The sequence below is a fragment of the Desulfosporosinus nitroreducens genome (genome assembly GCF_023897015.1).
GTDB lineage: Bacteria > Bacillota > Desulfitobacteriia > Desulfitobacteriales > Desulfitobacteriaceae > Desulfosporosinus > Desulfosporosinus nitroreducens.
The window spans coordinates 1-57,671 of the sequence record NZ_JAMHFY010000019.1; the positions used below are offsets into that span (position 1 = coordinate 1).

Genomic DNA, 57,671 nt, shown 5'->3' on the forward strand with positions numbered 1-57,671 from the left:
GCTAGTTATATTGAAATGATTTTCTATAAGGTTTTTCTGAAATTAGGGTTGATTTTTATTAGCAGGATTATTCTTAACAGTGACGCATTCGTAGAAAAAATTACTTCAGGGCTTGCATATTCCGTCATAAAACAATTAAAGATTTCGTCTATATTTACTGAGAGTGATATTTATTACTGGGGGATAAGTTTGAAAGTCAAAAAAAAATTTATTGTCTTCATGGTAATATTTTTAGTTCCTCTACCCCGTCCCCCTCTCAATACAGTGCTTTCATCCGATCGCATCGACGGCCACAAAAAAGAAACAGGCTGTTTTGGAATGGATTCAATTGAAAGTTTTGTTGGACAATTAGCGGGACCGTCAATGGACTTTCGCCAGATTTTTGTGTAAAATCTTTATTTGGAAAACTAAAATGGATTGAGTGATTTGAGATGGAAAATAAAATGAAAATGGGTGGACATCCTCACGGAATGGGAGGACATCCGCAGGGTAAAGGTGGTCATCCAGGTGGGCACCCAGGAATAAACGTTGACTACAATAAGAACCCGTTCATCGTAATCTGGGAAACTACTCGTGCATGTGGGCTTAAGTGCCAACACTGTCGTGCAGATGCGCAACCTGATCCGCATCCAGAGGAGTTAACGCACGAGCAAGGTATCGCGCTAATCGATGAAATCTACGAAATGGACAACCCAATGCTAGTTTTCACTGGTGGGGACTGCATGCTTCGAAAAGACCTTTTTGAATTAGCCGACTACGCTATTAAAAAAGGAATGCGTGTTTCGATGAGCCCAAGTGCTACTATCGAAGTAACAAAAGAACGCATGGACATGGCGAAAGAAGTTGGGATTTCTCGTTGGAGTTTCTCAATTGACGGTGCAGATGCTAAGACGCACGATGCTTTCCGTGGAATCGATGGAACTTTTGATTTAACAATCGAGAAACTTAAATATTTAAATGAAATTGGTGTTTCTCACCAAATCAATACTTGCATTAACAAAGCAAACTTACACCAACTTGAGCAAATGGCGGAATTGATGAAAGAGTTGAAGACTTCGGTTTGGTACATTTTAATGATGATTCCAACTGGACGTGCTTCAATGGATGATTGCATAACAGCTGCTGAGCACGAAGTAGTATTCAAGTGGCTTTACGAGTTAAGTAAAAATGCGCCTTATGATATAAAAACAACTGCTGGTCAGCACTATCGCCGTGTTGTATTCCAACAACGTGCTAAGGAAAACGGTACTACAGGTGAGGAAATCACTTTCGAAGGTACTAAGACACGTGACATGGCTCAGTTCGTTGACGGTCTGGCAAGAGCACCAAAAGCAGTTAACGATGGAAATGGCTTCATCTTCGTATCACACACTGGTGACGTTACACCAAGTGGATTTTTACCTTTAGTAGTTGGTAACGTTAAGGAAAATAGACTGCGCGACATCTACCGCGAAAGCCCTATTTTAAAAGACTTGCGTTCACCAGATAAGTACGAAGGTAAATGTGGAATTTGTGAGTACAACAAAGTTTGTGGTGGATCAAGAGCACGTGCCTACGGCGCAACTGGAAACTATATGGCATCAGAGCCATTCTGCGTGTATACTCCAGAGAAGATGAGAAAGAAATAGAATTATATTGTGAACGCCTGCATTTTTGTGGGCGTTTTTTGTTCCATCCCTACCAGCGCCCAGTGGTCAGAACAAAGCTTTGCTTCGCATTGTTCTTAAACCCTACAGTATAAAACGCCTCGCTTTAGAGTTGACGGTATTTGTAGGAAACTATGTGATAGACTAAAATAAGGCTCTGTCACATCAAATGGTTGATATTTGGCAGATTTGGAAGACGCAACGAAACTGGCAAAGGTTAATAAGGCTAGGAATTGTGGCAACTAACCAACACCTAGCCTAATCACAACTAACCTTATGATTGCTTCTAATTTAAGAATAACCTCTTCAATCGTTTCTTCCGGCACTTTAGGTATTGGTGACGACCGTTTAAAATTATTATTAGAGCATCTGCTGAATAAAGGCAGATGCTTTTTAACGTTCAATATTCGACACAGGTACTATATAATAAAGGAAGTATTTCACATCAGAGATGATAATAGATAAAGCACAAAGCTCAAAGTCAGGGGCGGAAAGGGGCCAGAGCATTGCTGAAAGCCAAACTTCAGGCACCGGTTGTGAATCAAAGGATCATCAGCCGAGAACAACTGCAAAGGAAATTCCGGCGCGTCCGGGAATGCCATCTGACCCTGGTCACCGCCCCCGCAGGGCTACGGAAAAACCACCGCCGTCCTGGAATGGCTGGGTAAATGCGACCTGCCTTGGGCATGGCTGTCCCTGGACGGGGGAGACAATCAGCCCGTGACCTTTTGGCGTTATGTCTGTGCTGCCCTGGACAAAATAGTCGGCGGCATCGCCAAAGACACGGAATATGTGTGGGCCTCCTCGGAAATGGTCAAAGCCCATATCCACCTCAACATCCTCATCGACCGCTTGGCGGAGGCTCCAACGGATTTTCTGCTGGTCTTGGATGATCTGCATGAAATCACCGAGCCCTCGATTCTGAAAGGCCTATCCTATATGATGGACTATCTGCCTGCCAAAATGCACCTGATTTTGATCAGCCGAAGAGAGCCGGAACTGGACCTGGCCAGGCAGCGGATCAAGTGGCAGGCTCAGCGGCTGGGGGAACAAGATCTGCGTTTTCAGGAAGAAGAAATTTCCCGCTTTTACCAGGCCAGGGGCTATACCCTCCCTGAGGATGAACTGAAAAAGGTGGAGAGCTATACGGAAGGGTGGGCCGCGGCCATGGTAGCTGTGGCCATGTCCATGGAAAATGCCGGCGGTGATAACGCTCTTGCCGCCCTCCCCCAATCCAGCCGGGATATTGAAGAGTATCTTCATGACGAGGTTCTCAGTACCTGGATGCCCGAGCGACGGGCCTTTGCCCTCAAAACATGCCTTTTGGATACCCTCTCCCCAGCTTTGTGTGAGGCAGTCACGGGAGAGGTGAGCAGTGCAGGCCTGTTGAAGGAAATCAGTCAGGGAAGCGGCTTCCTGAACGCTTTAGCCGGGCAGGATCAAACCTATCAATACCACCACCTGTTTAAAAGCTTTCTGCACAAGCTGCTTAGAGAGACAGCTCCCCATGAGATACCCCGCCTGCACAGAAGAGCAGGCTGCTGGTTCCAGGCCCAAGGCCGGATGCCGGAAGCCATTGAACATTTTCTCAACGGCGGCTTTTACGGAGAAGCCTTTGAACTGATGGAACACCAGAGTGACGACATTATCGATAAAAATGATTTCGGCAGGCTGCTGTCCTGGATCGAACGTCTGCCGGAAGGATATCGCAGGAACAGCTTTAAGATTGCCGTCATTTATGTCCTGTATTATGCGGAAAACGGCAGGTTCGACTTGTCTCGGCAATGGCTGAACAGAATGAAGACTATCCAAGCTGAGCGTCAAGCTGTCTCCAGCCCTGAATGGAGCGCCTACAGCCGTACCTTAAGCACCATGGCTGCATCAATGCGAACTAGAAATGAACTAACATCGATCAGTGCACCGGAAACCCTTTATGGGGTCAGAAATGAATGATCCTGAGGATAGTCTGCCTGCAATTGTGAATCACGTTTTGCAATTGTTTCAATCCTTCAGCGGATCAGTCAGGGATCTGATCACCCAATTTGACGGCTGTACCGGCAGAAAAGCAGGGATAATAGCCGCTAACTATACCAAGACACCTGCCGCTGAATTGGGCTTTAACGAAACAGAAGGGGCTTTTAGGTGAGCTTAGAGCCCCGGTTAAAAATGTTAATCCGGAGCGGCTGGGGCGGATCGGCCAACTGGATAACTGGAAGGGCTACTGTAAATCAGCCGGTGTTTTTAAGGTCAGGTCGATGAAAGGGAGCCAGGAGGCGGAAATACCATTCGTCCTGGAAGTCTATGCGACACTCTCCGATACACCCTATCTCACGGTATTGCTCAACAAATCCCCGGTGACCGGCGAGGTGGATATCTATCACAGCAAAAATGAACTGAATCTTTTCGGCTGGCACTTAAGCTGCAATGTTAAGGCGAGGCCCGCCGTTGTTTTAATCAATATTATGACCCCCTATATTCCCATTGTAACGGACGGGAAAGAGCCGGATCTCTCGGTCATGGAAGCGGAGATTCAAGACGGCATTAAAAAGGCGATAAGCAGAGCCCAAAAATCCCTGCCCATCGCAGTGATAAAAACCAAATCCCAGAAAGAAGTGGTGGAGGACTGCCTGGAAAAAGCCATTGCCAAAGCCAGCGGCGACGGAGAATACCGCTTCAGCCTGCGCCAGCTCTATTATGCCGTCCGGCCCTACGTGATTCGTGAAACGGGCAAAGAGCCGGATTACAACTATTTCTGCAGGGATCTGATCGGCAGTTATGAAGCGGAACATGGGGACATTCCGCTGATGTACCGGGATGAGCGGGGGACGCTGTACCATCCTCATTGCAGTCAGGATATTCCCATCGGCACCATCGCAGTGGAAAATTATCAGAAGCCCGCCTGGACTTTTAACAAAGTCCTGTATATCGAAAAAGAGAGCTTCTTCAATGTGCTCAAGGAAAAGAAAATGGACGAAATGATTTAGAACTTCTAAAAACATTATAGTAACAATACTGAGGAGGTAGAAAAAAAGAGGCATTCAATAAAGAAGGACCTCTATCATAGAGGTCGTTCTTTATTAATGTGAACAATAGATTGCTGAGCATAGTTGGAATATTCGACATAGGATTCTACTTAAGTGGGTTTAAGATATAGAACAATTAACGAAGAATTCTTAAACGTTCTTCAACTTCGTATAAACTTTTAAAGAGGTGTGATATAATTGTTTAGTTATCTAGAGAGATTAATAAAAGGCTATATTATTATTTTAATTCTATATACTCGGTTTGGACAATGGTTAGGAGGGAACCGATGATCGCATTTACAGATTTTAAATGCCCTGAAGGGTCAGATAACAGCGGTTTTACAGAGGAAGTTGTAAGATTAGTAGGTTTGCCTTTTCCTGAAGCTTACACTTACGGAGAAGGGATAGCAAAGATTGCTAGTACAGTGCGGGAAGCAGAAGGAGGCGCCCTCTGTATGGTGCCTTTCTGTCATACTGTGGAAGCGGAGAACTTTGGCGGCAATATCAAGCTGGGAACGGCGAAGATTGGACCACGTTGCGAAGCACCGGTGTACAAAGATGAAGAAGATTTGTTGGGGTTAGCCGATTTGGATTTTGAGAAAGGCCGATTAAAAGAAACCCTGGCAGCCGTTAAAATACTTAAAGGATCAAGGGAAACAGTTGGCATCCAGATCTGCGGTCCAATGACCACCTTGAACAATTTAATGGATGTCGGTAAACTCTTTAAGATCTGGAGAAAAAAGCCGGAAGTGATTGAAACAGTCGTAGAGAAAATGCGCCTCCAGCTGTTGCGTTATATTCAAAAGTCTCTTGAAGCAGGGGTGGATTTCATTGCCTTTGAAGATCCGGTGGGGGGACTCAATATCCTCGGACCCAAATACTTCGAACTGCAGGGGCGTCATTTTTCTAAACCTTTTGTAGAAGAAGCTCTGAGAATAATTGGCGGAGAGCTAGTAATGCATCTCTGTCCTAAGACCGCACTCCAGTTAGTGGCGCTGGGAATAGCTGAGTGGGAAAGTTGCACATTGCCAAAGCCCATGTCCTATGCCCAAGCCTGTTTGGAACTTCGCGGTAAAGTTAACCTGGTAGGTAGTGCTTGTATCCATAACCGTAATCACATACTTAAAGATGGTCAGATCAAGACGTTAAAGCTTCTAACACCTTAATTATAAATAGGAATACAAGGAGGAATTTGTATGCATGAACAAGACCAAATGACGCCTAATGAACGGCTTCAAGCTTTCATTAAAGGGGAAAAAATGGATCGCATTCTTGCGATGCCTATCTTAGTTTCCATCTCACACAGAGTGGCAGGGATAACTCATCGAGAAAAACGTGCTTCGGCAGAACTGCAGGCCCAGTCTCAAATCGATTGTTATAAGCGTTATGGGAATGATCTCATGATTATCGAATATGGCCTTCACGGTGTTGGAACCGCACTGGGGTCAGAAATGAATGATCCTGAGGATAGTCTGCCTGCAATTGTGAATCACGTTTTGCAAGACCTTAAGGATATCGACCAACTGGATTTTGACAAGACAAAAAAAGAAAATGATCCTTGGTTTGCGAAAACTTTAGAGGCTTGTGAAATCTGTCAAGAAAAGATGGGCCAGGAGATCCCGACAGGCGTTCTGATTACAGGGCCTTTTACAGCCGTATCAAGTATTTATCCCACTGAAAATCTATTAAGGGCGACCCGTAAAGACCCGGCATCCATCCACCGGCTGCTTCGCCTGTGTACCGATGCCCTTAAAGATATTTATAAAGAATATATCCAACGGGGAATCATCATTGTTATGTGTGATCCGATAGCATCGGGTACGCTCCTCCGAAAAAGCCAATATATAGAATTCGTAAAGCCCTATGCAACTGAATTGATGAACCATATTCATGAATTGGGTGGGATGTGTTGCTATCATATATGTGGTAATACGACCAAGATTGTAATGGACATGGTGGATACAGGACCGGATATGCTCAGCATTGATAACCTTGTGGACTTGGAATATGTGAAAGGACAAGTGGGAAAACGTTTACCCATACTGGGCAATGTACCCCCTGTAGATGTGCTTATGCTGGGCTCAAGATCGGATATTTTCGAATCCGTAAAAACCTGCATCCTCAAGGGTAAAGACAGCCCAAAAGGCTATATCATCGCTTCCGGTTGTGATATTACGCAAAATGTTCCTGTTGAAAATATTGACTATATGATGGAAGCGGTTCGCAAATATGGACGCTACCCCATTGATGAAGCGTTGTTAAATGATCCGGCAACTAATAATTAATAGAAATAATTTAGAAGGTAAGGTGAAGGATATGGCTAAGTCAAAAGAAGAGTTATTACAACAATTATCCGATTGTGTATTCGAAATGGAAGATGAAAATGTAGCAGATGCTGCTAATGAATATATTGATGCAGGCTACGAAGCACTTGACGGGGTCCTTAAAGGTCTTGTAGATGGGATGAACCGCGCTGGTCAAATGTATGAAGAAGAAGAGTATTTCGTTACCGACCTTTTGGTGTGTTCCGATGCTATGTATAATGGTCTGGAAGTCTTAAAACCTCATCTGCCTCTGGACCAGGATGCTGACGCTGTCAACTACAAATGTGTTATCGGCGTGGTAGAAGGGGATACCCATGATATCGGCAAAAACCTTGTGCGAATTATGCTCGAGACGGCAGGGTTTGAAGTGTATGACTTGGGCAGAGATGTTCCCCTGATAAGTTTCGTCGAAAAAGCAAAGGAAGTGGATGCGCAGCTAATTTGTCTCTCCACGCTGATGACGACCACCATGCCAGGCATGAAAGAAGTCGTGGAGATGCTGGAAAAAGAAGAACTTAAAGACAAAGTAAAAGTTATGATCGGCGGTGGACCTATTTCCCAGGCTTATTGTGATCAAATCAACGCTGATGGTTATGCCGTCAATGCCATCGGGGCGGTTACCTTGGCGAAAGAATTAGTGGGAATGGCTTAGAACATTGGACAGAAAGGAAGTACCCATGAATTCTAAAGCAAGACTTTTAAAAGCTCTAAAGGGTGAGGATACGGATCGCTCCCCTTGTATTTGCCCGGGTGGAATGATGAATATGGTGGTCACTGCATTGATGGAAAAGGCAAATATCCACTGGCCGGAAGCGCATACAGATCCTATCAAAATGGCAGGGTTAGCCAAGGCTGTTTATGATTATGGCTGTTTCGAAAATTATGGCGTACCCTTCTGTATGACCATTGAAGCAGAACAGATGGGTGCCGTCGTGGACTTAGGTTCTACCATCCATGAACCCCATGTCACAGGCTATGCCATAGATAACCTTTCCCAATGGGAAAAATTAATACCACTCGATCCCTATGGCAAACGGGCAAAAGTAGTGTTGGATGCCATCAAGATTCTAAAACAACAGGATGATCATGTGCCTATTATCGGTAATCTTTCCGGACCGGTAAGTGTTGCTGCTTCTTTGATAGAACCGGTAGATTACTACAAGGCATTAAAACGCCATAAAGAAGATGCGCATGCTTTTATGAAGTTTGTCACTGAAGGGCTGATTAGTTTTGGCAAGGCTCAGATTGAAGCAGGAGCAGATGTGATAGCAATCTCTGACCCCAGCGGCACTGGGGAAATCTTAGGTCCTCGTTTATTTGATGAATTTGTAGTAACCTATGTGAATCAGTTGATTGATGGGCTCCACGAGATCAATCCGGAACTGCCAATCATCGTGCACATCTGCGGAAAAATGCATAAAGTTTATCAAGAACTGAACAAAATTCGTACTGTCGCTCACAGCTTCGACTCAATCGTCAGCATCAAAGAGGCGAAAAAAGTGATGCCCGGTAAGGTTATGATAGGTAATGTAAGTTCCTTTGCTCTGGAGTTTGCTGATGCAGATCGCATTCGCGTTTTAACCCAGAAGGTGATGGATGATGGGTCAGATATCATCGCGCCTGCTTGTGGTCTGGGAACTAAGTCCTCTCTGGAAAATATACAGGCGATGTTGCATATCGTTCAGCAAAGTAGTCATGAAGCCTAGAATTTTGAGGGCTACGTATTGGAAGACGAGGTTTTAGTATGCGTACAATTGCTTTACCAAGACAAAATATAAAATTTAATTATGATACTGATATAAAGGGCAGTCTCTTAAATATTCTTATTGCCCAGCAGATTTTCATTGAAAGCCCCTGTGGCGGACGAAGCAGCTGTGGCAAGTGTAAGATAAAACATTTAGGAGGGGATCTTCCACCTCTATCTGTTGACGAGGAAAAACGCCTTACCCAAAAAGAGATCGAGGAAGGTATTCGTTTAGCCTGTCTGATCTATCCAGAAACGGATCTGGAGATCGACATCATCGATCAGGAGGCAAATCACCCGGTTCTGACAGGAGGGTATGTACCGGAGTATCAGTGCAACCCTGCGATCTGGAAAAAGCCCATTGAGATAACAAAGCCCACTTTGACAGACCAAACCCCCTATGAAGTGCTGTTTAAGAAGGCTCTGGCCATCAATCATTTGCCCTGGGACGTACTCCGCCAAATCTCCATGGGGGAGGGGACGTATACTGGGGTATTTAATCAAGACCAGCTTATCGGTCTTGAAAAAGGGGATACCAGTGAGTTGCTTTACGGAGTTGCAGTAGATATAGGAACTACAACCGTTGTAACCTCACTTATCAATTTAAGGACAGGCGAAGAAATTGATAGCGAAGCGGCTATCAATCCTCAGAAAAATTTCGGTCAGGATGTGCTGACTCGCATTACCTATGTTCTCGATCATGGTAAGAACGGGCGGGATCAGTTACAAACAGCCATTGTTGATTCCTTAAATGAGATGATCCAGACCATGTGTGAAAGGCGAAAACTCTCCCCTTCACTCATCTATGAAGTCGCCATTGCGGCTAATTGCACGATGATGCATATAGTTCTTGGAGTTGATCCGCTATCGATTGGGAAATCTCCCTATGCACCGATTTTTGTAGAGGAGAAAGATATTTCCGCGAAAGATATTGGTTTGACTGCCCTTTCTTCCTTCGGGCGGGTATATTGTCTGCCAGCTGTTTCATCCTATATTGGAGCAGATATAGTGGCGGGAGCCTATGTAGCCAAGCTCCACGACAGGAAAGATAAAGTGCTCTTTATCGATATCGGGACCAACGGGGAGATCGTTCTTTCTAACAGGGGAAAATTAGTGTCTTGCTCCTGTGCTGCGGGACCTGCCCTTGAAGGGATGAATATCAGCAGCGGTATGCGTGCCGCCGATGGGGCCATAGAGGAAGTCCATTTCGATACAGAGAAGGGCTTTATTTTGGAGGTTATTGGAGACAAAACTCCGGTAGGATTATGTGGCAGCGGGATACTGGCAGCTATACGCGAATTGCTGAAACATAATTTTGTCACTGTCCGTGGAAATATCGTTAAACCTGAGGAGCTAGAGGTTGGGGACCCGAGACTGTCCTATATCGACCTCGAAGGCAAGAAAAGACGAATTTGTATTGGAGAGGGCCCAACGAAAATCCTGATTACCCAAGGGGATGTTCGCCAAGTTCAACTGGCAAAGAGTGCGATTTTATCAGGGTTTGTAGCGCTGGTAAATGCCATGGATCTCACGTTTGCGGATTTAGATGAGGTGATCGTGGCCGGTCAATTCGGAGCTCATCTTCCTGTGGAAAGTCTGGTAGGGACGGGTATTTTACCAAAGGCTGTCAAAGATAAGATCACCTATATCGGTAATTCCTCAAAAACTGGGGCTTATCTGGCCTTGATGTCCCTTGAATCCCGTCAAGAAATGGCAACGCTTGCCAAGGCCTTTGATTATCTCGAATTGAGCGTGACAAAAGGTTATGAACGATTATTCGTGGAGTGTTCTCAATTTAATGTGAAATAGAATATGAGTTGGATTTTAAAAATCAGTTTATAACTAGTTGGTCGTTGACATAGACTTTATGTTATTTCTTGCAGAGAAATGAGCTCTTTTTGAGTATTTGATTCTTAATAACGATGAAGCTCTATGTGAAAACTTAACGTTATTTAGTTATTCATAAGGGGTTAAAGTAATGAATGTTTTACTTTTTGGTGGATTTTTAGGTTCCGGAAAAACTTCAATTATATTGCAGGTCGCTAGATACCTTGTTAAAGGATTTTCGACACAACAGTTGGAAAGTGATAAACCGTCTTTGGTAATCATAGAAAATGAAGTTGGGGAGACGGGTATTGATGATAAAATCCTCAAAGCAGAGGGGCTAAATGTTCGGGAGCTTATCGCTGGGTGCATCTGTTGCACGCTAAACGCAGAGCTTACCGTATGTCTCAATGAAATTCAGGAGGAATTGTCGCCAAAATGGGTGATCATTGAAACAACGGGAATGGCCTTCCCACATACAATCGCGGAAACGATCGCTAAGTATGGTAAGGGCATTGATAGTTTGAAGACGATTGTTGTAGCTGATGCAGAGCGATGGGACGAACTTTCGACGATCATGCCCGGTTTAATAGAAGAGCAAATCGTTAAGGCCAACATCATTCTCTTGAACAAGATTGATTGTCTAGAACCTGAGCAAGTATGTGGTGTCAAAGAAAGCATTAGAAGGATAAATCCTTCAGCGCTTTTCTATGCAATATCCGCGCATGATGAGGTTGATCCGCAAATCTGGAGTAAGGCGGTGACTTATTGTGAGTGAACAGCGGGACGAACATGTGCATGAGCACTCATATCAGCAATATTCTCTTGAGTGCTCGACTAAGCATTCTAACCCAGCAATTTTTTCAGAGACCCTTAGATTGGTGTTTTTAGAAAAGGTAAATTCCGAAAAGCTTCAAAAATCTCTCACTCAATGGGTTGAAGAGATCAGGGATTGGACAAACGATAATGCATATTTAGTTGGACATATTAAAGTTTTTGTTGAAGGGCAAGAGAGTTTATGGTTATCTTCTACAGGTAGGAGCATTAATATCAAACACTCCCAAGGGTGGAACGAATGGTCAGCTAACAGGGTTACCCTAAGTTTAACGGCAATTATTTTTGGAACGTCAAAGGAAGCTTTACGGGAAGTAGCACAAGAGAGTATTAAAAGAGTTTATCGAGAATATGGCGATCTTTGGTCGCTACGCAACACTTTAGATTGACAACTTAAGCAAACCTATTTGAAACCGTTAATTTCTACTGACTATCGTAAGAAAACGATGGCTCATTTTGTTTTTGACGCTAGGTTCGACGATGTATGCGATGGTCTAGGACCACTATCCTTCGGAGAGCTGAGAGCCATTTAATTAAATGGGGAAATATAAGTAATCCTAGTCGGTTTTCCTATAAAGTTAGGAAAACCGACTTTTTGCATTCTCCATATTTAACATATTAAGAAAATCTTAAGGTTTTAATAAGGGAAATACTATGATAAAATTCTATATTTCTCGGTAACATGATATGATGATGGGTGTTTTTATTTACAAGCAGGAAGAAGAGGTTGGTACTTGTGGGCATAAGTATTTTAGTTGTAGACGATGAACAGTCGATAGCGGATCTAATTGAAGTTTATCTAAAAAATGAAGGTTTTACAGTCTGCAAATTTTATAACGGCCAAGATGCCTTAAAGTGCATTATGTCAGAACAACTGGAGCTTGCAATACTTGATGTCATGTTGTCGGACATTGATGGTTTTACCCTCTGCCAGAAAATCAGGGAAAAGCACAATTTTCCTGTTATCATGCTGACGGCAAAAGAAGAAGAAATCGATAAAATTACCGGACTGACACTGGGTGCGGACGATTACATGACAAAACCATTTCGGCCTTTGGAACTTGTTGCTCGCGTTAAAGCGCAGCTGCGCAGGTTTACCAAATATAATGCTTCCGAACCATTGCGTGAGGAAAAAGTGATCGAATTTTCGGGTTTGGTATTAAATAAGGATACACATGTATGTACTTTAAACGAAAAGCCGCTGGCTCTTACTCCCACGGAGTTTTCTATTCTGTGGGTGCTAGGTTCCAATCGGGGTCGCGTAGTCAGTTCTGAAGAGTTATTCCACGAAGTTTGGGGCGAGAAGTATTTTAGTAACAGCAATAACACAGTGATGGTACACATCCGGCATTTGAGGGAAAAGATGCACGATTCCGCAGAGCATCCAAAATACATTAAAACGGTGTGGGGGGTCGGCTACAAAATTGAAAGATAACAGAACGAGCATTATAGAAGCTTCGCTTATCTTCTTAGGGGTTATTTTGTTTTGTATAGTTACGGTGTGGCTGGTGGACCAAGTATTTAATGGAGTATTTTATGAATGGTTTTCTAATAGATTTTATATTGAAGCAAGATATCAAAGTAACGAAAAGATAGGGGTTATTTTTAGAAGCTGGTCTGAAATTAAAGAATTTTTGATTGGTGTATTTTCCGTTCTTTTAATATTTTTAGCGTTATGCACGAGTATCTCAGCATATTTTTATGCAGGTTATAGAAGCAAAAAAGACATCAGCTTTATTACAGACTCAATTAATTCCTTCATCAAGTCCAACAGTTATGACTTAACCTTGCCGGAAAAATATTCTGAAATTGAAAAACAGCTGATAAGGATAAAAGCAAATTCCCAAAAGAACGAGCAGCTTGTCCAAACGGAAATGCAGCGGAAAAATGATCTGATTACTTATTTGGCGCACGATCTAAAAACACCGCTAGCTTCAGTTATCGGTTACCTGAGTCTGTTGGATGAAGCACCAGATATGCCGGCAGAGCAAAAAGCCAAATACGTTGGGATAGGTTTACAGAAAGCTTACAGGTTGGAAGAATTAATCAATGAGTTTTTTGAAATTACAAGGTTTAATCTCCATTCTATTATTTTGAATAAAGGCAAAATAAAACTCGCTTTTATGCTTGAGCAGATGGCTGACGAGTTTTACCCCATGCTCAACCCGCAGCGCAAACAGGTCGCTATACATGTTCCCGATGATCTTATCCTTGTGGGAGACGCGGATAAGCTTATCCGCGTCTTCAACAATATTCTTAAAAACGCAATTGCCTATAGTTATGAAAACAGTGTTATTGAAATTATGGCGGATCAACAGGGGGAAAATACCGTTCTTACATTCACTAACCAGGGAGATCCTATTTCTCCTCATAAGCTGGATACTATTTTTGAAAAATTTTACCGTCTGGATTCTGCCCGTTCTACAAACACGGGTGGGGCAGGGTTGGGCCTGGCGATCGCCAAAGAAATTGTCGCGGCTCACGGCGGAACGATCTCAGCAGAAAGTAACCCGGATCATACTGTATTTACTGTAAAGCTTCCGTCATAAGTAAATCTTAAGAAGTTCATAAGAGGGAATTCCAACATGGCTCCTTATTCAGTGTTTAAATAGAAACAGCACTGAATAAGGAGTTTTATAATGCAAAAAACAAAGAAGAAAAAATCGAAGTTTTGGACCCTTTTGATAGTGATTGTTGTTTTTATTTTAGCTTTCAAATCTAACATTTTTAACGGACAATCATTGTTTGGAATAATCGACGGTGATGAACCTGGATCAATTCCCGTATCAACATCTAATTCTGCCGATTTAATACCCTCAGACAATCTGCATAGTCCCAATGCGATTCTGGTTCGCTTGGATAATCAGAAAGTTTTGCTGGAGAAAAACTCTAAGCAAAAAATTTTCCCTGCATCTTTGACCAAAATTATGACAGCAATCGTTGCAATTGAAAAGTTAGCGGATTTACAGAAAACTATAGTTCTTCCAAATTCCACGTTTCGGGAATTATACAAAGCAGATGCGTCGATGGCAGGATTTACAGCGAATGAAAGAGTGCGAGCAATTGATTTGATTTACGGAGTAATGCTGCCGAGCGGAGCGGAATGCTGTATTGGACTTGCTGAACATATTGCGGGATCAGAAAAAAAGTTCGTCGAGATAATGAATCAAAAAGCAGCAGTACTAGGCATGAACAATACCCATTTTACCAATACAACAGGGCTTCAAGACGAAAAACACTACACAACCGTAAAGGATTTGTCGATACTTCTGAGCTATGCGCTGAAAAACAACACTTTTAAAAAAGTCTTTACAGCTTCACGCTACTCCACCCCACCGACAAATGTACATTCCGGCGGGATTACCTTTTATAGCACAATGTTTAAAAATCTGGCGAATCCAGTGATTGATGGCGGGAGAATTTTGGGTGGCAAAACCGGATACACCAATGAAGCTGGGCTATGCCTGGCAAGCCTTGCACAGAAAGATGGCAGGGAATATATACTTGTGACGGCTGGAGCCAAGGGTAATCACGAGTCCGCGCAATACGACATTGAAGACGCTTACACCGTGTATGACAAATTAGGAAAATAATATCTTACTATATATTAAGCGGTTTCGCCATTCATTTTCTTCTTAAAAATGAAAATTGCAATAACCATTATGACAACTGCATATCCAATTACCCACCAAAGGTGCGGTAAAATCGATAAATAGTCTCCGGAAATGGCAGCTCTGCCCGCGTCAACAGCATGAGCAAATGGAAGTGCATATGCAATCTCTTTGAACCATCCACCAATCAGATTTAAATCAAACCATGTGCCACTCAACCATGCACTGAGATTAGTCAATAGTGCTCCAATGATGCTGCTCACCTGCTTTTCATTAAATATACTGCCTGCTAACAGTCCAATTCCAATAAATAGTACAGCTGTTGGCATAAGCACAATAAGAGACAGCAAAACATTGGCGTTTACAGGCAACCCTAAGAAGAATGCGGCAATAAAGCTTATGGCAATTTGAAGAATCGCCATGGGTAGTAGTGGAAGTGTGTATCCCATGATGTAATCAGAGGCAGAAAGTGGAGTCGTGAACAATCGCATCAAAAATGAGGTTCCTCTATCTATAGCTATTAACATTCCAGAGAATAGCGAGATAAAAGAAAGACCGAAAACTGCTATTCCCGGAATAAGTTTATCAATGACAAACAATTCAACTTCAATATTGGCTTGAATGGCAGATAGATATAAGAATTAACCATAATACACCAATGGTTCAGCTCCTTTATAATTCGCAGCAAATTATTTTGCTGCAGATCGTCTGTATTTATGCGTCACATTGGACGATAGTTTCGTGTAAATTGTTTTTTACAAGGTCTAATTGAATTGTGCGGGAGTCATTCCGCTCCCTAGCCGCCGAGCGAGATAGCGCAAAGCGCCAGGAAGGCAATTCTTAGAATGGGTGGACAATAGAAGTTGAGAGCGAAATACTCAAGGCACTAAGAATTAACAAAAATAAATTCACCTGAGTTTTAAGGCCAGAGAAGGTAAGTCTATGCTTGAAAGTAGCAAATGACCCCCTCTGGCCTCATTTATTAAAAGCACTTCTCTGGAATCTGACTGATAAATGAGGAAATTTTCTTGACAGCAATTGTTTACAGATGTAATATACTTATAAATTACATCTGTAAACAATTGCTTGTCAGGAGGCTTAAACTTGATAGAAACACCCAATATATCAGATGCGGAATGGGAAGTTATGAAGATTTGTTGGCTGAAATCGGCTCCATGTACTGCAAATGAGATCGTTAAGGCTTTAGAACAATCGACAGATTGGAAACCAAATACAATCAAGACTTTAATCGGGAGGTTGGTTAAAAAAGGGGCACTAGGTTACAAAGAAGAGGGTAGGGTTTATCTTTACAAGCCCTTAGTGACCGAAGAAGAGTGTGTTAAGGTCGAGAGTAAGTCCTTTCTTACTCGAGTATTTGGTGGAGCGCTTAAGCCTATGCTCGTTACGTTTCTTAAAGAAGAAAAGCTCTCTCAGGATGAAATTGAAGAACTTAAACAGCTCCTTGAAGAAAGGAAAGAGTGAAAATGCTTACGCTTTTACAGGCAAATCATCTAAACTTTTTTACTTGGGTTTTGATTACATCTGCCAAAGCAAGCATCTTCATCATTTTTCTCCTTGGAGTGAAATTTGTACTTAAATATAAAATGGGAGCACGCTTTCAGTATATGTTGTGGTCAGTTTTGATCATAGGTTTAGTGTTGCCATGGACACCTAATACCCCCATAAGTGTGTATAATTATCTCGACGCTATTCACATGCAGCAAATGATAGCATCGATTGTTGACCGAATCACACTATCATCCTCCACTAACCTTGCAAACCTCCAACTTGATTTGGACCAAACTGCTGTTGTGGACAGCAATTCCAGCAAGGTTGTTGTGAGCACTGAAACTCAGCGCCCGGAAGGTCGAAATGCAAATGAATGGACCGCCTTCCCATTCGTTTATAAACTAATGTCAATCATCTGGTTAGCAGGGATCTTGATATTGACCGCTCTCACCGTCATTGTAAACAAACGGTTTTCTAAAAATATCGGACAAGCTTTGGTGAAGGACCAAGGTTTGCTTTCGGAGTTCAATAACCTCAGATTGGAATTGAAGGTAAAAACGGAAATCCCGCTGTTTAAGTCAAGGTACGTAAACAGTCCATCATTATTAGGTTTAATCCACCCCAGATTGTTATTACCCATTGGGATTGAGCAAACATTTAGCTTGCAACAGATAAACCATATATTTTTACATGAGTTAATACATTTTAAACGTAAGGACATCTGGATAAATTGGTTAACCCAGGTATTGATTATCAGTCACTGGTTTAATCCATTAATTTGGTACGCTTTCAACAGGATGCGGGAAGATCAGGAGATATCGTGTGATGCTTTAGCGACAGCTCGAATTGATACTAAGCAATCCAAAGACTATGCCTATACACTTGTCAAGCTGGCAGAGACATACTCTACAACAGCTCCACGAATGACGAGCCTGGCAAGTTTGTGTGGCTCAAACTCACAAATCAAGAAGAGACTAATTATGCTTAGCAATAGAAAGCATAAACAGGCTTCGGCTAAATGGTCATTGATTGGTGTTATAGTGATAGGATTAATAGCCTTTGCGACTTTCAGCAGTGCTCAAGCGGTTGCAAACCCAGCTTTAGAAGAAGGCAATACTGCCAATTTATCTCATGGGATCAGTGGGGGACAGGCCGTTGGACCCACAACTGGGATTGTCGATACAAGTTTGGGAATCACAGTGGAGGATATCACAGGTCCAAATTTCAAAGGCAAAGTGATGTTGATCAAGGACCCTACCCGAGTAAAATTAGCCGTTAATAAAGATATAGGAGTTATGGGAGAAAGGGTCAGTGAGCTTGTCAAAGGTAGGGAAGGCATTGCCGGAATTAATGCCGGAGGGTTTTATGACCCGGATGGTAAAGGAAACGGTGCTTTCCCAGACGGGTTAACCGTGCAGGATGGAAAACTGGTTTACAATAATGTGGGAGAAAAAGAAGTCAATATTGTTGGATTTGATAACCAGGGAAAAATGGTCATAGGTAATATGACAGCAAATAAATTGGAAGCGCAACACATACGTGAAGCTGTTACTTTTGCGCCTAATCTTATTGTGGAGGGCAAATCTGTAATTCTAGGGGACGGGGGCTGGGGAATTGCCCCTCGAACCGGCATAGGCCAAATGGCAGACGGGACCGTCATTTTCGTTGTTATTGACGGGCGCCAACCTAATTGGAGTATCGGGGCGACCTTAAGTGACCTTATGAAGGTCTTTGAGGACTATCATGCCGTGAATGCAGTCAATCTCGATGGCGGTTCTTCCTCAGAAATGGTCTATCAAGGTAAAGTCATCAATAAGCTTTGGAATATTTTCGGGGAACGCTATGTTCCCACAGCTTTTGTGGTTACCCCATGAGAGCTAGATGTTCATTTCTAACAGGAAATTAATGGAGGTCACATGAGGAAAATACGAAGAATACGGCCAAGAATGATTATTGCCTTTCTTATATTCAATGTAGTTTTTGATGTTGTCCTAGCGCCCTTTATCATTTTCTGAGGGCCATTCGAAGCATCGAAAACTTTAGCAGTAGGTTCCGTTCTCTCTTCCAGGCATCCGCAGGTTGTTGAGGCATTTCTCTCGGAGCAAGAAATTAGTGAAATTGTGAACAAATATAATAACACCGACTCAGCATCGAATGGCCCAATCCGGCGTACTGTATCAGAGGCCTCTGCAGGCATCACGCTTGAAGATATTAAGGGTAAGGCATTTAAAGGCAAAGTAATGCTCATCAAGGATCCGAAAGGGATAAAAGTTGCTGTGACAAAGGAATTGGAGGTCACAGGTGAACGAGTAAGTGATTTTGTCAAAGACACAGGAGCTATTGCCGGCATAAATGGTGGAGGGTTTTATGACCCTAATGGTGCAGGAAACGGAGCTTTTCCTGACGGATTAACCGTGCATAATGGAGAAATCGTACATAATAATGTAGGCAACAAGAGTACTGACATAGTAGCTTTTGATAAGGAAGGTAACCTGATTGTTGGACAAATAACAGCTGATGACGTTAAGAAGAAAAACATACAGGAAGCGGTATCGTTCTTGCCAACCTTAATCCAGGACGGAAAACGAGGTGAATTTCAAGACTCAAGGTGGGGAGTTGCACCGCGAACGGCAATCGGACAGAAAGCAGATGGCACGATTATTCTTGTGGTAATTGATGGTCGACAAGCAACCTGGAGTTGGGGGGCAAAAATGAGCGACCTCTATAATCTCTTCAAAGAGTATGATGCGGTTAATGCTGCCAATCTGGATGGCGGTTCTTCTACAGAACTCTACTATAACGGAAAAGTGATTAATAAACTTTGGAATTGGGCTGGTGAACGCTACCTGCCGACGGCTATTGTAGTCATGCCAGAATAACGTCACAAATGAATTGATTCTGTAGCTACCTCTTAAAGTCATATCATAATCACCGTTATATAAGGAGAAGTTACGATGAAGAAGAAGCTGCGTATCTTTTTCGTTTGGATATTAGTTTCACTCATTTTTCAATTAGGAGGGCACTCGCTTTTGAACTACCAAGTTCAAAAAGTTATGGGACTGACAGTGGTAGATAGTGAATCACCGATCATATCCCAGCTCAAAGCAATTATCCCTGGTTCTGACCTTACAAATATTCAGGTTTCTTACGCCAAGGATTATTTGGCTTATATGGAAAAGGGTACACTTAAAGTCTTCAACTTAAAAAAGGAGAAAATCGTTTTTGAAAAGAAATCGCCGTCTTCTACGGATAAAACTTTGGGAGTTTTAACGTATCAATGGTTGCCTGATCGAAATATTTTACTCTATTTTTATGCCAAAAAAAACCCTAATGAGGTGACAACCGTTAAAGTGTACCCCTCTAAGACTATCCCTTCAACTCCTTCAATTGAACCGGAAACCGAAGATCCAAACCAAGCGAAAATTGTATCCAAAGAAGTTCCGGCAGAACCGAGGTATGAAAAACGCTATGGAAGTCCACAACTTACTGAACTTTATTCGCTAGAACTCCCGAATAGTGATGAAGATATCGCTCCTGATGATCGTTTAAATTCCTTTGATCCACCGAGTGGGAGTGAAAAGATTTCCGCTGGCGGGAAACTAGAAAAATTTGTTGTCGCAACCTCTACTAATTTAATGTATTTAACTGTCACAAATGGTTCAACACAACAACTTATCAAAATAGACGTTAACAAAAAGGTAAGTACGCTAAGCGAAGCCAGAGAATTTATCGAGAATATGGCGATCTCTGATCGCTTCGCAACACTTTATATTGACAGTAAAGTGGGGGCCGTCCAGCAAGTTGTTGCCTTAAGTGATGGAAAGCGTCAAGTTATCTCTAAAAAGAATGATGACAGAATCTTAGGCGTCAGAAAAGGAAAAGTGTATATCGGAGAAGTAGTAAATAATGAACTTGTAAAGATTAAAACCACTGCTGACCTAAAAATGATGAAGGAGAACCCTTCACTGAAAACCGAATGGGAAGGTTCAATCCCCTTTAATGAAAACGTGCGTGTGCTCATTGGAGTTAAAGGGCAAATAGTCGTCTATGATAATCAAACTGCCTATATCGTTATAGACAGTCACCTCGAAGAGGCCAAATTGCAGGGAGATGAAAATTACGTATCTGTCGATGGCTCAGTGCTTATCCAACTTACTGAAGCAGAAATATCTACCCATGTAGAGTTGAAACCTCTTAAACCATAATCTGTTTTACAAATGATGGCAATACCTCAACTTCATCTAAAATGTATTAAACCTATTTAATTATCTAAGTCCTGCGGGTGGCATGTTAATCTTAAATAATTAATAGATATTTTAGATCTAAAAATATAAATTTTGTCATTAGGCATTAAAGTCTTATTTAAAAATGTCTAATTAAGTAATTTGATTAGAGATTATATTCAAATTCCAGCATAATTAGTATTATCTCTTATCAAATTTTTTTATTCTGAGAAAATAGGTTCGATATTCGTATAAATGGGACACTTTTGTTATTAAAAAGTACGTCAATACGATGCTCATTACGACATACTTCACTTCTTCAAGATGAGATAATTATCCAGATACAAATTGAAGGAGTGTAGCATCAGATGAACAAAAAGATAATGATCTTAATCTTAATCTTTTTCCTATGTAGTTGTATTTTTGTAGGAACTCCAGCTTTTGCAGCTGCTAATAACCTAAGTCCATCTACTGACTCGCCACAGCCTATTAGCACTAATAGGCTGTACGGACAAACAAGATTTGAGACCGCCAAGGTTATCGCTGAGTATTATTGTATCGGAAAGGTTAAGAATGCAGTCCTTTCAACAGGAAACGATTTTGCAGATGCTTTATCGGCAAGTGTCCTAGCCCATGAAAAGGAAGCGCCTATACTATTAGTGGATTCATCGGTTGATAACTCTAAGGATGCTTTTGATTATGTCACTCAACATCTTGATTCAACTGGAACAGTTTATATCATTGGCGGTACTGGAATAATAAGCACGGAATTCGAGACTAAACTTAATGATCTTGGAATCAAAAATGTTATTCGAATTGCTGGTATGGACAGATATGATACATCTTATAAGATAGCCAGTTCACTCCATGATACAGCTGTATCCACAGTAGTGATATCCTCCGGAGAACAATTTTCCGATGCTTTAAGTATCTCCAGTTTTGCAGCTAATAAAGGCTGGCCGATTTTGTTATCTCCCCAGGATGCCTTTCCTCAAGAAATGAAGAACTTTTTACTGGAAAAGAAGCCTTCCAAAGTATACATAACTGGGGGAGAAGGAGTAATCTCTGATAATATAAAATCCGAAATTATCAGTTTGTTACCTCAGGCTGGTGTCGAACGGTTAACGGGACAATCCCAGTTTGATACGAATGTGATCATTGCAGAAACCTTTGCACCTAATCCTTCAACCATATATCTAGCCACAGGTTACAGTTTTGCAGATGCTTTGGCAGGCAGTGTTGTGGCAGCCAAAACAGGAGATCCTATAATATTTATAGACCCCTCAGTACCAACATTGCCAAACTCAACAGCCAGTTACTTTGCTAAATTTTATGCAAATATTTTCAATCCAAGTTTAGTTTCCTTTGGGGGAAACAGAGTGGTAACGGATGAGATAATTAAAAGTTCAAGAGACTTGATATGGGGAACAGCGAAAGAAACTAGCATTTATTCTATAGCGGATATTACAGCAATGGTTACTCAAAATGAAGAGTACTCCTTACCTGCAACTGTTCAGGCTAAGCTTTACAACAGCGATGCTATTGAGGTGCCTGTTCAGTGGAATCCGAAGTTCGGCGATACAAACAAAATTGGGTCAAGTGTTTATGAGGGAGCCGTAGAAGAATATGGTCAAATGATTAAACTTACTCTTACTGTCAAAGAAGCGGTGTCAGTCCCAGTCGCTCAATACTCTACTCACTTTGATTCAAACCAGGTCAATCGTACCAAGAACATTCGCCTTGCTGTAAAGGCTCTTGATGGAAAACTATTGGCACCTGGAGAACGTTTCTCCTTCAACGAGGTTGTGGGAGAACGAACTGCTGAAGCAGGTTATAAAGAGGCAATGGTCATAGTAGGAGACGCCTACACCCCAGGACTCGGGGGCGGAATCTGTCAAGTTTCTTCCACTCTTTACAATGCAGTCACTATTGCTCATTTAGAAATTACTGAAAGGCATCGTCATTCCCTGCCCGTAGATTATGTACCTGCGGGACAGGATGCAACCGTGAGCTTTCCCATCCTTGATTTTAGATTTAGAAACAACACAGACGCTTATATCCTAATCCGCAGTTTCGTAGAAGGGGATACCTTAACCTTTCAGCTTTATAAAAAGGCTGAGAAATAATGGAGTTGTTGCTAAGAAAAGTTGAGGGAGGTCGAGAGGCCTTCCTTAATCTTTTTGGGAATAATCGGTTTTCTAATGCTATTTACGGGGAATGATATTTAATAGGGCTTGGGTTGACACTGTACAAGATAAACAGGAAAGTATACTGTATAAATCTTTTTGTAAGAAGAGGTTTATCCCAAGTAGTGATATAATAAGGACGAAGAAATTATTCTTGGGAGGCAATATGATTCGTATAATTGATAATGGAACGTATCTTGTCAATGGAAAAGACCTCTTAGAGATACGGGAACAAGAAGTTCTATATGATGCTGGCGGTCGTCAGGTGAATATTGAGGATTTTCCGTATGCTAATCAAAACTTTGATCGCCAAAGTGCTCGGAAAAATACCATGTCATTTAACATTCTCACTAACAAAAATACTTCTGGTGATGTTGATAAGTTAAAGATTCGCTTTGATGTCTTGGCTTCTCACGATATTACCTATGTCGGGATTATTCAAACCGCGCGTGCCAGTGGACACCTTGCTGAGTTTCCGATACCCTATGTACTGACAAATTGCCATAACAGTCTTTGTGCTGTCGGCGGGACGATCAATGAGGACGATCACGTTTTTGGCCTTTCGGCTGCCCAAAAATACGGCGGAATCTATGTTCCCGCCCATCAAGCCGTTATCCATCAGTATGTGAGAGAGATGATGACCAGTTGCGGAAGTATGATTCTCGGTTCAGATAGCCACACAAGGTATGGGGCTCTTGGTACGATGGGGATAGGCGAAGGCGGGCCGGAATTAGTAAAACAGCTTTTAGAGAAAACTTACGACATTGCCTTTCCGGAAATCATTGCAGTATACCTTAAAGGTAAACCGCGACATGGAGTGGGGCCGCAGGATGTTGCTCTTTCGATCATTGGTGCGGTGTTTAAGAATGGTTTTGCGAAGAACAAGGTACTGGAGTTTGTAGGACCTGGAATCGCTAATTTATCTGTGGATTACAGGAATGGCATTGATGTCATGACGACAGAAACCACTTGCTTAAGTTCTATTTGGCAAACAGATCAAAGAGTAAAAGAATACTTTGAAATTCATGGACGACCTGAAAGTTATTCTAAACTGGAACCGGGAGAAATCGCTTATTACGATGGAGCGGTTATCGTGGATTTAGACAAAATTGAGCCAATGATTGCTTTACCCTTTCATCCCAGTAATGTTTATACCATTGCCGAGCTGAATAGGAATACCGACGATATTCTGAGGATGATCGAAGTAGAAGGCAGAAAACAGATTGAAAATCCAGCGATTAAGTTTAATCTTACGGAGCATATTGTTGACGGGAGATTGAAGGTTGATCAGGCCATCGTGGCAGGGTGTGCAGGGGGAACTTATGAGAACTTGGTTGATGTTTCATCCATCGTAGACAACCATTTTATTGGCGATGGAAGCTTGTCATTAGGGGTCTATCCGTCTAGTCAACCGATTTATCTTGAATTGGTTAGGAATGGTGCAGCGGCCAAAATGATGACCGCCGGTGCTGTCATTAAAACTGCCTTTTGTGGACCGTGTTTTGGAGCTGGGGATGTACCAGCTAATGGAAGTTTCAGTATAAGACATACTACCCGAAACTTCCTCAACAGAGAAGGCTCTAAACCTGGAGATGGACAGATCTCCTCGGTGGCTCTGATGGATGCTCGATCAATTGCTGCAACTGCAATTAATGGAGGAAATTTAACCCCTGCAACAGACCTCGATTTTTCAGCTGCGGATTTACCGTACAAATTTGATAATAAGATTTACTCTAATAGGATCTATAACGGTTTCAGTAAACCACAGACGGAAAAGGATTTGAAATATGGGCCCAATATTGCCGATTGGCCTACGATGATTGCCCTGCCAGAGAACCTTGTTTTAAAAGTAGCTTCTGTTATTATGGATCCGGTTACCACTACCGATGAATTAATTCCATCCGGGGAAACATCGTCCTACCGTTCCAATCCCCTTAAACTTGCTGAGTTCACATTATCGAGGAAAGATCCCGAATATGTGAGTAAAGCCAAAGAAGTCCAAGCCTTAGAAATCGAACGACAAAGCCTTGTTTCTGGTAAGGGTGATTCGATTTCAACGCATCTTAGAGAAATCTGCCAGGAATTAATAAATAATTCTAATCAACACTTTACAGATATTGAGGATGTGTTGAAGAGGATTGGGATTGGAACTACCATCTATGCAGTAAAACCGGGGGACGGATCAGCTAGGGAGCAGGCTGCATCAAGTCAGAAGGTTTTAGGTGGGTGGGCTAATATAGCCAAAGAATATGCGACAAAACGTTATAGAAGTAATTTGGTTAACTGGGGCATGTTACCTTTTACCATCGAAAGTAATCCTGAAATGATCTTTCATGTTGATGATCTTCTTTTTATTCCTAATATTAAACAAAGAATACTGAATGGGGATGAGAATATTCCTGCGCAGGTGATAAGTTCCAAGGGGATTCAAGAAATTGAATTGTCCTTAAGAAATTTATCCAAAGATGAAAGGGAGATAATTTTAAAAGGATGCTTGATTAACTACTATACAGGGGAATAAATTATCCCAATTATTTAGAACACTGGCTGGATATGGTTGGAATATGCTTCTCCGGCTGGTAATAATAAGGTAGAGTTGTGTAAGGGACCCGTAGACCGCTTAAGAAGCGGTCTACGGTCTTTTTTAGCGTGTACGGCTGATGGCGGTAATATCAGTAACAGAGTATACTTAAGTAATGAGTGATTGGAGGTAGTTACTTTGGGAGATAAAAGCCCTAGAAACAAGGAGAAAAAGAAGAAGAAGGCCGAAAAGAAGGTCGTTCCTATATCTTCTTCGATTGCGCCGGCTAACAAGCCCCAATAATAATTATATTTATGCAGATAAAAATCCAGCTTTTAGCTGGATTTTTTTTGCAGTTGCACTGCTATAGAACTATAATATTACGTTAATTGGATCAAAAGAACTTCATCTAGTAGATGGTCAGCTTGTTCTTGAGCAATTCCTTTGACTTGCATTACCTCACTGATAAACATCCGACGGGCATTGTTTAACATATTTGTGTCTTCTGATCCAAGCTTATTCTTTTGGCTTTTCCGCATTAAATCTCGTATGATTTCAGTTCCTTTATAAATATCGCCAGTCTTTATTTTGCTTTTATTAAGATCCCGGCAATAGCGTTTGTCTTCATAGATAATTGGATCCGTATTACCAAGATGAAAATCGGTAAGAACACTTTCTAAGATGTCGGGCTCCACTATCTGACGAATACCAAGAGCTGAAGCTCTTTCTGTAGGAATCATAACTTGCATATTAATTTGAGGCATATTCAATGTATAGTAAAGCTTCTTTTTTCCTAATACCTCTTTCTCTTCAATGGTTTCAATAATACCTACACCTTGCATTGGATAAAGAACCTTGTCTCCAATTTGAAACATAAATACACCTCCCAAGTTACTTATTTTAAGTATAACACAGTATACGGTAATTAACAAAAGTATATATTACCATATAAAATTAGTTGTTGTCAATAAATAATTAGTAGGATTCGACTATCGTATATTTGCACATTTCGGTTGAATATAAAAAGTATGGAGATATTATGTCCTAACTTCTAAGTTCTTTGTTTAGGAACCTTTGTGGTTTCCCTATCAACGCTTTATCTGGAGGTTGAGGTTGTAGGGTAAAAACGCATCTAAACGATGGTGAAAATTCGGTCGTTTATTTTTAAGACTCTATTAATCAGTCGCTTTTCTATAATTTGGTTTAACCTTTATCAGAGAATATGGTGTAAAATATAGTTATTTGGTGAATCAAGATTATCCCTAGGAGATGGAGGTAAAATGAGTAATACTGGAATTCCTAAATCTTCAGACCCGATATGGCAGCAGAGACTTGATAGGAAACCTGCAGGGATCTACTATTACAGCAGGAAGAAAAAACGGTTAAGGCAGTTATTAACGGGGATGCTCAGTCTCTTTATAATCTTTGGCTTGTGCTTTTTAGGATTTTTGTATGCACCTATCCAACCTTTTGTGGTGCTTCGTGAATTATGGGTGACTAGCGCTATGACGACATTAAATCATCAATACCTAGCCACGTACTTATTTAGCGAGGCGGAGATTCAAAAGATAATGGATAACAACAAGGTTACAGATCTTGGTAACTCAGATCCTTCAAATATTGAAACTCCGGGAACTGGCAACAATACTGGAATGGAACTCATTGATATTAGCCAAAAGGGTTTTAAAGGTTATCTGCTCAAAATTAAGGATCCTGGACGTGTCAAGGTGGCGGCAACGAGTCATCTTGGCAAGATGGGAGCAAAAGCTGAAGATATCGCCAAAGAGAATGGAGCAATTGCAGTCATTAATGGAGGTGCATTTGAAGATCCAGAGGGTAAAGGCAACGGCGGTCAACCTTTGGGCATCCTCATCTCGGACGGTCATATTCTCCATAAAGACCCAGTCTCATCATTCAATATCATTGGGTTAAATCGTGACGATGTTTTGGTCCTTGGTCATTATACTCTGAATCAAATCAAACAGATGGATATAAGGGATGCCGTCACGTTCAGCCCCTTCCTTGTCGTCGATGGTAAACCATCTATTACCCATGGAGACGGGGGATGGGGTATTGCCCCCAGGACAGCGATAGGACAGACGAAGGAGGGCAGTATTTTAATGCTGGTGATAGATGGCCGTCAGATTGGGTCCCTGGGTGCTACCCTTAAAGATGTCCAGGATATTATGCTTGAAAACGGTGCCTATAATGTTGCTAATCTTGATGGCGGATCCTCAACGGTTCTTTACTACAATGGCAAGATAGTTAATCACCCCTCGAGTCAGTATGGTGAACGCCATGCGCCGTCCTTTTTTATTGTGAAATAATGTAGATTCAATTCCCTTTGGACTATTGAGAGTCCGTATAAGACCTGCCTTCTATAGAGTGGCAGGTCTTTTTTATCAGCCAGAAAGCATAAACTCTTCTTTACATACTTTCTGGAAGGTCCCTCCTTGGGTAAAAGTGTGTTTTTTTGTCTAGAATTGTATAAATTCACAAGAGGTGTTTACGCTATATGAATACAGGTTTAAACGGTTGCTTTGTTTTGTATTTGTATCTTTTATCAACATTTCAGAATTTAGGATATCAAATACAAACAAGATTACCTTCCACTGGGGTATTCCGATGGAAGATTTTCATTGAGATACGCACAAAGGGATTGTGGAAGCATAGTTTTGTAAACTGTAAAGTACCACAGGATCAGTGACATAATATACATTACTTGAACCAGAGTTTTGAAAACATGGAGGATAATAGTGAACACCTATAATGAAGTTTTTACACGATTAGTTAAAGCATCCTACAATGATAATCTTGAGCAAGAGATCAAAGAAATTGAAGCAAGCGGGAATGAAACTACGAAGGAATACATTTATTATGCCATGGGGAATGGTGACCAGGATAAAGTAGTTTTTCAAATTAACGATTGTGAAGGGTCATGCACAGGCGAAAAACATAACTGTGAAACGGCATGTATTTTTAATGCCATTGTTCGGGATATGGAAGGAAAAGTAGTAATTCAAGATCGGAACTGTGTTCACTGTGGGCACTGTATCGATTCGTGTTCACTCAATAATCTAATCGACAAGAAAGAATTTATACCTTTAATTGATCTACTGAGGAAAAAAGAGACCCCTGTTTATGCGATTGTAGCCCCTGCCATTATTGGACAGTTTGGAGATCGTGTTACGATGGGTCAACTTCGAGCTGCGTTTAAACATCTTGGCTTTTACGGGATGGTGGAAGTTGCGTTATTTGCTGATATCCTAAGCCTAAAAGAAGCTCTTGAATTTGATCGTACAGTTCATACAGATGAAGATTTTGTTTTAACCAGTTGTTGCTGTCCAATCTGGGTAGGTATGGTAAAACGAGTTTATCATACCTTAATTCCTCATATCTTACCCTCCGTATCTCCTATGGTTGCTTGTGGTCGGGGAATTAAACGACTTCATCCCGAAGCGAAGGTAGTCTTTATTGGGCCTTGTATTGCCAAAAAGGCAGAGGCCAAAGAACAAGATATCAAGGACGCCGTCGATGCCGTTCTGACCTTTGAAGAAGTAAATCAAATCTTCGAGGCGACCGGAATCAACCCAGCAGATATGGAGGATATTCCTAGCGGACATTCTTCCACTGGCGGACGGATTTATGCCCGTACTGCCGGTGTAACAAAAGCTATTTCGGATACTCTGGATCAACTTAGACCAGACAAGCCTATTCGGATCAAGGCGGTCCAAGCCAATGGGATCCAGGAGTGTAAAGAGCTCCTGCGTTCGATTAACAGCGGAGATATTCAGGCGAATTTTTATGAGGGAATGGGATGTGTTGGTGGATGTGTTGGCGGCCCCAAAGCGCTCCTGAAATCTGAATTAGGAACTATCCATGTTAATACCTATGGTCTTTTAGCGAAAGCCCATACTCCCTTGAATAACCCCTATATTCTAGAACTGCTTAACCGTCTTAATATAGAGGATATCAATAGTTTACTTGAAGGAGAATCTGCTGCAATTTTTCAACGGGATTTTGACAAATAAAGCAGGCATTACTTCCAGGTTATGATATACATAATTCTGTTATGAATGTTTTATTTTTTAAAGTTAACAGTGGATTTTTTGAATCCATTAAAAACCTAGAAAACAGCCGTATTGATATGCTCCCCTTGTGGTAGACAGTTTAAAAAATAAAACTGTTTATTGCAAGGAGGAGTTTTCTAGGTTTCAGGACTATCCCCTCCAGTATAATCAAATCTCAATTAATTTGATTATAAGTTATATTTTCTACTAGAGGTGACAGAATAGTAAGTCACTTGATATAATTAATTAAGTCCGTAAGAATTTGAAGGTTCTGTAAGGAGGATTAACAAATTCCAGGTACGTGAGAGGTTTGAGATTTACTTGTGAATATGGATGCTTTTGTTAGAGAGGGGTGGCTATATGCGTTCATTAGTGCTGTAGGTGTTCTAGCTTTAATTCTTTCTTTCTTCTTAAACGTTGATGACAAAAAGATGGTAATAGTTTGTTTGTTTGTAGTTCGTTTAATTCCAATTGTATTATCAGGCTTTATGTCCGGGGCCTATATAAGCGGTGATAGAATTAGAGCAAATTATTCCGATTCTCAGGGGTTTGTTAATCGTTCAAGAAGAGGGACTGGTTTGTTTTTATTTGGATCACCATTAGTGGTGGCAGCAATAGCAATTTCATTTTTTTAGTAAAGGATAAGTGACGAAAAAGTTTTTTAAGATTAGCGAGACCAACGTGTCAAATTATAATTAACTCTGTTTGGTAACTTTGGTAAATATTTGCCTGTTTCCTTTCAAATAGTTTTTGTTTATTGAGAAAAACTAAGCTATATCATTGAAAGGAGATTTGAAATATGAAGTTGTTACATAGCCTTGATCGGGTTTCCAAGTTTATAAGTTCAGGGAAGAAAATGAGAGACTCAATACCTATTGGGTTTATCAGCGGGCTAATGGGGACGATTGCCATGGATTTAAGCAATTTGATGTTCAAGAAAACAGGAGTAAGCGAAAAAACTTATGCAGAGTTTGCCGGATCAATTTTAATGAGACCTTCTAGGTTGCTTTTCAAGGAAAATCGAATTTTAGGTCAAATATTACACCTTATAACGGGTTCAATTATTGGTATACCCTTATTTACTGTTTTAAAGAAAACAGGTAAAGATAATCACCTATTTAAAGGAGCGATATATGGTACCTTTACTTGGGAACTTCTTTACTCTTTTGGGTTGAGATACAATGTATTTAGATCAAAGGCCTACTCGACAAGCACGCATATGACTACTTTAATTGATAATCTAGTCTATGGCTTTGTTTCGTCGGCTACTATGATATTCCTTACGGATCACGCAGTTTTACCCAAAGGCAGTGACAAGCAATTAGAGACTCAGATGGAAGGTGAAATACCGAAGGTGAATGATAATCGAATAGAGGATTCCTTTTACAACTACGAGGATGAAGTGAGACTCCATTAGTGTTCGAAAACAATGTAGCTCTTTTTAGATGAAGGGCTACATAATAATTATAAATAGGCTTATACATTATGAGAGATACCTCTTTTACCGAGGTATCTCTCATAATTTGTTATTTTTTGGCGAATAGTCGCAAGTCAAAATAGCTAACCGATTTTAGGCCAATCTTGTACTCCTGTATCCTCAATGATTCCCAAGGTGACATCAGTAACATCCTTAGACGCTAACAGTTGATCACGAATTCTTGATTTAATACCATCAGCCTCTGCCAAGGTTAATCCTGGGAGCAGTTCAATGTAGCTTTCAACATGATAGAATCGCCCCTCTTGAAGAATACGCATTTTATTAATATCTGTCACTTCGGGCACTGATAAGATAATTTTTGATACGTTATCTTCAACTTCCTTGGGAGCAGACACGCCGATAAGTCCGACCATATTGTCATATCCAACTCGAAAGGCAACTCCCCCCATCATGAGGCCAATGATGATGGCAGCAATGCCATCAAAGACCTTAATCGGAGTAAAGCGGGTCATTAGGATTGCTACTAAGGCTAGAATTGCCCCCGATGTGGCGACGAGATCTTCGTAAAAGACGAGGCGAGTTGCAGGAGAGGCGCGGTTTACATTTTTGAGTGCTATCGAGAGGCTAAGGCCCTTCCCTTTCGTCTGAGTTTCTTTCACAATCTCGTGCATAGCCTTAAGTAAGACGTATCCGTCAATGACTATAGAGGCACCCAAACTTAAAATAATAAGCCAGATACTCCCAATGGATGCGGGATGTTGGATCAAATGAATTCCTTCCAGTACCGTTTCATAGGCCATGAGGGTGATGACGATCACAGCCCCCATGCAGAAAACATTGATCAGGCGTCCGAAGCCAGACGGAAAACGGAGTGTTGGTTTTCGTTCTGCAAGAATGCTGCCGATAAAAACAAAAAATTGATTAACTGCATCAGCACCTGTGTGCATTGCTTCTGCGAACATAGCACCGCTGCCGCTTAAGAAAGCGGCTATTCCTTTAAAAATGACCAGGAATAGGTTGCCGAGTACTGCGTATAAAGAGGAGGCATTTCCTTTTTTGATAAGTTCCCAGATTTTCTTCATTAAATCCACACCATTCAATGCTTTTCAATTATCTTCCCATAAATTTTGGAAGTTTATTCTCCTGGTCGTGACAGAGAAGAAAAAGTATACATACCTTATAATAATTCCATTGAGTATTGAAAGTGGTGATGATAATGAAGCTATATTTGGCATTGGGTGATTCAATTACTGCAGGGTATGGAGTGGAAAGTCCCTTTTCCTTTCCAAATGTATATGCCAGTTTCCTAAGAAGGCATAACCCTGATTTAAGTATGCTTAATTTTGGGATAAATGGTTTAACAACTAGTGGTTTGCTTAATCTGTTAAATACTAATCAAAGGCTCAGACATTCACTGGCCCAGGCTTTCTTAATTACACTTACAATAGGCTCCAATGATTTGCTTCGTCTGATCGGAAATCCCAATCAACCAATAAAAACATCTCAGTTACCCATTATTCAAGGCAATATGAGCAAAACTCTTATGCAAATTGGACAAGAGATACGTCTTCTTAATCCGGTAGCAACGGTAAAAGTAGCCACTCTTTATAACCCCTTGCCTGCAGGGCCCTACGCCTATTACTACGCACAAGTTCAAGGAATTATTGACAATGCTAATGCTATGATTGTCATGTGGGCTAAACATTATGGATTTATCGTTGTGAATTTAGATCGTGAGATCAAAGGGAAAGAATCGTTGTTTATCGGACAGGATCATGCGCACCCCAGTGCGGCAGGTTATCAAATGATTGCTAAAGCGTTTGCTCGGTAGTAGGTTTATTGTAAAGGATCTTTGTAACGTTTTATTGAATAATAACCATAGACGCCTACCGATCCAAAGAGAAGAGCACCTATCAATAAGGCAAGCAAGAAGCGACTGGGGTTTTCAGTCAGCTGCCAAAAATCATGTCCTATCCAAGATTCCCAAACAATCATTGGGATTTTACCAATAAGTGAGGCGGTTAAAAACGCCGGAAAGGTCATCAAGGATAACCCGGCGGCATAGTTGACCGCTGCTGAGGGAAGAATCGGAATCATTCGTGAGATAAGGATAATCGAAAAGCTGTTTCCCTCGATCAGGGCTGCCCATTTCCCCAACTTGCCTATCTTTGGCTGAGCCCATTCTTGTCCGAGAGTACGGGCAAGGAAAAAGCCTGCTGAGGCACCTAACAAACTCCCGCCAAGGGAAAGCAGAAAACCACTAAACCAACCGAAAACCAGGGTATTTACCCCGGCGACTAAGGCAAAGGGTACAACTGGAAAGAGTGCCAGAAGTGCAATAATTAACAAGTCTACGAATATGCTGAGCCATCCCCACTGGGTGACAAATAACTGTAAATCAGCGGGGTTTTGGAGTTTGGGATAAAGAATAATTACAAAAGTTAGGGAGACCACTATGGTAAAGAAAGAAAAATGTTTTTTAGTCAAGGGGTCACCTTCCTTAAGAAACGGCATGCTATAACAACGCATGCCGTTCTTTTATCAATTCCGAGAGGCCCACTTCAAGTGAGTGTTCCTTATTCTACTTCGGTGACGATAGTCTCCGCCGGAGACTATCGTACTGGAGACCTGCGTCACGGAAGTCTCGATGTCAGCTTTAGCCAAACGAGTTCACTTCTGTGGCACTAAATCCTTCGTCCTTCGTTAGTAATCCTCAGGCGGTTAGATTCTATGGATTATTCACCTTCTATGATGTTCACAAGACATTAGGTCACTGGGGATTAATGTTATGGGGGTTAGGAACCGAAGTCTTTAGCTTCACGAGTTTACCGTGTTTTACAAGGTGAAGAGACGTATACCGTTCAGAGGGGGGGAGATGTCGCTTAAATTTAAAACGGAATTCTTGAATTGAGGCCATCTTATCAGCAAACATGACGAGAAAGGCTTCCTTGCTGCGTGGCAAGCGGAGGGTGAGCGGCCACATATGACTTAAAATAATGTCTTTTTCCTTTTCGCTGAGTTCAAAACAACGTTCTGCATTCTGACAAGCAATGCGGGGATGACGAAAGCCATGCCAACGTGATCCGTCCGGCCTGAGCTTATGCCAATCATACAGGAAAAAGTCGTGAAGGAGGGCGCCGCGAGTAATTGCATGGGTATCTAATTTAACTTTCTTTTCAAGACGGATGGACCAGTTATAGGCTATCTGGGCAACTCGGAGCGAGTGTTCAAGAGTAGTGAAGGGCCGATGATGGGTAAATAAGGCCAACTGCTGATACTCTTCGTGGTTTAGAATGTCCTCGACATGCTCGGATAAATTCAATGGTTTCACCTTCCTAGTCAAGTGAGTGAGAGTCGTTTTCCCCATCGGGATTATAGAATTTCTTACGTTGTTGTTTCAAGAAGTGTTCCAGGGCTTCTTGCTTGGCATACAGTAAATTCATTTTTTTATGTACAGTATGACGCATTTTAGGATAGGTATGCAGGAGTCGGTAAAATGGAGAACAAGCTATATGGAACGTTGGAAGTTCCAATCGCTCATATCGTTCTTGGAATACAGACACAAAGTGTTCCAAGCGCCGAAGCAACAGGGTAGAGTTAATAAGATCCCAGATGACATAGGCTGTCAGGATGACAGCAAAAACAGCACGGACGGGAGAGGGTATTAACTGCATTTGGACTTGAACCGCAGGGTTGACGATTTGATAAAACAAAAGACCTAAGACGCCCCAGAGCAAGCTGAAGGGAAGCGCTATCCGTCCGTGAAGATTAAAGGAAACAGAGTGATAGTCCCAAAGTTGCAGATGAAAGAAACGTTCGAAATACCAACCAGCGAAATACTCTAGCAAGGTACTCAAAAAGACAAACCAAGCAAATTGCCACAGCCAATTGACGTTACCTAAGAGACCGGAAGTCCATATTACCATTATTGAAAAAAATCCATAAATCGGAAGAAAAGGACCGGCAAGAAATCCCGGGTTCACCAGTCTGCGTTGGGTAATGGAGCGGTATATGGTTTCCATAACCCAGCCTGCAAAAGCGTAAATCGAGAAAGTGAGGACAAAGTTTGTCAGCATGGTCACCCTTTCCGTACTTAATTAAAACATTATGTATGATATATAGTTTAACCGAAAAGGGCTTTATTGTACATTTATATCCTTGTGCACAAGCATATAATTCTTAATGCTTTTTGATTCTATCCCTATTTTTAGTATTCTATGAACGATATTAGGATGCTTGGATCAGTCGCCGATTTATGAATGTCCGAGAAGATTTTTGTGTTTGCAGTTGGATGATTAATGATAATTTAAATGTAAGATGTCCTCCATAAGATAATCTATTCCTTTGGCAGGACTAGGGATCTTCACGCCGATAGTTTCCAAGAAGGCCATACCAAAGGCGATTGATAGGAGAATTGAAAATACTGTTAATTCTCGCCAATGTTTTTTCCTAATCAGACTTGGGACCTCAAAGAGGATGACCCCTACGAAAACACACACTAACAAAAATATCATCTGGATTAGTTCCTTCCGTTTCTTTGGGGTAATTTTCGCAGTTTAGCTACAATTAAGGATATCAGAGGAATAACAATATAAATATGCATACTTAAGATTGGAGTGATATACATTGTTGAATAGCTAAATTGCATTCTGGAATCATACGATATGAGAGATAAAGATATACCTATGATGCCAATAGGGATAACTACCGGCAGGTATGATCGCATCTTTGTGATTTGAGCTACGCTCAAAACAGCAGCATAATAAAAAACACTGGTAATAATAAACAGCAAAAGTATTTGGGCCATTGACACTAAAACTTCTAACCGAGAAATAATTTTTCCAATATTGATTAAGCTTACTGCTAGTAAAGAAGGGGATGTTACTATTTCACTAAGGGGTCCCAGTGCTGCTATGTTACGTATCGTACCAGTTAACAGTATCAATCCGCCACTAATAATTCCCAATAGGACGGACCTTTTTGCTTGTTTTGGCTTGTTCATGTAAGGAATCACCATCAAAAAAACTAGTACTTCGCAAACAGAAATATGCATTATTATATTAGTGCTTTGAATAAAATCCTCTAGCGGAATTTCAAAAACGGGTAAGAAATTAGTAAACTCCATGTTTTTTAGCAAAAGTGCAAACGTTAAGAGAATAATAATTCCCGGAATAAAGACGAAAATCACACTTATTCTGGCAATAACCTCGATCCCTTTGCGTACCGCCCAGGCGCAGATGAAAGTAAACATAGTCATAATTACGATGATCGGAGTTTCAGGCATAATAAACGTCAGCACAAAATCACCGATAAACCAGAGGTATCCGGATAATGAAATTATAAAGAAATAGATATATTGCAAGGAAACCAACTTGCCAAAGTAGGGTCCGTAAATAAGATCATTGATTTCAATTATGTTTTTGCCCGGAAATTTGCTTGCAAGTGCAATGTAAATCAGTACTATAAATACTCCAATGATAAAGGCTGCTATCAAAGCTAGCCAGGTATCATGTTTGGAAATTGAATAGGCAAAGGATAATGGGAAGAGTCCTCCCTGTATAAAACAGCTTATCAAAAACATCAATTGGGAACTCGATATTTCTCCTCTTTCAAGTCTCATCTGAAATTATTACTCCTTTTCTGGTGGTGCGGCAGGTGGTCCTAAGTTACCGGATCTGCGTAATTTAGCCTTAACAAGAATCTCTACTTCAAGATCGGGGAAAATTTTATCCCAGTCGTCTTTCATCTCCTCCCACTCCTTGGGGTGTTTTTTATGTATAACCTCTCCAAAACCGAAGACATCTGCATTAAGCTTTTTGGCCTTGCTTAGAGCAGATTCTATTTCATCTTTTATAGCCTCATTTTTTTTCTCTTCTAACGCTGCAACCGCGTCAGGGGATACTAAACTTGCTGTACAGGATTGATCGCCAATATTCCCCTCTTCTTTGACATCGATTTTTATGTAGGGCTTATTATTTATTATTTCTGAGGTAATTTTACTTTTGGCATTAATGATTTCTAAACTAACTGTACCTTCTTGGTCTGGACATTCAATATCAATAATGCCACTCTTTACTTCATTAATGACCCATAATAGGCCTCGAGTTTCCTCTTTGTTCATTTGACCAATTAATTTATCGCGTTTAAAAACTGCTGTGCCGGAAACTTCCAATTCCTTATTATCAGCTTTTCCTTTAATACTAATGATTGGAGCAATCGGTGCAGTTGTCGGACTCATTATGCGAGTAACAAACTGATTTAGCCGAATAACAATTGTCTGTGAGTTTGCAGCTTGTGAATCCATTAAATCTGAAACACCGACCGAGGGAATTTTTTCTAGGTGTGATTTTACACTTAAGATATCACTTGACTTATCTTCCGCGACCAACATTAATACCTCTAAACGGGTTTCCTGGTCTCTAAGAAGGAAATCAAGGTATTCTTGAATTCCCTGTTTGGCAAGAGATTGACCAAAGATAATGATTTGATTATGTGGAAAATACAATTTGCGGCTTGTTCTATGCGTAAAGCCTCTAATTGTTGAAAACATGCTCTCCCCTGAGTTCTTGACATTCCAATAAGCACCGCCACCACTGCTGCTGCTTCCGGCGCCACCTTCCTCAGGAGTACTCGATTTGAGCTCAGACGTTTTTATTATTTGCGTTGTAATTTCTAATTTATCAGTACCCTCGGCTTTGTCTATGCCTACGCCCATGACAATTCCTAAGGCAGGCAACTCACGACGATTCCAACAACCTGTTGTGCCTAGAGTGAGAATTATAATTATTAGCGGTGTGACGATAATCTTGATAAGCCCTTTCATAATTAACCTCTATCTAAAAGAATTATTTTGACTGAGTATCTTCTTCTAAGGGAGGACTGGGTTTCAAACGGAATTCCTGACGTTTAGGATCATGCCAACCGATCGTTCTAGGACGGGCTATCATTGCCCATAGTGGTGCTCTTATAAAGGAATCTTTTAAATCACTCACACTAAGGGGAGCGAGAGGGGACAAATAAGGAGTACCAAAGGATCTTAAGGAAGTTAAATGAATTAAGAGTCCAATAAAACCGATCATAATTCCGAAGCCTCCTGAAAAACCAGCTAAGATAACAAAGAGTATTCGCAGTATTCCTCCAGAGTCCGTTTGGGCTGGAACCACAAAACTTGCTACGGCAGTCAAGGCAACCACGATTACCATAGGTGCTCCAATTAGTCCTGCGGTCACAGCGGATTGTCCAATAACCAAAGCCCCCACAATGCTAACTGCTTGGCCAACAGGCCTTGGTAATCTTACACCAGCCTCTCTTAATATCTCAAAAACAACTCCCATACCCATGGCTTCTACCAATGCTGGGAAAGGTACTCCCTCCTGCGCTGCCGCCATACTAAACAACAGTGGGGTAGGAATCAATTCCTGATGAAAAGTTGTTAAGGCTACATAAGTTGCAGGGGCAAAGATACTAATTGCGTAAGCTAAATATCTAATCATTCGTATAAAGCTTACAAAATATGGTCTGGAATAATAATCTTCAGAGCACTGAAAGCTTTCAATCAGAAGCATTGGAACAGTGAGGACAAATGGAGTGCCATCTATTAGAATGGCTACACGTCCCTCCAGGATTTTGGCAGCTGCTGAATCGGGTTTTTCTGTATTTGCCACGGTAGAAAATATGGAAAAAGGGGCATCTTCAACAAATTGTTCTATGTAACCGGACTCCAAAATTGAGTCGGTTTTAATATCATTTAACCTTCGTTTAATTTCCTCAATGAGCAAAGGATTAGCGAGGCCTTTTATATAGGCAATACTAACACTTGTTTTAGTACGCTGACCGATTTTCATGGATTCTATTGTTAAATCCGAATTCTTTATTTTACGCCTTAATAAGGTAGTATTTGTCAGTAAGCTTTCTATAAAGCCTTCGCGCGGTCCCCGGACAACAGATTCGGTTTTAGGTTCATCGACACTACGGGACTTCCAGTCCGCGGTCATGATCATTAAAGCCTCATGACAATTATTGACCAACAGAATAGTCGAACCTGACAGACAGCTATCGAGTATTTCATCGATATTAACAGATTTATTGACTTCTCCCACCGAAAGCATGGTTGTTCTAATCATCTCGACATCGTCAAGTTTTGGTGCTGAATTAATTGAAAGACGTGATTCAAACATTAAAGGCTTTAGGATACTCTCATTAATAATCGTCGGATCTGTCATTCCACTTAGATATATTAAGGCAGCATTGACTTGCCGCTGCCTGTCAAAAGTGAATTCTCGTATTACAACATCATAATTGTTTCCTATAACGCCTTTGATAAGGTCCAGGTTTGTTTTAAGGCTTTGAGAAAGGTTAGTTAGGGTATTTGGGCCATCTTGTGAAGGTTCTTGTTTATTACGTTCAAGGGCGTTTTGGCACAGTAACTTTAAAAATTTTGATTTTTTAATTAGATAACGAAGCACTACCCCCATCCCTTTCCTATAGTCTTCTTATTAATATCACCAATGTAGGCTGAAGTTATTTACTGTTTAACGAAGAAGGATAATTGCTTAAAAAATAATAAAGAAAAGCACATGGAAAAATTGACATGGCTTAACCGTATTAGAAAAGAAAAGAAAAGAAAAGAAAAGAAAAGAAAGGGAAGGGAAGGGTAAATTTCAAACAGTTCTTATTTATTATAATATTTAGAAAATTTAAAGGATTTAGAATTGATGCGTCGAATATCTTTCAGATAGTTGCCGCCTTATCTTTTTTACTTAAGTATTGTCTAAGAGAGAATGCCACAGATGATAATGCATGTATACTGCCAGAAATAGACCCTTTTTTCACACGCGAATTTCAAAGAGTTGATTTAAGCAAATCTCCATTGATTCCCTAGCAGTCATGAATGCATTACGAAAATTTTAGGAAAGGATGGTGAAGTCAATTAAGTAGCAAATAGCCTGCTATGAATTGTAAAAATACTAAGATTTTTTAGTTAGAATCGCAGCTGTTGAATTTGTGGGTTGCCAAGAGTGTTTAAGAGGTTTGCCTGAAAGGTATCCAGATATCACAACGGAGTCAAGAATGCCCTGGATAACTTGATTCTAATACTTAAAAAGTATTAAGGGGTTGGTTTAATATGAAACAATATAAAATACTGACTATCAATTTCGGATCGACCTCAAGTAAACTGGCCTATTATGTCAACGAAGAATGTAAATTGAAAACATCGTTGGACCATTCGGTACAAGAACTGTCGGTGTTTGGTGATGTATTGGAGCAAGATGGTTACCGCCGCGCTGCAATTGAAAGATTTCTTAAGGACAACGGTCTTAATTTTAATGAGCTCGATGTAGTTGCTGCACGTGGCGGGCACACCAAGCCTCTAGAAGGCGGAGTATATAAAATCGACGAAAACATGTTGGAACAACAGGCCTCAGGTTTGTATGGGAGACATGCTTGCGATGTTGGCAGCAAAATTGCTTACAAGATGGCGGAAGGAACTAATGTTCTTCCAGTGGTAGTTGATCCGCCTGTAACGGATGAATTTATTGAAGAAGCCCGTTTATCCGGACATCCGGAGCTACCGCGTGAGAGTCGGTTTCATGCCTTGAACCACCGGGCGACAGGCAAGCGTTTTGCCCATGATACTGGCAAAAAATATGAGGATTTGAATCTTATTGTTGCTCATATGGGCGGTGGCATTACAGTTGCAGCACATCGCAAGGGTAAAATGATTGATGCCACAAATGGCATTGATGGTGATGGTCCATTTTCTACTAACCGGACAGGGGGGCTACCAGTAGGCTCTTTGGTCAATTTGTGTTTTTCGGGACGATACAGCCATAAAGAAATTAAAAAAATGCTCAATGGAGAAGGTGGTTTAACCGCTTACCTTAAGGAGAATGATGTGTGGACGGTTGAAGAGAAAGCGGCCGAAGACAGTTATTTCGCGTTGTGTTTAGAAGGAATGATCTATCAGACCTGCAAGGAAATTGCGGCCATGGGGGCTGTACTGGAAGGTAATGTCGATGCCGTTATTATTACGGGGGGGATTGCCAATTCGAAAAAAATTACCGCAAGGATGAAAGAGAGAATTGGGTTTGTTGCACCAGTTATCTTTTACCCTGGTGAGAATGAAATGGATGCCTTAGCTCTTGGGGCACTGGAAGTTCTTAAAGGTAATGAGCCCCTTAAAACTGTATCAGTATAGGAGGAGAAAAGATGGGGTTTGCTGATTTTAGTGAGATTTTAACATGGCTTAAAGCTAACAATATTTCAAAAAAAGCTGCGGTAGCGGCGGCTCATGACTTAGATGCACTGTCCTCTGTTGTTGCTGCCAAGCGTGAAGGGATTCTTGAGTCCATCCTAGTTGGGGATGGAGAAAAGATACGGAATTTTTTAGCAGAATTGGGGGAAGACGCAACAGCTTGGGAAATCATTGAAGAAAAGGATGATGCCAAGGCTGCCCAGATAGTCGCTCAACTTGTTGCCGATAAAAAAGCAGATATGCCAATGAAAGGTTTATTGCAGACAGCCACTTTTATGAAGGCTGTTCTTAATAAAGATATGGGGATGATTAGTGATAAGGCAATCATTAGTCAATCAACTATCTTCCATTATAAACAAGAAAATCGACTGATGTTGGTCACTGATTGCGCTATTAATGTTGCTCCCGATTACAGTATGAAAGTACAGATTGTTCAAAATGCCGTAAAGTTATGCCATCAGTTGGGAATTGAAAAACCAAAAGTTGCAATTGTGGCGCCGCTTGAACAAGTTAATCCGAATATACAGTCCACTGTTGATGCAGCTATGTTGACAATTGCCAATATGCGCGGGCAGATTAAAGGCTGTTTTGTGGACGGACCGCTAGGTTTTGACAATGCAGTTTCTCTTGAAGCGGTACAGCATAAAGGGATAAAAAGCGAAGTTGCCGGTCGTGCGGATGTATTAGTTATGCCCGATTTGGCAGCAGGCAATATATTAGATAAATCATTGAGATACTTTTCTGGATATACGGCAGCGGGGGTAGTGTCTGGCGCCAACGTGCCACTGATATTTACATCCAGAACCGATACAGCGGAAAATAAGCTTAATTCTATTGTAGTTTCAGTACTTCAAGCGTTGAAAAAGGATGTTGTATAGGCATTGATTTTGAATATATTCCTTTTGATGGAATAACAAGGAACACCCACTTAATAGTGGGTGTTCGAACGTAGATAAAAGTATTTTGCAGCAAACAGAAAAACGGGTATCAAATAAATCAGATGAAGGCCACGATGGTTTTGTCTGGGATATGGGCGAATGGTAAAGCGTCAGTAAAGGAGCGCTTGGGAGCACTATCATTTAGATACGTGCCTTTTTGTGTTAATTATTTGTTTTACCCGTAATGTCCGTTGTAATCTCTTTATTGTAGCGCAGAGAAGCATCCAATAATGCTTTAAGGGTGTTGATTATCTTAGGAAGGGAAAAGCGGCCAATAAACAGACAACTTCAGAAAGCTCAATTATTGCTCCGTAAAGGTCACCAGTTAATCCCCCTAATAGGGAGGAAATCCTAGCAGCCCAAAGGGTTACAGCAAGGACACAGACTCCAAAAGCGATAAGGCCGGCAAATGAAGCTAGATAAAAGGAGGCTCCTAGAACTAACCCCCCACTGAAAAGAAACGGAAGCCAGCGGGTTGTCTCATGAATGCCTTTTCCCAGCCCTTGGGGGCGGGCATAAGGAAACCCGACCATCCCAATCTGAAATACCCAGCGTGAGAGCATGGGCATAACCAGGAGGATGGGAAACTGAGAGGGTGTCAGACTGGCGAGCAAGGAGAATTTCAGGAGCAGTAAGCCAAAGAGAGCCATACAGGCGTGAGCCCCAATCCTACTGTCCTTCATGATCTCCAGAATGCGTTCAGGACTTCGGGCGGACAATAAACCATCCATACTATCCATGAACCCATCGAGATGGAGCCCTCCTGTAAGCATTAACTCTGCAACCAACAAGAGAGCACCCAGAACCAAGGGGGGGAAGTAAAGAGTTAACCCTTTCGCCAGAAGCCAGAGAATGAGTCCTATGACAAGTCCGACCAAGGGATAATAACGATAACTACGTGAAAATTCTTCAGAGGTAATTTCAACTTTAGGTGCAGGCAAAGGGAGTCGAGTCAAAAAGGTAAGTGCAATTAGAAAGCTACGCAAATTAATCACTCCTTGAGCAGGGAAGCAAGCAACTTTTCGCCGGAGTGTTTTATCTCCATGGGGATACCTGCCACGACTACATATACATCATCAGCGCTTGAAGCTAGAATTTGGTTGCTTCGTCCGGCTAAATCCCGGTAAGCTCGGGCTAAAGGATTTTCAGGAACAATTCCTTGGCCGACTTCGTTGGAGACAAAGATGACTTGCGGTTTGATTTCTCGAGCTAGATGGGCAACGTTCTTCACCACATCCAAGATCTGAGGTTCAAGCAAGTTATTGAAGGCATCATGGCCGTTTTCCAGGTCTATCGAGAATTCTTCCCCGCCAGGGCAGGAAGGGGTCGCGGGTTGTGATTGACCTGCCAAGAGCAGATTAGTAAGCCAAAGGGTGACACAATCAAGGAGAATGACCCCATCTTCATCTTTAAGTTGAAGCAAAGTTTCACGGATATTGATAGGTTCTTCGATTAGTCGCCAATGGGGTGGACGTTGCAGTTGGTGCTTTTTGACGCGGAGGGCCATTTCTTCGTCCCAAATCTGAGCGGTCGCAATGTAAATGACCGGACGCTTGGCCTGAGCGGCAAGAAGTTCTGCAAAGGAGCTTTTGCCGCTTCGAGCACCGCCTGTAACTAGTGTAAATTGAGACATAGCATTCATCGACTCCCATGTTTTTGTGATTAAGACAAGAATAAGACATGAATAAGGCTTGTATTCCTGTATTCCATTGATTTAGATTGATTTTTCACTGACTCCGGCATCAGCGAAGGTGGCCATTTCCTCAAGAATATGAAGAGCGGCTTCAACTAAGTAAAAGGTTAAGGCAGCACCTGTTCCTTCTCCCAGTCTCATATTTAAGTTAAGTACAGGATCCAGACCCAGGCCTGCTAAAGCATTGCGATGGCCTATTTCGACGGAGCCATGAGAGGGAATCATATAGGCAACGCTTTTGGGGGCAAGTTTGGCCGCAATAAGTGCGCCGGCAGTCGAGATAAACCCGTCTACTACTATCGGAACATTGCTGGCAGCAGCTTGAAGGATTGAACCAGCAATCGCTGCGATTTCCAAGCCCCCTACTTTGGCTAGTACATCGAGGGCGTTTGTTGTGTCCGGCTGATTGACCTCAATAGCTTTTTCAATAGCTCGGCGTTTTCGGATGACTCCTGCGTCATCAATTCCGGTTCCACGTCCAACTACCTCTTCAATGGAGGAATTTGTGAAGAGGGCGACGATGGCTGAACTGGGGGTGGTATTACCAATTCCCAGCTCACCTGTGGCAAAGAGGTTATATCCTTCACGTATCTTTTCCTCGGCGACTTTGGCTCCAACGAGAAGAGCCTGGAGAGCTTCATGTCGGGACATTGCCGGACCTTTAGACATGTTCTGAGTTCCGTTGGCGACTCGCTGATGAATAATGTTTCCATCTATGGGGAAGGCAATACCGACATCCGTTAAAAAAACCTCTGCATTCGCTTGGCGAGAAAGGACATTGATAGCGGCGCCGCCATTCATAATATTGTAGGCCATTTGAGGAGTTACTTCCTGCGGAAAGGCACTTACCCCTTCTTCGACAACGCCATGATCTCCTGCCATTAGGAGGACGGCTTTCTTCTGAATTTTAGGGTTGGAGGTTCGTTGGATGCCGCCAAGCTGTTTGGCTAAATGTTCTAATTGGCCTAGGCTTCCCTGAGGCTTTGTAAGTGAATCTAAGCGCACTTGAATTTGGGCCATAGCTTCTTCGTCGAGATCTAAGATGTTTGCAGTAAGTTCTTCTAATCGAGCATAGAGTTGATCTTCCGTAAAGTTTTTCATGTAATTTCCTCCTCTAATAATATCGCATTTTGTAAAATAGGAAAGTCCCGACCACAAAAAAATCTGTGGTCGGGACTTTACCGTCATCACCGCCGCTTTCCACACTATGGAAAGACGTAACATCTTAGGCAGGTCTCCTGGCTATCGAATCATCGCTTAACTCGTCACCTTCCCAGCTAAACCAGTGGTTGACGAAGCTCATCGAGTACAGTGGTGGGTCCGCGTCGGTTTTGTACCGAACTTCCCTATTCTCCCCAAAGGGGCACCTAAAATGGAAATATTTTTTTCTTTTAGAATAGCACAACTTTTTTTTAATCTCAAGGAAAATTTAAGAGAATTTGCGAGAATTATGAATAGACATTTTTACAAGCGTGTTTCCTTCGTATATAATGGTAGGTATTAGTAAGTTGATATTATTAGCAATTGCATAGAGGAATACGAATAGGAGGAACAAGTGTGTTTGAGAGCGATATACTGGTAGCTGGAGCGGATCCTGGATTCGGTGCGATAAAACTGGACACAGGAGAAACGAAGGTATTATTTCCTGCTGTGATTTGTAAAGGAAATGAACGGATTTTTTCTACCTTAGGAAATACCCTAATTAGTAAAGGGTCAGACTTACAAACACAAATAGCATCGCTGGTGATGAATCTGAAGCGGAACTTTGGTTAGCTTTACAACAAATTGAGCCGGAAAAGAGAACTTCCTTTATTAAAGAGACTTTGAAACAGGTATTAATAGAGACTAACAGGGAAGTGCTTTTTAGGAATCCGATTTATAAAGCGGCAGAAGATGTACCGGAGATCAGTGATGACGGTAATCAAGATGAGGAAACTCATGCAGAAGAGCTGGAGACAGAAGTAGAGAATGAGGTGAAACAGTCGGGTCCGTTTACCTTAGAAGATTTATTTATTCAAAAAGATGACCCTCATTCGGACGAGAAACCGGATATTAGGATTACGCGCGAAGAGGTTACCTCAATATCCGGCTACGAGTATATGATGAAACATATAATTGGTACGGAAGAGGATGAAACTGTTTTAAAGATTTTAAGAGGATAATAAAAAACCTTTGATATAACTGCTAAAAGTGATGTATAATTATCTCTTAGCATAAGTACAAATAACAATATATAGATAAGATAATAGATAATGAATCAGGTTTTCAGATATTAAAAGGAGGAGAAAAATCATAGACGGTCTGCTCTGGAGTGGCATAAAGGTTTTAATTGCTTTTTTGTTGGTCGGATTAAACGGTATTTTTGTTGCTGCTGAATTTGCAATGGTCAAGGTTCGAAAGACTCGTTTGGCGGAACTTGCAGAGAATGGCTCCCGCAGGGCAAAAAGCGCACTCGATGTCACCTCGCAACTTGATGCGTATCTTTCAGCCTGTCAACTGGGAATTACGTTGGCATCATTAGGTCTGGGTTGGCTTGGTGAACCAGCGATTGCAACTCTAATCGAGCCTTTGTTCGTGAACCTAGCCGGTTGGAATACGATCTACACTCATTCCGTTTCTATAGCAATAGCCTTTATTCTCATCTCTTTCTTACACATTGTTCTGGGAGAACTGGTCCCTAAGTCATTGGCCATTCAAAATGCAGAAGGTATTGCGCTTGCTAGTGCAGCCTTTTTGAAATTTTTCTATTGGCTATTATACCCAATTATTTGGGCGCTTAATAGCATAGCTAATGTGGTTTTGCGTATTTGGGGTATCGAACCCGCCAATGAAGCTGATTTATCACATAGTGAAGAAGAGCTGCGAATGTTAGTCGATGCCAGTCAAAAGCATGGATATTTAGATAAATTAGAAGGTAAATTACTGGACAATGTGTTTGAATTCTCTGATCGGATCGCTAGTGAGGTCATGATTCCTCGTCAAGATATGGTCTGCATTTTTATCCAGGATACATTTGATGAGATTCTCGAAGTTGTTAAGGAGTATGGGCATACGCGATATCTGCTGTGTGATGATGATAAAGATCATGTGCTTGGCTTAGTCCATATGCGAGACATCATTCGATTGCAGGAACAGTCGGGAACGAAGGATATTACTCAAATTAAACGGGATATTCTGGCAGTTCCTGAAGGCATGCCGATTTCTCATCTTGTACAGAGAATGCGAAGTCAACGAACCCATATGGCTGTTGTGGTGGATGAATTCGGTGGATCAGCCGGGCTGGTTACGCTTGAAGATATGCTGGAAGAATTAGTCGGAGAAATCTATGATGAATTTGAATTGGAACAACCGCCTATTCAGAAACTTGCCGAGAATGAATATGTGCTTAATGGACGTGTCCTTATGGAAGAAGTTTCTGAAATGTTAGACATTCAGTTAGAAGAAGAAACAGTCTCTACAATTGGGGGATATGTATTTTCTAGGTTAGGGCGCAAGCCTGTCAAAGGGGATGTCGTTTATTTTGATGGCTTCCATTTTGAAGTTATGGAGGTTATGGGCTTTAGAATCACCAAGGTTATGGTTAAGAGAAAGATACTGGAATCCAAACCAAGCGAAGTGACAGGCGTCCATAAAGCGGTTTAACAAGAGGCCTCTACTTAGTAGAGGCTTCTCTATTGAGATACGTGCAGTGTGAATAATAGTTACCTTATATAAGTAAAATAAGTGTACAGATCGTTGTCTTTTGAATTTAAAAGGAGGATAAAAATCATAGACGGACTGCTTTGGAGTGTCATAATGATCTTAATCGCATTCTTGTTGGTTGGGCTAAATGGACTATTTGTGGCTGCTGAATTTTCCTTGGTTAAAGTACGTAAGACTCGTTTGGCAGAACTGGCGGAGAATGGTTCTCCGAGAGCAAAAACAGCATTGGACGTAGCATCGCAACTTGATGCTTACCTTTCAGCTTGTCAGCTCGGAATTACCCTCTCTTCCTTAGGTTTAGGTTGGATAGGTGAACCAGCGATTGCGTCCCTTATTGAACCGTTGTTTGCTGGGATAGCTGGTTGGAACACAATCTACACCCATACTATCTCCATAACTATAGCCTTCTCAATCATCTCATTGTTACACATTGTTTTGGGTGAGCTTGTCCCAAAATCATTGGCGATTCAAAAGGCGGAAAGCACAGCACTTGCCACCGCTGGTTTTTTAAAAAGTTTTTACTGGGTTTGTTATCCAGTTATTCGGTCACTTAATGGCTTAGCTAACCTGGTGTTGCGTATTTGGAGAATAGAACCGGCCAATGAGGCTGACTTATCACATAGCGAAGAAGAACTTCGGATGTTAGTAGATGCCAGTCAAAAGCACGGCTATTTAGATAAATTAGAAGGGAAGCTCTTAGATAATGTTTTTGAGTTTTCGGATCGTAACGCTAGTGAAGTTATGGTACCGCGGCAAGACATGGTGTGTATTTTCATACAGGACACCTTTGAAGATATTAACGAGGTCATTAGAAGTTTCGGTCATACGCGTTATTTGCTGTGTGATGACGATAAAGACCATGTAATCGGCTTAGTCCATATGCGAGACATCCTCCGGCTTCAAGAACAGCCGGGCGAGAAGGATATTTGTCAGATTAAGCGGGATGTCCTGGCCGTTCCTGAAGGTATGCCGATTTCTCATCTTGTACAGAGAATGCGGAGTCAGCACACCCACATGGCAGTTGTCGTAGACGAATTTGGGGGGTCAGCAGGGCTGGTCACGATCGAAGATATGTTGGAAGAGTTAGTCGGAGAAATCTATGATGAATTTGAGCTGGAACAACCTCCTATTCAGAAACTGAATGAAAATGAATATCTGTTGAATGGACGCGTGTTGATGGAAGAAGTTTCTGAAATGCTGGACATTCAATTAGAGGAAGAAACGGTCTCTACGATTGGGGGATATATATTTTCGAGACTAGGTCGTAAGCCTGTCAAAGGGGATGTCGTTCACTTTGAGGGTATTCAGTTTGAAGTTATGGAGGTTATAGGATTCAGAATTACAAAAGTGAAGATTCTTAGAAAGCTCCCTGAAATTAACAACGTCGAAGAGACAAAAGGACATTAAACTTGAAGTTATGAAAGGCCCGCAAATGTTTTTTTGCAGGCCTTTTATAACTTTAGCATCTGGTGATCGTTCTTAACAAAAACGAATTTTGTTTTCCTGCAACCAGAAATTGGTTTGAATTAGATAAGCAAAGAGCTGTGGAATGTCCATTAATTGCCCAAACCAAGGACGACCCGAAGGAATAGTATCAGAGAGCTTCATTAAATCCTTAAGAGCAGGGAGATTTAAAAACGGAAGAATCGGGGAGGTGCTGTCTTCGATGATTTCTTGCAACCAGGTACGAACAGCTAATAGGTAACTGGGGTGATGTGTTTTGGGGTAAGGGCTTTTGCGACGCCAAAGCACATCTTCGGGTAAGACCCCGGTAAGAGCATGTCGGAGGAGTCCTTTTTCTCTGCCTTCCAGTGCTTTCATCTCCCATGGGATGTTCCAGGCATATTCAACAAGACGATGATCGCAGAAGGGAACGCGCACCTCTAACCCAGCAGCCATGGTCATGCGATCTTTGCGATCGAGGAGTGTAGGCATGAAACGGGTTATCGTTAAATAAGTGATCTCACGGATACGGGCTTCGCGTTGAAGATTCTTCTTGACAGTTCGACTGTCTTGGTGGACAGTGGAAGAACCTGGCAGTTGGGGGATTTCGGCAAGAGCCTCTTCATAACGTGTTTTTAAATAGTCATGGGGTTGCAGCCGTTCAATAAGGTCCGGAGATAGAACTTGTAAACGATTTTCGACATGAAGGGCCCAAGGAAAGGTTTGAGCATCCAACGACTCTTGACGATGAAACCAAGGATATCCTCCAAACACTTCATCGGCACATTCCCCGGATAATCCCACGGTGATCTTCTTTTTAATCTCTCGGGAAAAGAGTAATAATGAGGCATCCACATCAGCCATTCCCGGAAAATCGCGGGCTAGTGCAGCGTCTTTGAGTGCCTGGACAAGTTCAGGGATATTAAAGGAACAGTTTGTGTGTTGGGTACCGAAGGTCTGAGACATTCGTTCAATCCAAGGTCCATCAGCGCCAGGTTGGAAAGCATTAGGAAGAAAATACTTATCATTCTCAGCATAGTCTACAGAGAAGGTCGGCAGAGGCCCTTTATTGTTTTGCGCTTGGGATTCCGCGGCGATTGCCGTGATCGCACTTGAATCTAATCCTCCAGAGAGCAGGGTGCCAATGGGGACATCTGAAACCAACTGACGTTTTACTGTATCTAGAAAAAGGTCACGAATCTTTGCGGTCGTTGTCTTTAAGTCGTCTTCATGGACATTGTTAGGCAAGGCCCAATATCTGCGAATGTGCAGTCCGTTTTTAGAGTATAACAGAACATGACCTGGTTTTAATTCGGAAATGCCCTCGAAAACACCTACTCCGGGACTGCGGGCCGGGCCGACGAGGAAGATTTCGGATAAACCTTCTTTTCCGATGATGGGGGAAATGTCAGGGTGCTTCAATAAAGCTTTTATTTCGGAAGCGAAAACGAGGGAACCGGTCTGTTCACGATAAAAGAGCGGTTTAACCCCTAAGCGGTCACGTGCAATAAACAACTGTTCTTCTTTACTGTCCCAAATTCCAAAAGCGAAAATTCCATTTAAGCGCTCTACGCATGAGGGTCCCCACTCTAAGTAGGATAGAAGTACTGCTTCAGTATCAGAATGTCCCTCGAAAGAATAACCACGGCTTATAAGTTCTTGGCGGATCTCTTGTGTGTTATAGAGTTCTCCATTATAGATGAGGGTAAACGTATATTCACCACGCTTACGAATCATGGGTTGACGACCGCCTTGGGGATCAACCACTATTAGCCGTCTATGTCCGAAAGCAACACGCGGGGAAAGCCAATATCCTTCTGCATCAGGCCCTCGGGGAATTAAGGTATTTGTCATACCAATTAGAACTTCTTTTTGAAGAGTCAGATCGTGTTCCCAATTTACCATGCCAACGATACCGCACATTTTGCAAGTCCTCCTTTGTTTGAAACAGATAATCATTATCAACTACTACTCATACAATCTATGTCTTCAGGGTGTAAAAGGTTCCATTTTTTCATAATTGAGTATTTTAGTTTTAGAGAAATTAGATTGAAGCCAAGGGAAAGGGTCTGCATTTAAGTTCGACACACTAGTTTTTAATAAAGACTATGCTTGATATAATAAGAAATAAGCAAGTTGATGGTTAGGTGAATCAGGTGCGGTCAAGGCATGAGGATCCAGTTCTGCGGAGAAAAGGCATTACTTCACTCTATAGTATTAGCCGAATATACTGGTGTTATCTAAAATGATTATCAATCCTTTTACAAGCTCTTAAAAGTATCACAAGGGGGAAAACGGTATGTATGTCATAGATCGGTTTGAAGGGGACTGGGCTATTATTGAAACCGATAATCGCGTCACGTTTAATTTACCCCGCAGTGTCTTAACAGCGGATCTTAAAGAAGGGGACATAATTAACATCTTAGTAAGTCTTGATTCAGAAGCAACAAAACAGCGTTCGAAAAATGCCAAAAGTCTGCTGGAAAACTTTTTCGATCAATAGAAGAGGAGTTTGCAACAAGTGTTATTTCGCATAAAACAGTTCATCTTACCCATTATCATTTTCTCGGTGTTTGGTCTTTCCGGATGCGCTAGAGCGGAAATTGCTCCTGCTCAGACTGTTACTGGAACCAATGGAATATTGCAAGTTCATTTTATCGACGTTGGTCAGGCAGATAGTATTCTCCTAATTTCCCCCGACGGACAGTCAATTCTTATTGATGGTGGAAATAATGATGATGGGCCAGAAGTAGTAAGTTACTTAAAATCTCAGGGGATCAAAGAACTTTCAGCTATTGTAGCAACCCATCCTCATGAGGACCATATAGGAGGATTAGATTCAGTCATTCAAAGCATACCACCTAAAACCGTATATATGCCAAATGTAAGCTCTAACTCCAGAACCTTTGAAGACTTTATGGCTGCTGTTAATATCAGTGGCGCAAAGAAAGTCCAAGCAAAAGCGGGAGTGAGCTTGAATGTTCCAGACATTACAGGAATATTTCTTGCACCTAACAATAGCAGTTATGAAGAGCTGAACAATTACAGCGCAGTACTAAAAGTGACGTATGGTAAAGTATCCTTTCTTTTCGAGGGGGATGCTGAAGATATTTCTGAAGAGGAAATGCTTCGGAACAGACAAAACTTAAAAGCAACTGTGCTTAAAGTTGGCCATCATGGGAGCAAAAGTTCAACAACCAGTGAATTTTTAAAGGCCGTATCTCCGCAGTATGCCATTATTTCGGTGGGTGCTGATAATGAGTACGGTCACCCAACAACAACTGTTTTAGATAGATTTGCCGAGGCAGGGATTGAAGTATTTAGAACGGATCAATCAGGGACGATTGTAGCTTCGACAGATGGAGAATTAGTAGAATTTAATAAGAAAGGATTAATACAACCAATAATTCCAGGTGCTAATTCATCTTCCACCACTGAACTCGAGGCAAACCTCCCCCCCCTCACTTCACATGGTCTCGTGGAGTTATCAAATGTTGATTTAAGAGGAGAAGTAGTGACCATAACTAATAGGGGTAATACAGCAGTTAATCTAACCGGGTGGAAATTAGTGAGTGAAGTTGGCAATCAAATCTATAATTTCCCCACGGATACAACCTTAACTGCAGGTGGGTCGCTTAAAGTTGTAAGCGGAGAGAAAGCACGGGCGGGATCGGATAGTTTACTTTGGACGGAATCAAATATCTGGAATAATGACGGCGATCCTGCAGCACTTTACGATGCTCAAGGGCAACTGGCAGCTAAAAGATAGTGGCTAGGTTATCGGAAGGCAATTCCATGGGACTATGAACAAATATGTAAAAATTATGATACAATACGATAAATGGATGGCAAGCGAAATTACAATGTTAGGAAATGTAGAAAAGGAGTGATTTTTATGAAGGTCATGGATGTTATGCAAACAAATGTCATTACCATTCAAATGGATCTGGAAATCAAGGAAATCGCCAAAATATTATATGACAATAAGATTTCCGGTGCGCCTGTAGTTGATAGTGCTGGGAATTTAGTAGGGATTGTTAGTGAAGGAGACTTATTACATAAAGAAAAAAATCCACAGATCCCTGGAGTGTTTGGAATTTTAGGAGCACTTATTTATTACCGCGGTGTTAAACAATATGAATCGGATTTAAAAAAGTTGATTGCAGTGCAAGCCTCAGAAATTATGACTCCGAATGTGGTGAAAATCTCTAAAGAGGCCAGTATAGAAGAGGCAGCCTCTTTAATGGTTAGTAAAAAAATCAAACGATTGCCCGTTGTAGAGAATGGGAAGATCATTGGAATAGTAACTAGAATGGATATTATAAAAACCTTAATTGCAGATTAAAAGAACCCAAACAGGGGTAAAAAAGGGGACAGGTACGTTGTTTATTTCCATTGTCTAAACAACGTACCTGTCCCTATCTGTTCCTATTTGCTAAATTGAGAGGTGTTTCTAATTGTAGCATCAAATTCTTCTGTTTTACCATCCAAGGTTACCTTTACTTCGTAGACATCATTCTCCAGGGGTATATAGCCATTGCCCCCTCCGGAACCAAGGTGGGGTCCTTTTATAAGCTCTTCAGGGGTTATTTCGTCGCGCGTACCGCTTAACTTATTGCCTCTGGTACTGAAGCTGTACTCCAATGAAACAGGATGCTCTGGAATCTGGCCTTTATAAGTAATAGTTGGGTTTTTTGTATGATAACTCTCGTGGTGAACCTTGTTTTCACTGTCATCAGTCCACCAATGTTCGTAATATTTTACTGTAACCTTAGCTTCCCAGCTGGCACTTTCACCAGTGAAGACAATCTCTTTTCCGTCATTAAGGTCTTTGAAGATCACCTTACTTATCTTCATCATATAATCATTAACTACTTGATGCTTTTCTTTAAACGGATAGGCTATTATATAGATTAACTGAAGGTTTTTTACTTTATATAACTTAGAGTAATAAGTTTTGTCTTGTAGAGCAAGCGACAACTTGTCTAACAGCTCAAACTCATTAAATTTCTGTTGTCTCTCTACAAAGGAGCGGAGTGTATAAATCAAAAGTTGGTTTCCGCGAGAATCCATATAGATAGTTGGCTCGGTGTCTTCGATCTTATAATCTTCCGGATTAAGCGAGGACTCAGGCTTTAAGACGATTCCATGCATTCTAAGAGTTCGAATCACATCGTGCGCATTGAGTATCTCCTTGCCGGCTGCTTCCCTTGCCTTATAACTTACGAATACAGAACTCGTGAGGACGAGGGTAACGAGGAAAACAAAAAATGCCGAGGTATACTTGAAACGGATGAAGGAAGATATCTCCTTTTCCATTCTCTTCCCCCTTTCTATTCTAAGAGTGCATTTTAGAGAGAAAAAGTTACATAAATCAACGCTCGAGTTTATTGATGGAAAAATGCTCTTTTCTAACCCTATCATAATATTGATACAATGCGATACCCTTGCGACAAAAAAATGTAAAGATATCGAACCCCTATTTTTCGACATTGCTACCAACATAAACAGGTAATAGCTTACTTCCACTCATAAGGATTACCCACCAGACGCTCCTTCCTCAGAAATAGTAAAATTGGATCAGAAAAGTCCGGAATTGCATTTTAGGTGAGGCCTTTCTTGTTATCTTTGAAGGTGCTCTAATCACAAATGTTCTGTCAATGTTGGAATTACCTGGGTGAGGGCTTGGCGGTTTGCCATGTAATTTTAAGAGGGCAACTATAAGTTAGTGTGAATAAAATAACTTGTAAGTATGATAAGTATGATGTATCATACTTTATAGAGGTGGTAAGAATGATGCATCATGGTAAGTTTTATGGTTCAACGGTTATGGGAGAACGTGGACAAGTGGTTATTCCTGCCGAGGCCAGAGAAGAAATCGGTATAGTACCGGGTGAGAAACTTATAGTTCTTGGCAATAAGAGAAGAGGGGTCGTCATCTTATTCAAATCCGATGTCATGACAAGATTTGCAGACATGATGTTTCGAAAAACCAAATTTTTTGAGGAATTGTTTAATTGTTCCGATGGGGATTCGGATCAGGATAAAACAAAAAGGTAAGATTCAGCGCATAATATTTAAGGTAAACATAATGTTCGAGGCTTAAGACTAGGAGGAAACTAATGCCAATTATCATTAAATTCTTTAAAGATAAACGCTTTCGAACGATTATCTCTATGTTCATACAATTTGTATTTCAGCTTTGGCGGGTTAATAAGAAAAAGCGATTCCTTACAGTAGAAAACTATCAGAAGCAGATCAAAGGGATTTATAGAAAACAGGCTAGCGTGTTTACAGAGACGGCTACAGAACTTGGAGGACTTCTTATCAAGTTGGGACAATTCTTCAGCTCCAGAGTGGATGTTCTGCCTGAGGAATACACAAGTGAGCTTTCGAAGTTGCAGGACGCTGTCAGACCGGTAGGAACGGGTGAAATCATTAAGCGAATTGAAGAGGAATTTTGCAGACCTATTGCTGAGGTCTTTATGAATTTTTCTCAAGAACCCATTGCATCTGCCTCTTTGGGGCAAGTTCATGTCGCTGAGATAAAAGGGCACAATAAAGTAGCAGTTAAAATATTGCGTCCCGGCATCGAGAAAATCATTCAAACAGACTTTAACGCCCTTCGGTTCATGGTGACTTTTGCCAAGCGATACCCAAAAATAAGTTCAGCGGTCGATTTGGAGCAGATCTATCATGAGTTCGTAGAAACGACACAAGATGAACTTGATTACATTAAAGAAGGTCAACATGCAGATACCTTCCGAGCAAATTTTTCAGGGGACTCTAGAATCAGCGTTCCTGAAGTGTTTTGGGAATATACGACTAATCATGTACTGGTGATGGAATATGTCTCAGGTTATAAAGTGAACGAGTATCAGGCCCTAGAAAGAGTTGGATTAGATAGAGCACAGCTTGCAGACACTTTGATCTTTGCTTATGTACAACAATTACTGACCGACGCATTTTTCCATGCTGATCCACATCCAGGTAATTTATTAGTTAAAGAAGATGGAACCCTTGTTTTCATCGACTTTGGGATGGTGGGGCGGATTGAGAAAGGCATGCGGGAAGAATTAATGGCTTTTGTCCTGGCTCTGTTTAAGAAAGATACTGATCAAATGGTGGTAGCCTTTGAAAAACTGGGATTCCTTCGACCCCATGCTGATAAACAGACCTTAGCGAAAGGGCTTAAACTTATATTAGGGAATGTCTTTGAGGATCCTAAACTGGGGAAAGTCAATTCCGAGGAATTCCTGCTTGAATTAAGAGAATTTATGTATTCTCAGCCGTTTCAAATACCGGCGCAGACCTTGTTTTTAGGAAAGTCGCTCTTAACGATCATGGGGATTTGTAGTGGATTGAATCCTAAGCTTGATCTTGTCAAGACGCTAAGACCTTATGCTGAGGAATTGCTAGCTGGAGAAGAATCGGGAAAAGGCACTGGAGGCTTCATTCTAGACCAAGCGAAGAAAACTCTTGCAGAAGTTATTACTCTGCCTGAAAAATTAAATCGACTTATTACTGGGTTCGAGGGCGGTGAGATTCGGGTTCATCCCTCGAGAAGTTTTGAGTTAAATCTCATACAAAACCAGAGGGATCAGACAAGTAAAATTGTGCGGGCGATTTTTAGCAGCGGGTTTTTAATCTCCGGAACAATTTTGTTAGAAGGCTCATATTTTAAGGTCGGATTGATGCTAATCATCCTTTCAGCTCTGACCTTCGCCTCATTTTTAAAACGCAACTCAGATTCTTCCAGGCAAAAGGGAATGGGTCAAAGAAGCAAGGCTATGAGAGAATCTTCAGGATTTCGAAAACCGCGTTTTCATCCCTAAGGAAATAAGTCCTTGAAGATTTGCTTTGATTCATGAAGAATTATCAAGTAGAGGTTCACATCAAGTTAAAATAGGATTATAAAAAGGAGAGGTATTTATGAGTTTAGAGAACTTTAAGTTTACATTCGAAGAAAATGAAGAAGGTTACACAGTGAACCTTAAAGGGGACAAAGAAAAGCTTAGAGCTAAGTTAGAAGCCTTCGAGGCGTTCCTGAATTTTCGAGAGAAAGCTAAGCAAGCGGGCTTTGACCATCATGGCAGCGAATCTCCAATTCATCAGTTTTTTAAAGCGATGCATAAACACCATGCCAACCATGGTGGGGGACACGGGCATTGTGGTCATCACGGGCACCATGCACAACACCCGTTTAAACACGGACAGTGCGGAGAGAGTTCAAAGGGAGAAGCTCCAGTGAGTCAAGATCTAGAGAATAAATAGAAGAAGATAAGTCAAAAAATTCCTTTCCCAATATTTTTGGGAAAGGAATTTTTTTTAATTCAGTATTCAAGCCTTTAGACGGTGGAAAGATAAAGTTTACAGACGACAGACATAAGAATGGAGTGATGTTATTAATCTAGATAATTCAATATGGTTCCCTGTCCTAATAATGGCCCCATCCAGTGATCAAGTAGATAAGGTAACTCCTTTCGAACCGCCAACCGCGATGGTATTCTACGATTCATCTACTAACTCACAGGATCTTTGTGTTAATCAGCGGCAATAAGTGTCGCTTTTATTGGGATACAAGAATCTAGACGGATTTTTGGTACTTAGGGCATTAGGATTATTTCATAACTTTGGGCAGGGTGCTTCAAGGCTCATTTTTACCTTCAAATTGATGACTGACCACT

At 41.4% G+C, this 57,671-nt stretch carries 53 protein-coding genes, 4 pseudogenes and 1 riboswitch (1 of these 58 running past the window's edge); of the genes and pseudogenes, 40 read left to right on the forward strand and 17 right to left on the reverse strand.

Annotated features, from left to right (window positions below; translation table 11 throughout):
• Nucleotides 1-256 precede the first annotated feature (256 nt).
• Nucleotides 257-364, reverse strand: a complete 108-nt coding sequence (gene tnpB, locus M8E35_RS27005; protein WP_373887461.1) for an IS66 family insertion sequence element accessory protein TnpB — start codon at nt 362-364, stop codon at nt 257-259.
• A 67-nt stretch (nt 365-431) separates the two neighbouring features.
• On the opposite strand from tnpB, the gene M8E35_RS18165 reads away from it, so the two are divergent.
• The 15 genes from M8E35_RS18165 (at nt 432) to M8E35_RS18235 (ending at nt 14,988) form a co-directional block, all read left to right on the forward strand.
• The gene (locus M8E35_RS18165) at nt 432-1,628 is read left to right on the forward strand and encodes a TIGR04053 family radical SAM/SPASM domain-containing protein (protein WP_252470953.1); all 1,197 of its coding nucleotides are present in this window, start codon (nt 432-434) and stop codon (nt 1,626-1,628) included.
• A gap of 469 nt (nt 1,629-2,097) precedes the next feature.
• On the forward strand, nt 2,098-2,370 hold the full coding sequence (locus M8E35_RS18170) for a hypothetical protein (RefSeq protein ID WP_252470955.1): 273 nt from the start codon (nt 2,098-2,100) through the stop codon (nt 2,368-2,370).
• Nucleotides 2,367-3,599, forward strand: a complete 1,233-nt coding sequence (locus tag M8E35_RS18175) for a winged helix-turn-helix domain-containing protein (RefSeq protein ID WP_252470957.1) — start codon at nt 2,367-2,369, stop codon at nt 3,597-3,599. The genes M8E35_RS18170 and M8E35_RS18175 overlap by 4 nt, the downstream gene beginning before the upstream one ends.
• Entirely contained in the window at nt 3,592-3,792 is a 201-nt protein-coding gene (locus tag M8E35_RS18180) for a hypothetical protein (protein ID WP_252470959.1), read from the forward strand. Before M8E35_RS18175 ends, M8E35_RS18180 begins: the two co-directional genes overlap by 8 nt.
• Before the next feature lie 109 nt (nt 3,793-3,901).
• Nucleotides 3,902-4,630, forward strand: a complete 729-nt coding sequence (locus M8E35_RS18185) for a hypothetical protein (RefSeq protein WP_252470960.1) — start codon at nt 3,902-3,904, stop codon at nt 4,628-4,630.
• Between the two features lie 326 nt (nt 4,631-4,956).
• On the forward strand, nt 4,957-5,835 hold the full coding sequence (locus M8E35_RS18190) for a uroporphyrinogen decarboxylase family protein (protein ID WP_252470962.1): 879 nt from the start codon (nt 4,957-4,959) through the stop codon (nt 5,833-5,835).
• Nucleotides 5,836-5,865: 30 nt separating this feature from the next.
• Entirely contained in the window at nt 5,866-6,954 is a 1,089-nt protein-coding gene (locus tag M8E35_RS18195; RefSeq protein WP_252470964.1) for a uroporphyrinogen decarboxylase family protein, read from the forward strand.
• A 31-nt stretch (nt 6,955-6,985) separates the two neighbouring features.
• The gene (locus M8E35_RS18200; RefSeq protein ID WP_252470966.1) at nt 6,986-7,645 is read left to right on the forward strand and encodes a cobalamin B12-binding domain-containing protein; all 660 of its coding nucleotides are present in this window, start codon (nt 6,986-6,988) and stop codon (nt 7,643-7,645) included.
• A 25-nt stretch (nt 7,646-7,670) separates the two neighbouring features.
• Nucleotides 7,671-8,699 (forward strand): uroporphyrinogen decarboxylase family protein, encoded by a 1,029-nt coding sequence (locus tag M8E35_RS18205; protein WP_252470968.1) that lies wholly within the window; start codon nt 7,671-7,673, stop codon nt 8,697-8,699.
• A gap of 38 nt (nt 8,700-8,737) precedes the next feature.
• Nucleotides 8,738-10,546 (forward strand): ASKHA domain-containing protein, encoded by a 1,809-nt coding sequence (locus M8E35_RS18210; RefSeq protein WP_252470970.1) that lies wholly within the window; start codon nt 8,738-8,740, stop codon nt 10,544-10,546.
• Nucleotides 10,547-10,715: 169 nt separating this feature from the next.
• Entirely contained in the window at nt 10,716-11,339 is a 624-nt protein-coding gene (locus tag M8E35_RS18215; protein WP_252470972.1) for a CobW-like GTP-binding protein, read from the forward strand.
• Entirely contained in the window at nt 11,332-11,784 is a 453-nt protein-coding gene (locus M8E35_RS18220) for a hypothetical protein (protein ID WP_252470974.1), read from the forward strand. Before M8E35_RS18215 ends, M8E35_RS18220 begins: the two co-directional genes overlap by 8 nt.
• A 347-nt stretch (nt 11,785-12,131) precedes the next feature.
• Complete coding sequence (vanR, locus tag M8E35_RS18225; protein ID WP_252470976.1) at nt 12,132-12,830, forward strand: VanR-ABDEGLN family response regulator transcription factor; 699 nt, start codon at nt 12,132-12,134, stop codon at nt 12,828-12,830.
• Nucleotides 12,820-13,944, forward strand: a complete 1,125-nt coding sequence (locus M8E35_RS18230) for a sensor histidine kinase (RefSeq protein ID WP_252470978.1) — start codon at nt 12,820-12,822, stop codon at nt 13,942-13,944. Before vanR ends, M8E35_RS18230 begins: the two co-directional genes overlap by 11 nt.
• A gap of 87 nt (nt 13,945-14,031) precedes the next feature.
• Complete coding sequence (locus M8E35_RS18235) at nt 14,032-14,988, forward strand: D-alanyl-D-alanine carboxypeptidase family protein (protein WP_252471124.1); 957 nt, start codon at nt 14,032-14,034, stop codon at nt 14,986-14,988.
• A gap of 14 nt (nt 14,989-15,002) precedes the next feature.
• On the opposite strand, the gene M8E35_RS18240 is transcribed toward M8E35_RS18235, so the two are convergent.
• Complete coding sequence (locus M8E35_RS18240) at nt 15,003-15,605, reverse strand: ABC transporter permease (protein ID WP_252470980.1); 603 nt, start codon at nt 15,603-15,605, stop codon at nt 15,003-15,005.
• Nucleotides 15,606-16,110: 505 nt separating this feature from the next.
• Here M8E35_RS18240 and M8E35_RS18245 point away from each other — a divergent pair.
• The 7 genes and pseudogenes from M8E35_RS18245 to M8E35_RS18275 all read left to right on the forward strand — a co-directional run bounded on the left by M8E35_RS18245 (nt 16,111) and on the right by M8E35_RS18275 (nt 25,445).
• Nucleotides 16,111-16,488 (forward strand): BlaI/MecI/CopY family transcriptional regulator, encoded by a 378-nt coding sequence (locus M8E35_RS18245; protein ID WP_252470982.1) that lies wholly within the window; start codon nt 16,111-16,113, stop codon nt 16,486-16,488.
• A 2-nt stretch (nt 16,489-16,490) separates the two neighbouring features.
• A pseudogene (locus M8E35_RS18250) lies at nt 16,491-17,441 on the forward strand (M56 family metallopeptidase); the annotation flags it as partial.
• A gap of 204 nt (nt 17,442-17,645) precedes the next feature.
• A pseudogene (locus tag M8E35_RS18255) lies at nt 17,646-18,389 on the forward strand (phosphodiester glycosidase family protein); the annotation flags it as partial.
• 42 nt (nt 18,390-18,431) lie between these two features.
• Nucleotides 18,432-19,394: pseudogene (locus tag M8E35_RS18260) on the forward strand (phosphodiester glycosidase family protein).
• Between the two features lie 75 nt (nt 19,395-19,469).
• Nucleotides 19,470-20,720: a hypothetical protein gene (locus M8E35_RS18265; RefSeq protein ID WP_252470984.1), complete on the forward strand. Its 1,251-nt coding sequence runs from the start codon at nt 19,470-19,472 to the stop codon at nt 20,718-20,720.
• 386 nt (nt 20,721-21,106) lie between these two features.
• Nucleotides 21,107-22,864: a cell wall-binding repeat-containing protein gene (locus M8E35_RS18270; RefSeq protein ID WP_252470986.1), complete on the forward strand. Its 1,758-nt coding sequence runs from the start codon at nt 21,107-21,109 to the stop codon at nt 22,862-22,864.
• Nucleotides 22,865-23,090: 226 nt separating this feature from the next.
• Nucleotides 23,091-25,445, forward strand: a complete 2,355-nt coding sequence (locus M8E35_RS18275) for a hydratase (protein ID WP_252470988.1) — start codon at nt 23,091-23,093, stop codon at nt 25,443-25,445.
• A gap of 380 nt (nt 25,446-25,825) precedes the next feature.
• Here M8E35_RS18275 and M8E35_RS18280 read toward each other — a convergent pair whose 3' ends face one another.
• Nucleotides 25,826-26,320 (reverse strand): CarD family transcriptional regulator, encoded by a 495-nt coding sequence (locus M8E35_RS18280; RefSeq protein WP_252470990.1) that lies wholly within the window; start codon nt 26,318-26,320, stop codon nt 25,826-25,828.
• A gap of 405 nt (nt 26,321-26,725) precedes the next feature.
• Here M8E35_RS18280 and M8E35_RS18285 point away from each other — a divergent pair, with 405 nt between their 5' ends.
• The 4 genes from M8E35_RS18285 (at nt 26,726) to M8E35_RS18300 (ending at nt 30,932) form a co-directional block, all read left to right on the forward strand.
• On the forward strand, nt 26,726-27,772 hold the full coding sequence (locus tag M8E35_RS18285) for a phosphodiester glycosidase family protein (RefSeq protein WP_252470992.1): 1,047 nt from the start codon (nt 26,726-26,728) through the stop codon (nt 27,770-27,772).
• 429 nt (nt 27,773-28,201) lie between these two features.
• The gene (locus M8E35_RS18290; RefSeq protein ID WP_373887462.1) at nt 28,202-29,476 is read left to right on the forward strand and encodes a [Fe-Fe] hydrogenase large subunit C-terminal domain-containing protein; all 1,275 of its coding nucleotides are present in this window, start codon (nt 28,202-28,204) and stop codon (nt 29,474-29,476) included.
• A gap of 368 nt (nt 29,477-29,844) precedes the next feature.
• Nucleotides 29,845-30,150 (forward strand): DUF5316 family protein, encoded by a 306-nt coding sequence (locus tag M8E35_RS18295; RefSeq protein WP_252471129.1) that lies wholly within the window; start codon nt 29,845-29,847, stop codon nt 30,148-30,150.
• Between the two features lie 164 nt (nt 30,151-30,314).
• Nucleotides 30,315-30,932, forward strand: coding sequence for a DUF6789 family protein (locus tag M8E35_RS18300; RefSeq protein ID WP_252470994.1), 618 nt, complete (start codon nt 30,315-30,317; stop codon nt 30,930-30,932).
• 143 nt (nt 30,933-31,075) lie between these two features.
• On the opposite strand, the gene M8E35_RS18305 is transcribed toward M8E35_RS18300, so the two are convergent.
• A complete protein-coding gene (locus M8E35_RS18305; protein ID WP_252470996.1) occupies nt 31,076-32,035 on the reverse strand; it encodes a cation diffusion facilitator family transporter in 960 nt (319 codons plus the stop codon).
• A 134-nt stretch (nt 32,036-32,169) separates the two neighbouring features.
• Here M8E35_RS18305 and M8E35_RS18310 point away from each other — a divergent pair, with 134 nt between their 5' ends.
• On the forward strand, nt 32,170-32,784 hold the full coding sequence (locus M8E35_RS18310; RefSeq protein ID WP_252470998.1) for an SGNH/GDSL hydrolase family protein: 615 nt from the start codon (nt 32,170-32,172) through the stop codon (nt 32,782-32,784).
• 5 nt (nt 32,785-32,789) lie between these two features.
• On the opposite strand, the gene M8E35_RS18315 is transcribed toward M8E35_RS18310, so the two are convergent.
• Nucleotides 32,790-33,440 carry a TVP38/TMEM64 family protein gene (locus M8E35_RS18315; RefSeq protein ID WP_252471000.1) on the reverse strand — a complete coding sequence of 217 codons (651 nt, stop codon included), beginning with the start codon at nt 33,438-33,440 and terminating at the stop codon, nt 32,790-32,792.
• A 78-nt stretch (nt 33,441-33,518) separates the two neighbouring features.
• On the opposite strand from M8E35_RS18315, the gene M8E35_RS26570 reads away from it, so the two are divergent.
• The gene (locus tag M8E35_RS26570; RefSeq protein ID WP_289710910.1) at nt 33,519-33,641 is read left to right on the forward strand and encodes a hypothetical protein; all 123 of its coding nucleotides are present in this window, start codon (nt 33,519-33,521) and stop codon (nt 33,639-33,641) included.
• Between the two features lie 82 nt (nt 33,642-33,723).
• Here the strand turns inward: M8E35_RS26570 and M8E35_RS18320 are convergent, their stop codons facing one another.
• From M8E35_RS18320 to M8E35_RS18345, 6 genes are all read right to left on the reverse strand, one after another.
• Nucleotides 33,724-34,275, reverse strand: a complete 552-nt coding sequence (locus M8E35_RS18320; RefSeq protein WP_252471002.1) for an HD domain-containing protein — start codon at nt 34,273-34,275, stop codon at nt 33,724-33,726.
• Nucleotides 34,276-34,288: 13 nt separating this feature from the next.
• Nucleotides 34,289-34,975 carry a putative ABC transporter permease gene (locus tag M8E35_RS18325; protein WP_252471004.1) on the reverse strand — a complete coding sequence of 229 codons (687 nt, stop codon included), beginning with the start codon at nt 34,973-34,975 and terminating at the stop codon, nt 34,289-34,291.
• Between the two features lie 273 nt (nt 34,976-35,248).
• The gene (locus tag M8E35_RS18330) at nt 35,249-35,467 is read right to left on the reverse strand and encodes a hypothetical protein (protein ID WP_252471006.1); all 219 of its coding nucleotides are present in this window, start codon (nt 35,465-35,467) and stop codon (nt 35,249-35,251) included.
• A gap of 5 nt (nt 35,468-35,472) precedes the next feature.
• Complete coding sequence (locus M8E35_RS18335) at nt 35,473-36,573, reverse strand: GerAB/ArcD/ProY family transporter (RefSeq protein ID WP_252471008.1); 1,101 nt, start codon at nt 36,571-36,573, stop codon at nt 35,473-35,475.
• A gap of 9 nt (nt 36,574-36,582) precedes the next feature.
• The gene (locus M8E35_RS18340) at nt 36,583-37,776 is read right to left on the reverse strand and encodes a Ger(x)C family spore germination protein (RefSeq protein WP_252471010.1); all 1,194 of its coding nucleotides are present in this window, start codon (nt 37,774-37,776) and stop codon (nt 36,583-36,585) included.
• A gap of 22 nt (nt 37,777-37,798) precedes the next feature.
• Nucleotides 37,799-39,418 (reverse strand): spore germination protein, encoded by a 1,620-nt coding sequence (locus tag M8E35_RS18345; RefSeq protein WP_373887463.1) that lies wholly within the window; start codon nt 39,416-39,418, stop codon nt 37,799-37,801.
• A 659-nt stretch (nt 39,419-40,077) separates the two neighbouring features.
• Between M8E35_RS18345 and buk the strand changes: the two genes are divergently transcribed.
• Nucleotides 40,078-41,151 (forward strand): butyrate kinase, encoded by a 1,074-nt coding sequence (gene buk / locus M8E35_RS18350; protein ID WP_252471014.1) that lies wholly within the window; start codon nt 40,078-40,080, stop codon nt 41,149-41,151.
• An 11-nt stretch (nt 41,152-41,162) separates the two neighbouring features.
• The gene (locus tag M8E35_RS18355; RefSeq protein WP_252471016.1) at nt 41,163-42,086 is read left to right on the forward strand and encodes a bifunctional enoyl-CoA hydratase/phosphate acetyltransferase; all 924 of its coding nucleotides are present in this window, start codon (nt 41,163-41,165) and stop codon (nt 42,084-42,086) included.
• Between the two features lie 308 nt (nt 42,087-42,394).
• Here M8E35_RS18355 and cobS read toward each other — a convergent pair whose 3' ends face one another.
• The 3 genes from cobS to cobT all read right to left on the reverse strand — a co-directional run bounded on the left by cobS (nt 42,395) and on the right by cobT (nt 44,940).
• Complete coding sequence (gene cobS, locus M8E35_RS18360; RefSeq protein ID WP_252471018.1) at nt 42,395-43,132, reverse strand: adenosylcobinamide-GDP ribazoletransferase; 738 nt, start codon at nt 43,130-43,132, stop codon at nt 42,395-42,397.
• A gap of 5 nt (nt 43,133-43,137) precedes the next feature.
• Nucleotides 43,138-43,779 carry a bifunctional adenosylcobinamide kinase/adenosylcobinamide-phosphate guanylyltransferase gene (gene cobU, locus M8E35_RS18365; protein ID WP_252471020.1) on the reverse strand — a complete coding sequence of 214 codons (642 nt, stop codon included), beginning with the start codon at nt 43,777-43,779 and terminating at the stop codon, nt 43,138-43,140.
• A gap of 81 nt (nt 43,780-43,860) precedes the next feature.
• Nucleotides 43,861-44,940, reverse strand: coding sequence for a nicotinate-nucleotide--dimethylbenzimidazole phosphoribosyltransferase (gene cobT, locus M8E35_RS18370; protein ID WP_252471022.1), 1,080 nt, complete (start codon nt 44,938-44,940; stop codon nt 43,861-43,863).
• Nucleotides 44,941-45,050: 110 nt separating this feature from the next.
• A riboswitch (cobalamin riboswitch) is annotated at nt 45,051-45,225 on the reverse strand.
• A 171-nt stretch (nt 45,226-45,396) separates the two neighbouring features.
• Here cobT and M8E35_RS18375 point away from each other — a divergent pair.
• From M8E35_RS18375 to M8E35_RS18390, 4 genes and pseudogenes are all read left to right on the forward strand, one after another.
• Nucleotides 45,397-45,603 (forward strand): annotated as a pseudogene (locus tag M8E35_RS18375) (ParM/StbA family protein); the annotation flags it as partial.
• Nucleotides 45,604-45,662: 59 nt separating this feature from the next.
• The gene (locus M8E35_RS18380; protein WP_252471024.1) at nt 45,663-46,001 is read left to right on the forward strand and encodes a hypothetical protein; all 339 of its coding nucleotides are present in this window, start codon (nt 45,663-45,665) and stop codon (nt 45,999-46,001) included.
• A 175-nt stretch (nt 46,002-46,176) separates the two neighbouring features.
• Entirely contained in the window at nt 46,177-47,481 is a 1,305-nt protein-coding gene (locus tag M8E35_RS18385; protein ID WP_252471026.1) for a hemolysin family protein, read from the forward strand.
• Nucleotides 47,482-47,634: 153 nt separating this feature from the next.
• A complete protein-coding gene (locus M8E35_RS18390) occupies nt 47,635-48,948 on the forward strand; it encodes a hemolysin family protein (protein WP_252471028.1) in 1,314 nt (437 codons plus the stop codon).
• Between the two features lie 72 nt (nt 48,949-49,020).
• Here M8E35_RS18390 and asnB read toward each other — a convergent pair whose 3' ends face one another.
• Entirely contained in the window at nt 49,021-50,907 is a 1,887-nt protein-coding gene (gene asnB / locus M8E35_RS18395; protein WP_252471030.1) for an asparagine synthase (glutamine-hydrolyzing), read from the reverse strand.
• A gap of 376 nt (nt 50,908-51,283) precedes the next feature.
• Here asnB and M8E35_RS18400 point away from each other — a divergent pair, with 376 nt between their 5' ends.
• The 3 genes from M8E35_RS18400 to M8E35_RS18410 all read left to right on the forward strand — a co-directional run bounded on the left by M8E35_RS18400 (nt 51,284) and on the right by M8E35_RS18410 (nt 53,329).
• Nucleotides 51,284-51,487 (forward strand): DUF3006 domain-containing protein, encoded by a 204-nt coding sequence (locus M8E35_RS18400; protein WP_252471032.1) that lies wholly within the window; start codon nt 51,284-51,286, stop codon nt 51,485-51,487.
• Nucleotides 51,488-51,505: 18 nt separating this feature from the next.
• A complete protein-coding gene (locus M8E35_RS18405) occupies nt 51,506-52,753 on the forward strand; it encodes an MBL fold metallo-hydrolase (RefSeq protein ID WP_252471034.1) in 1,248 nt (415 codons plus the stop codon).
• Nucleotides 52,754-52,879: 126 nt separating this feature from the next.
• Entirely contained in the window at nt 52,880-53,329 is a 450-nt protein-coding gene (locus tag M8E35_RS18410; protein WP_252471036.1) for a CBS domain-containing protein, read from the forward strand.
• Nucleotides 53,330-53,412: 83 nt separating this feature from the next.
• Here M8E35_RS18410 and M8E35_RS18415 read toward each other — a convergent pair whose 3' ends face one another.
• Nucleotides 53,413-54,303, reverse strand: coding sequence for a hypothetical protein (locus tag M8E35_RS18415; RefSeq protein ID WP_252471038.1), 891 nt, complete (start codon nt 54,301-54,303; stop codon nt 53,413-53,415).
• A gap of 474 nt (nt 54,304-54,777) precedes the next feature.
• On the opposite strand from M8E35_RS18415, the gene M8E35_RS18420 reads away from it, so the two are divergent.
• From M8E35_RS18420 to M8E35_RS18430, 3 genes are all read left to right on the forward strand, one after another.
• Complete coding sequence (locus M8E35_RS18420) at nt 54,778-55,044, forward strand: AbrB/MazE/SpoVT family DNA-binding domain-containing protein (protein WP_252471040.1); 267 nt, start codon at nt 54,778-54,780, stop codon at nt 55,042-55,044.
• A 62-nt stretch (nt 55,045-55,106) separates the two neighbouring features.
• Nucleotides 55,107-56,819: an ABC1 kinase family protein gene (locus M8E35_RS18425; protein WP_252471042.1), complete on the forward strand. Its 1,713-nt coding sequence runs from the start codon at nt 55,107-55,109 to the stop codon at nt 56,817-56,819.
• 97 nt (nt 56,820-56,916) lie between these two features.
• Complete coding sequence (locus M8E35_RS18430; RefSeq protein WP_252471044.1) at nt 56,917-57,258, forward strand: hypothetical protein; 342 nt, start codon at nt 56,917-56,919, stop codon at nt 57,256-57,258.
• A gap of 392 nt (nt 57,259-57,650) precedes the next feature.
• Here M8E35_RS18430 and M8E35_RS18435 read toward each other — a convergent pair whose 3' ends face one another.
• Nucleotides 57,651-57,671: the 3' portion of a DUF421 domain-containing protein gene (locus tag M8E35_RS18435; protein ID WP_252471046.1), read on the reverse strand. Its footprint extends 396 nt past the window's final position; only the last 21 of its 417 coding nucleotides appear in the window; the start codon falls outside the window, past its right edge — the gene reads right to left on this strand; it ends in the stop codon at nt 57,651-57,653.

What these genes read in the sequence shown, in the direction of transcription:
- M8E35_RS18165 (WP_252470953.1), top strand. Translation starts at nt 432, where the DNA reads ATGGAAAATAAAATGAAAATGGGTGGACATCCTCACGGAATGGGAGGA.
- M8E35_RS18170 (WP_252470955.1), top strand. Translation starts at nt 2,098, where the DNA reads ATGATAATAGATAAAGCACAAAGCTCAAAGTCAGGGGCGGAAAGGGGC.
- M8E35_RS18180 (WP_252470959.1), top strand. Translation starts at nt 3,592, where the DNA reads ATGAATGATCCTGAGGATAGTCTGCCTGCAATTGTGAATCACGTTTTG.
- M8E35_RS18185 (WP_252470960.1), top strand. Translation starts at nt 3,902, where the DNA reads ATGAAAGGGAGCCAGGAGGCGGAAATACCATTCGTCCTGGAAGTCTAT.
- M8E35_RS18190 (WP_252470962.1), top strand. Translation starts at nt 4,957, where the DNA reads ATGATCGCATTTACAGATTTTAAATGCCCTGAAGGGTCAGATAACAGC.
- M8E35_RS18195 (WP_252470964.1), top strand. Translation starts at nt 5,866, where the DNA reads ATGCATGAACAAGACCAAATGACGCCTAATGAACGGCTTCAAGCTTTC.
- M8E35_RS18200 (WP_252470966.1), top strand. Translation starts at nt 6,986, where the DNA reads ATGGCTAAGTCAAAAGAAGAGTTATTACAACAATTATCCGATTGTGTA.
- M8E35_RS18205 (WP_252470968.1), top strand. Translation starts at nt 7,671, where the DNA reads ATGAATTCTAAAGCAAGACTTTTAAAAGCTCTAAAGGGTGAGGATACG.
- M8E35_RS18210 (WP_252470970.1), top strand. Translation starts at nt 8,738, where the DNA reads ATGCGTACAATTGCTTTACCAAGACAAAATATAAAATTTAATTATGAT.
- M8E35_RS18215 (WP_252470972.1), top strand. Translation starts at nt 10,716, where the DNA reads ATGAATGTTTTACTTTTTGGTGGATTTTTAGGTTCCGGAAAAACTTCA.
- M8E35_RS18265 (WP_252470984.1), top strand. Translation starts at nt 19,470, where the DNA reads ATGAAGAAGAAGCTGCGTATCTTTTTCGTTTGGATATTAGTTTCACTC.
- M8E35_RS18270 (WP_252470986.1), top strand. Translation starts at nt 21,107, where the DNA reads ATGAACAAAAAGATAATGATCTTAATCTTAATCTTTTTCCTATGTAGT.
- M8E35_RS18275 (WP_252470988.1), top strand. Translation starts at nt 23,091, where the DNA reads ATGATTCGTATAATTGATAATGGAACGTATCTTGTCAATGGAAAAGAC.
- M8E35_RS18280 (WP_252470990.1), bottom strand. Translation starts at nt 26,320, where the DNA reads ATGTTTCAAATTGGAGACAAGGTTCTTTATCCAATGCAAGGTGTAGGT.
- M8E35_RS18285 (WP_252470992.1), top strand. Translation starts at nt 26,726, where the DNA reads ATGAGTAATACTGGAATTCCTAAATCTTCAGACCCGATATGGCAGCAG.
- M8E35_RS18295 (WP_252471129.1), top strand. Translation starts at nt 29,845, where the DNA reads ATGGATGCTTTTGTTAGAGAGGGGTGGCTATATGCGTTCATTAGTGCT.
- M8E35_RS18300 (WP_252470994.1), top strand. Translation starts at nt 30,315, where the DNA reads ATGAAGTTGTTACATAGCCTTGATCGGGTTTCCAAGTTTATAAGTTCA.
- M8E35_RS18305 (WP_252470996.1), bottom strand. Translation starts at nt 32,035, where the DNA reads ATGAAGAAAATCTGGGAACTTATCAAAAAAGGAAATGCCTCCTCTTTA.
- M8E35_RS18310 (WP_252470998.1), top strand. Translation starts at nt 32,170, where the DNA reads ATGAAGCTATATTTGGCATTGGGTGATTCAATTACTGCAGGGTATGGA.
- M8E35_RS18325 (WP_252471004.1), bottom strand. Translation starts at nt 34,975, where the DNA reads ATGGAAACCATATACCGCTCCATTACCCAACGCAGACTGGTGAACCCG.
- M8E35_RS18330 (WP_252471006.1), bottom strand. Translation starts at nt 35,467, where the DNA reads ATGATATTTTTGTTAGTGTGTGTTTTCGTAGGGGTCATCCTCTTTGAG.
- M8E35_RS18335 (WP_252471008.1), bottom strand. Translation starts at nt 36,573, where the DNA reads ATGAGACTTGAAAGAGGAGAAATATCGAGTTCCCAATTGATGTTTTTG.
- M8E35_RS18340 (WP_252471010.1), bottom strand. Translation starts at nt 37,776, where the DNA reads ATGAAAGGGCTTATCAAGATTATCGTCACACCGCTAATAATTATAATT.
- buk (WP_252471014.1), top strand. Translation starts at nt 40,078, where the DNA reads ATGAAACAATATAAAATACTGACTATCAATTTCGGATCGACCTCAAGT.
- M8E35_RS18355 (WP_252471016.1), top strand. Translation starts at nt 41,163, where the DNA reads ATGGGGTTTGCTGATTTTAGTGAGATTTTAACATGGCTTAAAGCTAAC.
- cobU (WP_252471020.1), bottom strand. Translation starts at nt 43,779, where the DNA reads ATGTCTCAATTTACACTAGTTACAGGCGGTGCTCGAAGCGGCAAAAGC.
- cobT (WP_252471022.1), bottom strand. Translation starts at nt 44,940, where the DNA reads ATGAAAAACTTTACGGAAGATCAACTCTATGCTCGATTAGAAGAACTT.
- M8E35_RS18390 (WP_252471028.1), top strand. Translation starts at nt 47,635, where the DNA reads ATGATCTTAATCGCATTCTTGTTGGTTGGGCTAAATGGACTATTTGTG.
- asnB (WP_252471030.1), bottom strand. Translation starts at nt 50,907, where the DNA reads ATGTGCGGTATCGTTGGCATGGTAAATTGGGAACACGATCTGACTCTT.
- M8E35_RS18400 (WP_252471032.1), top strand. Translation starts at nt 51,284, where the DNA reads ATGTATGTCATAGATCGGTTTGAAGGGGACTGGGCTATTATTGAAACC.
- M8E35_RS18410 (WP_252471036.1), top strand. Translation starts at nt 52,880, where the DNA reads ATGAAGGTCATGGATGTTATGCAAACAAATGTCATTACCATTCAAATG.
- M8E35_RS18415 (WP_252471038.1), bottom strand. Translation starts at nt 54,303, where the DNA reads ATGGAAAAGGAGATATCTTCCTTCATCCGTTTCAAGTATACCTCGGCA.
- M8E35_RS18420 (WP_252471040.1), top strand. Translation starts at nt 54,778, where the DNA reads ATGATGCATCATGGTAAGTTTTATGGTTCAACGGTTATGGGAGAACGT.
- M8E35_RS18425 (WP_252471042.1), top strand. Translation starts at nt 55,107, where the DNA reads ATGCCAATTATCATTAAATTCTTTAAAGATAAACGCTTTCGAACGATT.
- M8E35_RS18430 (WP_252471044.1), top strand. Translation starts at nt 56,917, where the DNA reads ATGAGTTTAGAGAACTTTAAGTTTACATTCGAAGAAAATGAAGAAGGT.